At 69.9% G+C, this 43261-nt stretch carries 28 protein-coding genes and 1 pseudogene (1 of these 29 running past the window's edge); 12 read left to right on the forward strand and 17 right to left on the reverse strand.

The features are described 5' to 3' along the window. Nucleotides 1-1170, reverse strand: partial view of a beta-ketoacyl-ACP synthase gene (locus KF903_RS11000; RefSeq protein ID WP_291214626.1) — the 5' portion only. It extends 24 nt beyond the left edge of the window; the window shows 1170 of its 1194 coding nt (coding positions 1-1170); the start codon lies at nucleotides 1168-1170; its stop codon lies beyond the left edge, outside the window. Nucleotides 1171-1276: 106 nt separating this feature from the next. Between KF903_RS11000 and hemF the strand changes: the two genes are divergently transcribed. From hemF to uvrD, 3 genes are all read left to right on the forward strand, one after another. Continuing rightward, nucleotides 1277-2251 (forward strand): oxygen-dependent coproporphyrinogen oxidase, encoded by a 975-nt coding sequence (gene hemF, locus KF903_RS11005; RefSeq protein WP_291214629.1) that lies wholly within the window; start codon nucleotides 1277-1279, stop codon nucleotides 2249-2251. A 106-nt stretch (nucleotides 2252-2357) separates the two neighbouring features. Next, the gene (locus KF903_RS11010) at nucleotides 2358-5687 is read left to right on the forward strand and encodes a DEAD/DEAH box helicase (RefSeq protein WP_291214632.1); all 3330 of its coding nucleotides are present in this window, start codon (nucleotides 2358-2360) and stop codon (nucleotides 5685-5687) included. 35 nt (nucleotides 5688-5722) lie between these two features. After that, nucleotides 5723-7951, forward strand: a complete 2229-nt coding sequence (gene uvrD, locus KF903_RS11015; RefSeq protein WP_291214635.1) for a DNA helicase II — start codon at nucleotides 5723-5725, stop codon at nucleotides 7949-7951. A gap of 235 nt (nucleotides 7952-8186) precedes the next feature. On the opposite strand, the gene KF903_RS11020 is transcribed toward uvrD, so the two are convergent. Further along, nucleotides 8187-10124, reverse strand: a complete 1938-nt coding sequence (locus KF903_RS11020; RefSeq protein WP_291214638.1) for a serine/threonine-protein kinase — start codon at nucleotides 10122-10124, stop codon at nucleotides 8187-8189. 260 nt (nucleotides 10125-10384) lie between these two features. Next, entirely contained in the window at nucleotides 10385-11173 is a 789-nt protein-coding gene (locus tag KF903_RS11025) for an undecaprenyl-diphosphate phosphatase (RefSeq protein WP_291214684.1), read from the reverse strand. 224 nt (nucleotides 11174-11397) lie between these two features. On the opposite strand from KF903_RS11025, the gene glnA reads away from it, so the two are divergent. Continuing rightward, entirely contained in the window at nucleotides 11398-12810 is a 1413-nt protein-coding gene (glnA, locus tag KF903_RS11030) for a type I glutamate--ammonia ligase (RefSeq protein WP_291214640.1), read from the forward strand. Between the two features lie 253 nt (nucleotides 12811-13063). Here glnA and KF903_RS11035 read toward each other — a convergent pair whose 3' ends face one another. The 5 genes and pseudogenes from KF903_RS11035 to KF903_RS11055 form a co-directional block, all read right to left on the reverse strand. Next, nucleotides 13064-13318, reverse strand: coding sequence for a GlsB/YeaQ/YmgE family stress response membrane protein (locus KF903_RS11035; RefSeq protein WP_291214642.1), 255 nt, complete (start codon nucleotides 13316-13318; stop codon nucleotides 13064-13066). A gap of 174 nt (nucleotides 13319-13492) precedes the next feature. Further along, a pseudogene (locus KF903_RS14290) lies at nucleotides 13493-14032 on the reverse strand (ribonuclease H-like domain-containing protein); the annotation flags it as partial. Between the two features lie 293 nt (nucleotides 14033-14325). After that, nucleotides 14326-16713 carry a DEAD/DEAH box helicase gene (locus tag KF903_RS11045; protein WP_291214648.1) on the reverse strand — a complete coding sequence of 796 codons (2388 nt, stop codon included), beginning with the start codon at nucleotides 16711-16713 and terminating at the stop codon, nucleotides 14326-14328. A 70-nt stretch (nucleotides 16714-16783) separates the two neighbouring features. Further along, nucleotides 16784-17509: a 3-oxoacyl-ACP reductase FabG gene (gene fabG / locus KF903_RS11050; protein WP_291214651.1), complete on the reverse strand. Its 726-nt coding sequence runs from the start codon at nucleotides 17507-17509 to the stop codon at nucleotides 16784-16786. A gap of 31 nt (nucleotides 17510-17540) precedes the next feature. Next, nucleotides 17541-19640: a M13 family metallopeptidase gene (locus KF903_RS11055; RefSeq protein ID WP_291214654.1), complete on the reverse strand. Its 2100-nt coding sequence runs from the start codon at nucleotides 19638-19640 to the stop codon at nucleotides 17541-17543. Between the two features lie 183 nt (nucleotides 19641-19823). Here KF903_RS11055 and KF903_RS11060 point away from each other — a divergent pair, with 183 nt between their 5' ends. Further along, on the forward strand, nucleotides 19824-22316 hold the full coding sequence (locus tag KF903_RS11060; RefSeq protein ID WP_291214657.1) for a M14 family zinc carboxypeptidase: 2493 nt from the start codon (nucleotides 19824-19826) through the stop codon (nucleotides 22314-22316). A 616-nt stretch (nucleotides 22317-22932) separates the two neighbouring features. On the opposite strand, the gene KF903_RS11065 is transcribed toward KF903_RS11060, so the two are convergent. Continuing rightward, entirely contained in the window at nucleotides 22933-25032 is a 2100-nt protein-coding gene (locus KF903_RS11065; protein WP_291214659.1) for a cytochrome D1 domain-containing protein, read from the reverse strand. Between the two features lie 187 nt (nucleotides 25033-25219). Between KF903_RS11065 and KF903_RS11070 the strand changes: the two genes are divergently transcribed. Further along, nucleotides 25220-27436, forward strand: coding sequence for a TonB-dependent hemoglobin/transferrin/lactoferrin family receptor (locus KF903_RS11070; protein WP_291214660.1), 2217 nt, complete (start codon nucleotides 25220-25222; stop codon nucleotides 27434-27436). On the opposite strand, the gene KF903_RS11075 is transcribed toward KF903_RS11070, so the two are convergent. Genes KF903_RS11075 through KF903_RS11105 form a run of 7 tightly spaced genes read right to left on the reverse strand, consistent with a single transcriptional unit; the run spans nucleotide 27408 to nucleotide 33049 of the window. Further along, entirely contained in the window at nucleotides 27408-27854 is a 447-nt protein-coding gene (locus KF903_RS11075) for a phosphotransferase (RefSeq protein WP_291214661.1), read from the reverse strand. The two genes, KF903_RS11070 and KF903_RS11075, sit on opposite strands and share 29 nt — an antisense overlap. Next, a complete protein-coding gene (locus tag KF903_RS11080; protein ID WP_291214662.1) occupies nucleotides 27851-30166 on the reverse strand; it encodes an MMPL family transporter in 2316 nt (771 codons plus the stop codon). Before KF903_RS11080 ends, KF903_RS11075 begins: the two co-directional genes overlap by 4 nt. 9 nt (nucleotides 30167-30175) lie before the next feature. Beyond that, a complete protein-coding gene (locus KF903_RS11085; RefSeq protein WP_291214664.1) occupies nucleotides 30176-30829 on the reverse strand; it encodes a LolA-related protein in 654 nt (217 codons plus the stop codon). Beyond that, entirely contained in the window at nucleotides 30753-31706 is a 954-nt protein-coding gene (locus KF903_RS11090) for an acyltransferase (RefSeq protein ID WP_291214666.1), read from the reverse strand. Before KF903_RS11090 ends, KF903_RS11085 begins: the two co-directional genes overlap by 77 nt. Beyond that, nucleotides 31703-31999, reverse strand: a complete 297-nt coding sequence (locus KF903_RS11095; RefSeq protein WP_291214668.1) for a hydroxymyristoyl-ACP dehydratase — start codon at nucleotides 31997-31999, stop codon at nucleotides 31703-31705. The genes KF903_RS11090 and KF903_RS11095 overlap by 4 nt, the downstream gene beginning before the upstream one ends. Next, nucleotides 31996-32721: a hypothetical protein gene (locus KF903_RS11100; RefSeq protein WP_291214670.1), complete on the reverse strand. Its 726-nt coding sequence runs from the start codon at nucleotides 32719-32721 to the stop codon at nucleotides 31996-31998. Before KF903_RS11100 ends, KF903_RS11095 begins: the two co-directional genes overlap by 4 nt. 31 nt (nucleotides 32722-32752) lie before the next feature. After that, nucleotides 32753-33049 carry a phosphopantetheine-binding protein gene (locus tag KF903_RS11105; RefSeq protein ID WP_291214672.1) on the reverse strand — a complete coding sequence of 99 codons (297 nt, stop codon included), beginning with the start codon at nucleotides 33047-33049 and terminating at the stop codon, nucleotides 32753-32755. A gap of 96 nt (nucleotides 33050-33145) precedes the next feature. Here KF903_RS11105 and KF903_RS11110 point away from each other — a divergent pair, with 96 nt between their 5' ends. From KF903_RS11110 to KF903_RS11120, 3 genes are read left to right on the forward strand one after another with little or no spacing between them, the layout of a single operon-like run. Next, nucleotides 33146-34111 (forward strand): pteridine-dependent deoxygenase, encoded by a 966-nt coding sequence (locus KF903_RS11110; RefSeq protein WP_291214674.1) that lies wholly within the window; start codon nucleotides 33146-33148, stop codon nucleotides 34109-34111. A gap of 19 nt (nucleotides 34112-34130) precedes the next feature. After that, nucleotides 34131-34568: a c-type cytochrome gene (locus tag KF903_RS11115; RefSeq protein WP_291214675.1), complete on the forward strand. Its 438-nt coding sequence runs from the start codon at nucleotides 34131-34133 to the stop codon at nucleotides 34566-34568. 55 nt (nucleotides 34569-34623) lie between these two features. Beyond that, nucleotides 34624-35736 carry an S-(hydroxymethyl)glutathione dehydrogenase/class III alcohol dehydrogenase gene (locus tag KF903_RS11120; RefSeq protein WP_291214676.1) on the forward strand — a complete coding sequence of 371 codons (1113 nt, stop codon included), beginning with the start codon at nucleotides 34624-34626 and terminating at the stop codon, nucleotides 35734-35736. A gap of 106 nt (nucleotides 35737-35842) precedes the next feature. On the opposite strand, the gene KF903_RS11125 is transcribed toward KF903_RS11120, so the two are convergent. Further along, complete coding sequence (locus KF903_RS11125) at nucleotides 35843-36184, reverse strand: zinc ribbon domain-containing protein YjdM (RefSeq protein ID WP_291214677.1); 342 nt, start codon at nucleotides 36182-36184, stop codon at nucleotides 35843-35845. A gap of 125 nt (nucleotides 36185-36309) precedes the next feature. Between KF903_RS11125 and KF903_RS11130 the strand changes: the two genes are divergently transcribed. The 3 genes from KF903_RS11130 to KF903_RS11140 all read left to right on the forward strand — a co-directional run bounded on the left by KF903_RS11130 (nucleotide 36310) and on the right by KF903_RS11140 (nucleotide 43174). After that, nucleotides 36310-37386, forward strand: coding sequence for a DUF11 domain-containing protein (locus KF903_RS11130; RefSeq protein WP_291214679.1), 1077 nt, complete (start codon nucleotides 36310-36312; stop codon nucleotides 37384-37386). A 229-nt stretch (nucleotides 37387-37615) separates the two neighbouring features. Next, entirely contained in the window at nucleotides 37616-39955 is a 2340-nt protein-coding gene (locus tag KF903_RS11135) for a Tex family protein (RefSeq protein ID WP_291214681.1), read from the forward strand. Nucleotides 39956-40264: 309 nt separating this feature from the next. Next, a complete protein-coding gene (locus tag KF903_RS11140; RefSeq protein WP_291214682.1) occupies nucleotides 40265-43174 on the forward strand; it encodes a monovalent cation/H+ antiporter subunit A in 2910 nt (969 codons plus the stop codon). Nucleotides 43175-43261: the final 87 nt, after the last annotated feature.

Raw genomic sequence — 43261 nt, forward strand, 5'->3', positions numbered from 1 at the left:
GAGCGCGCAGTTGTTGCCGCCGAAACCGAACGAGTTGCTGAGCGCGGTGCGCAGCGTGCGCGTCTCGTTGGCCAGTGCCAGTTGCGGCCCGCAGGCGGCCGCAGGCGTGGTGGTGTTGAGCGTGCCGGGCACGCAGCCATGTTCGAGCGCGAGCAGGCACAGCACGGCCTCGACGATGCCGGCCGCGCCGAGCGTGTGGCCGGTCCAGCCCTTGGTCGAGCTGGCGCGCGTGGTGGGCGGAAACAGCGCCGCGATCACGGCCGCCTCGACCTCGTCGTTCTTGGCGGTGGCGGTGCCGTGCAGGTTGATGTAGTCGATGTCGGCGGCAGCCAGCCCGGCGCGGGCCAGCGCCGCCTCGATCGCGAGCCGCGCGCCGAGACCCTGCGGATGCGGCGTCGACATGTGGTGGGCGTCGGAGGACTCGCCATGACCGAGCAGGTGAGGCGCGCCGGGCGGGCCGTCGCGCTCGAGCAGGACAAAGCCGGCGGCTTCGCCGATCGAGATGCCGTTGCGCTGCGCATCGAACGGCCGGCACGGCTGCGGCGCGACGAGCTCGAGCGCGTTGAAGCCGAACAGCACGCTGCCACACAACGAATCGACGCCAGCGAGCACCACCGCGTCGGCAAGGCCCAGCCGCAGCAGGCGTTCGCCCTGGGCAAAGATCTTCGCGCTCGACGAGCAGGCCGTGGACTGGCTCATGCAGGGGCCGCGCGCACCGATCACGCGCTCCAGCAGCAGGCCGAGCGAGTGCAGCGTATGCAGTTCCGGCGCCGCCAGGCTGGCCGGAAAGCGATCCCCGGCGAGTTCGCTGTACGCGGCTTCGGTGGCGCCGATGCTTGCGGTCGAGGTGGCCGCGAGCAGGGCCACGCGCGCTGCGCCGTGGCGCGCGACCGCCGCGCGGGCGGCATCGATGAAGCCATCGCCGTGCAGGCCGAGCCAGGCCAGGCGGTGGTTGCGGCTGTCGAGGTCGCGCAGTTCAGGCGGCAGGGTGACGTCCTCGATGCCCGCGACGCGACCGACCGCGCACGGCAACGGGCTGCGGGTGAAGTCATTGGCGCGCAGGCCGCTGCGCCGCTCGCGCAACGCGCGCAACTGCGCCTCGCGGCCGCGGCCGAGCGCGGTCGTGACGGTGGCGGCAGTGATGGCGAGCGGCGGAATCCGGCAGGGCACGTGGACGACACGGCGAAGTCGTGGCCGGCATTATCGCATGGCGCGCGCGCGGCGCCGTGATGCACGCCCGCTACAATGCGCGGTCTTTTCCGGCAGTGGAGGCAGCATGGCCACCGATGGGCAAACCGCAGCCGCCGCGCGGGCCGTGGCGGCGGACCACATCGAAGCCGTGCGCGGCTTCTTCATGGCGCTGCAGGATCGCATCTGCGCGGCGCTCGAGCAGGCCGACGGCGGGGCGTGTTTCGTCGAGGACGCCTGGCAGCGCGAAGCCCAGCCCGACGGCGGCGCGCTCAGCGGACTGGGCCGCACGCGCGTGCTCAAGGAAGGCGCCGTGTTCGAGCAGGGCGGCGTCAATTTCTCCGCGGTGTCGGGTCCGCAGATGCCGGCGTCGGCGACCGCGCACCGGCCCGAACTGGCTGCCGCGCCATGGACCGCGATGGGTGTGTCGCTGGTGCTGCATCCGCGCAATCCCTACCTGCCGACGACCCACATGAACGTGCGTTTCTTCCAGGCCCATGTGGACGGCAGTGAGCGCAACTGGTGGTTCGGTGGTGGCTTCGACCTGACGCCGTTCTATCCGTTCGACGAGGACGTGCGTCACTGGCACACGGTCGCGCGCGAGGCGGTGGCGCCGTTCGGCGACGATGTGTATCCACGGCTGAAGCAGTGGTGCGACGAATACTTCTTCCTGCGCCACCGCGGCGAAACGCGCGGCGTCGGCGGCCTGTTCTACGACGACCTCAGTGCCGGCGGCTTCGAGCGCTGCTTCGGCATCACGCGCCATGTCGGCAATGGCTTCCTCGACGCCTACCTGCCGATCGTGGCGCGACGCAAGGCGATGGCATGGGGCGAACGCGAGCGCGAGTTTCAGTTGTACCGGCGCGGTCGCTATGTCGAGTTCAACCTCGTCTACGACCGCGGCACGCTGTTCGGCCTGCAGTCGGGCGGCCGCGCCGAATCGATCCTCATGAGCATGCCGCCGCGCCTGCGCTTCGAATACGGCTATACCCCCGCGCCCGGCAGCGCCGAGGCGCGCCTGGCCGATTACCTGCGACCGCGCGACTGGCTGGCCGGCGGCTGACGCGGTCGCTGGCCGCAGCGCACGCGGCCGCCGCGCTGCGTGCAAGTGGACGCGAGCCCGCCGCACGAGGCACCATGCGTGGTTGCCTTCCCTCGCGCCGGCGCAAATGGACGAGACGACCTTTCGCGATCTGCTTGCACGACACTGGACCGCCCTGTTCGATCCGCGCACGCTCGAACGTGGCGCCGACTACCAGCGTCGTGGCCTCGTGCAGGAGCTGCAATACAAGGACGACGTCGGCGAAGGGGTGCTGATCGGTACCGTGCAGGGCTCGGCGCGCGACCCCTACCTGGCCGGCGTGCGGCTGGAGTGGGACGGCGGGCGCACCCGGCTCGACAGCTACTGCACCTGTCCGCTGCAGGCGGCGTGCAAGCACGTCGCGGCGACGATCCTGCAGGAACTGCGCGCGACGACTGAAACGCCAGCCGCTGGCGGCGCGGTGGCGCCGCCGCAACTGGGCGCGTGGAAGACCTGGCTCGATACGCTGCGTGGCGATGCCGGCGAGTCCGCGACCGATGCGGCGGTGGCCGGCACGCAATCGGTGTGCGCGATCCTGCTGCGCAGCGATGGCAGCCAGCCGTTGCCGGCATTGCAGGCGCAGATCGTGCGCGTGCAGCCGGGCAAGCATGGCGGCTACGCGACGCCGCAGCCGCTGCAGCCGTCGTGGGCCGATCCCGAACCCTGGCGCGGACTCGACGCGACCACGTTCCAGCTCGTCGCCGGGCTGCGCATGCGGGCACCGGCGTTCGGCGGCAGCGGCGGCTGGTTCCGCCTGGCCAATCAGGCCGACGAGCCGCTGGTCGACACGCTGCTGGCCTCGCTGCCGTGCTTCTTCGACAAGGTTTCGGCAGGACGGGTCGCGCCCGGCCCGGCGCGCGCGCTGCGCATCGGCTGGGAGGCGCGCGACGACGGCACCCAGAAGCTCGCGTTGAGCGTCGACGGCGCGCCGCGCGCGCGTCTGCTCAAGGTCGGACACCTGTGGTACTTCGATGCCGCTGGCCGCGAGCTCGGTCGCGTCGATGGCGACGTGCGTCTGGCCGAAGCCGTGCTGCGCGCGCCGCCGCTGTTGCCCGAACAGGTGCCGCTGCTGATGGAACGCTGGCGCGACACTCCGCTGCTGGCGGCCTTGCCGCGGCCGGCCGAACCGGTGGTCGAGAAGCTGCGCGCGGCGCCCGTGCCGGTGTTGGCGCTGCGCGTGGTGTCGGCGTTCGCGGCGCCCGGCCGGTCCTACCAGGCCGGCGTGGCCAGGCTGTCGTTCGACTACGGCGGGCTGCGCCTGCCGATGTTCCCGGCGCCGGCGCGCGAGCGCCGCCGCCAGGGCGAGCGCGTGGTCGAGGTGGCGCGCGATCGGGCGCGTGAAGGCGCCGCCATCGAGCAGCTCGAGGCGCTCGGGCTCGTGCCCGCCGAGATGCGCGCCTCGCTGCGCGGGTTGCCTGCGCAGGCGATCGACGACAACGACTTCGTGCTGGTGCAGGCGCGCAGCCAGATCGCCGGCGCCGACCAGCTGTTCGCGCTCGCGCCGCGGCTGCGCGAGCTCGGCTTCCGCCTCGAATCGGGCGAGGGTTTTCCGTTCGAGCTGCTCGACGCGCCCGACGGCTGGCAGTTCGACATCGACGAGGGTGCCGGCAACGCCTGGTTCGACCTGCGTCTGGGCATCGACATCGGCGGCGAGCGCATCGACCTGCTGCCGGTGTTGCACCGCTTGCTCGCCGACCCGCTGTTTCCGCTCAACGCACGCAAGGGCGAGGCCGGGGATGCGACCTGGCTGGTGCCGATCGATGCGCGCCGGCGCATGCCGTTGCCGCTGACGCAGTTGCGCGCACTGATTGCGCCATTGCTGGAATGGCTGCAGGGCCCGCTGCACGAACACGATGGCGCCTTGCGCCTGCGCCGCGCCCAGTCCGACGTGGTCGAGGCGCTGGCGCCGGCGCTGCCCAAACCCTGGCGCGGCGGCGAGCGCCTGCGCGCGCAGATCGAACGTCGCCAGCAGCCGCGCCCCGCGATGGCCGAGCCGGTGGGCCTGCGCACGACGCTGCGCCCCTACCAGCACGACGGCCTGGCCTGGCTCGGTTTTCTTGCCGACGCCGGCCTCGGCGGCATCCTGGCCGACGACATGGGCCTGGGCAAGACCGTGCAACTGCTCGCCCATCTGCTCGCCGAGAAGCACAATGGCCGGCTCGATCGCCCCGCGCTCGTGCTTGCGCCGACCAGTCTGGTCGGCAACTGGCGTGCCGAAGCCGCGCGCTTCGCGCCCGATCTCAAGGTGCTCGTCGTGCACGGCCCGCAGCGCCACGGCCTGCACGATGAGATGGCGCGGCATGATCTGGTCATCACCACCTATCCCTTGCTGCTGCGCGACCACGCCCAGCTCATCGCGCAACCGTGGTCGGTGCTCGTGCTCGACGAGGCACAGGCGATCAAGAACGCGCGCAGTCGCGCCGCTCGGCTCGTGCGCGAGATCGACGCGCGGCAGCGCATCGCGATGACCGGCACGCCGCTGGAAAACCATCTCGGCGAGTTGTGGGCCTTGTTCGACGCCGTCGAGCCGGGACTGCTCGGTGACGAGAAGCACTTTGCGCGCTTCTTCCGCACGCCGATCGAGAAGCACGCCGACGCCGAACGGCAGGCGCGCCTCAACCGCCGCATCGCGCCGCTGATGCTACGCCGGCGCAAGGAAGACGTGCTGTCGGAGTTGCCGGCCAAGACCGAAATCGTGCGTCGCATCGAGCTCGAAGGCCGCCAGCGCGAGCTGTACGAGACCTTGCGCCTGGCCCAACACCAGCGCGTGGTGGAGGAGATGCGCCGGCGCGGCCTCGCGCAGAGCGGCATCGTGGTGATCGACGCCTTGCTCAAGCTGCGCCAGATCTGTTGCGACCCGCGACTGGTCAAGCTCGAGCGCGCACGCAAGGTCAACGACAGCGCCAAGCTCGACCACCTCGTCGAGATGCTCGACAGCCTGCTCGCCGAGGGGCGCCGCGTGCTCGTGTTCAGCCAGTTCGCGCAGATGCTGGCGCTGGTGGAGCAGGCCCTGCACGAGCGCAAGCTGCCGCACCAGACCCTGACCGGCGATACACCGGGCACCCAGCGTGCGGCGCTCGTCGAGCGTTTCCAGCAGGGCGCCGTGCCGCTGTTCCTGATCAGCCTCAAGGCCGGCGGCGTCGGCCTCAACCTGACGGCCGCCGACACCGTCATCCACTACGACCCATGGTGGAACCCCGCCGTCGAGGCGCAGGCGACGGACCGCGCCCATCGCATCGGTCAGGACAAGCCCGTGTTCGTCTACAAGCTCATCTGCGCCGGCACCGTCGAGGAAAAGATCCAGGACCTGCAGCAGCGCAAGGCCGAGCTTGCGCGCGCCGTGCTCGAAGGCGGCAGCACGCAGGCGCTGCGTTTCGATGAAAGCGACATCAGCGAGCTGTTCGCGCCGATGCAGTAGCGCGGCGCCGCGCCGCGCACCGTTACAATCGCGCGATGGATGTCTCGCACCTGCTCGACGGGCTCAACGATGCGCAGCGCAGCGCGGTCGCCGCGCCGCCCGGCCACCATCTCGTGCTGGCCGGCGCAGGTTCGGGCAAGACGCGCGTGCTCACCCACCGCATCGCCTGGCTGGTCGAGGTGGAGCACGTTTCGCCGTGGTCGGTGCTGGCGGTGACCTTCACCAACAAGGCCGCCGGCGAGATGCGCGCGCGCGCCGAGCGCCTCGTCGCGGGCAATCCGCGTGGGCTCACGATCGGAACCTTCCATGGCATCGCCCATCGCCTGCTGCGGCGGCACTGGCGCGAGGCGAACCTGCCCGAGACGTTCCAGATCCTCGATGCCGACGACCAGCAGCGGCTCGTCAAGCGCGTGCTGCGCGAGCTCGGTGTCGACGAGGCGCGCTTTCCGCCGCGGCAAGCGACCTGGTTCATCAATGCGGCCAAGGACGAAGGCAAGCGCGCCGCCGCGCTCGACGCCGGCTACAGCCCGGCCAACCGCGTGCTGATCGACGTCTATCGCGCCTACGAGGCGGCGTGCCAGCGCGGCGGACTGGTCGATTTCGCCGAACTGCTGCTGCGCGCACACGAACTGTGGCTGCGTGACGAGGCGCTGCTCGCGCATTACCGCGAGCGTTGGCGCCACTTGCTGGTCGACGAATTCCAGGACACCAACACGTTGCAGTACGCCTGGTTGCGCGTGCTCGCCGGCAGCAGCGGCCAGCTGTTCGTGGTCGGCGACGACGACCAGGCCATCTACGGCTGGCGCGGTGCGCGGGTCGAGAACGTGCAGCACTTCCTGCGCGACTTTCCGCAGGCGCGCACGATCCGGCTCGAGCAGAACTATCGCTCCACCGGCACCATCCTCGCCGCCGCCAATGCCGTCATCGCGCACAATCCCGACCGCCTCGGCAAGCAGTTGTGGACGGCCGGCGCGAGCGGCGCGCCGATCGACCTGTATGCGGCCTACAACGAGCAGGACGAGGCGCGCTACGTGGTCGAGCGCATCGCCGCGCAGGTGCGTGAGGGCGCCGCACCGAGCGCGCACGCGATCCTGTACCGGTCCAATGCGCAGTCGCGCAACTTCGAGGAGCAGCTTGCGCAGCGTGGCATCGCCTACCGCGTCTACGGTGGCCTGCGCTACTTCGATCGCGCCGAGGTCAAGGATGCGCTGGCCTACCTGCGCCTGGTGGCCAACCGCGGCGACGATGCCGCCTTCGAGCGTGCCGTCAACACGCCGCCACGCGGCATCGGCGAGCGCACGCTCGACAGCCTGCGCCAGCGCGCGCGCGGCGCCGACACCTCGTTGTGGCAAGCGGCCCTCGCCGAGCTGGCGCAAGGCGCGCTGGCATCGCGCGCGAAGAATGCCTTGCGCGGTTTCCTCGACCTGATCGAGCGGCTCGCGCGCGACTGCGGCGGCGGCGCGCCCGCAGACGACGCGGCTGCGGTCGCCGTCGATGAAGCCGGGCCGGAGGCGGCGGCGCTGACCCTGGCCGAGCAGATCGAACATGCGGTGGCGCGCTCGGGCCTGCGCGAGTATTACGAAAAGGACAGCCGCGGCAGCGCCGAGTCGCGCGTCGAGAACATCGACGAGTTGCCGAACGTGGCCGCCCGTTTCGAGCGCACGTCCGAGGACATCGAAGCCGGCCTGTCGGAACTGGCGGCCTTCCTCGCCCATGCCGCACTCGAAGCGGGCGAAGGGCAGGGCGAGGCCTGGCAGGACTGCGTGCAGCTCATGACGCTGCACTCGGCCAAGGGCCTGGAGTTTCCGCACGTGTTCCTGGTCGGCCTCGAGGACGGACTGTTCCCGAGCCAGAAGTCGCTCGATGAGCCGGGGCGGCTCGAGGAAGAGCGGCGGCTGGCCTATGTCGGCATCACGCGCGCGCGCGACCAGCTCGTGCTGTGCCACGCCGAGTCGCGCCGCCTGCATGGCGTGGAGTCCTACGCGCGGCCATCGCGTTTTCTCGGCGAAATCCCGCCCGAGTTGCTGCGCGAGGTGAGGCCGCGTGCGCAGGTAAGTCGCCCGGCCTTCGGCAGCGCGGCGCGAGTGGGCGGCGACGCGGCCGTACCGTTCCGGCTCGGCCAGCGCGTCGAGCACGCGAGCTTCGGCGAAGGCGTTGTGCTCGGCTACGAGGGCGCCGGCGCACATACGCTCATCGAGGTCAATTTTGCCGCCGCGGGCCGCAAGCGCCTCGTGCTCGCCTATGCGAACCTGAGCGGTCTTTGAGCCCCGTCATGCGCTGCCGCCGTCGGATGCACGGCAGCGGCAGGGATGCGCGCATGGCGGACTCCATGCGCAGCGCCGGGCCGGTCAGCGCCAGGCTGGGCCGAATGCGGCGCAACGGCACCGCATCGTCGGCGCCGGTTGCGATGCGGTTGCCGCGGCGGTCACGCCATGCGCTGCGGCCACAAAAAAACGGCGCCGTTGCCGGCGCCGTTGGTCATCAAGCGGGATTGCACGATCAGCCGCGACCACCCCGCTGGCGGAACTCGGCGATGCGGCTGTCGATCGTGTCGAGCAGCGGTTCGATCGCCTCGCGCGCCTTCTCGGCCGCATTGAGGCTCGTGAAGTTGACCTGCTCGCCGCCGCCGCGCCACATCACGCTGCCGTCAGACACGCGGTAGGCGCGTACGCCCAGTTGCACCGTGTACAGCGTCGAGGCCTGGCCGTAGTAGGTCATGACCTGTGAACCGACCGGCCGCGCATGCACGAACACCACGGCATCGGCCTTGCCGGCCAGCGCGCGCAGGTTGGGCGAGTCGCCCCGTCCACGACCGCCTTCGATGACGCGGAAACCGCGGCTCTTGAGCAGGTCGATGAGGGCGTCCTCGGCCGGGCCCGAGATCACGTCGTCGCCGCTGGCGATGACGGCGATCGTCGGCACGCGCGGCCGCGGCGGTGCAGCGGGTTGCTGCGGCGGAGTTGCCGTCGCGACCTGCTGACCGCTGGCGGCCGCGTCGGCGGCGGCCTTGGCGGCCGGCAGTTCCTGCAACGCTTCGGCGCCGGCCTGCGAGGCGCGTGCGGCCGGCGCGCCGGCATCATCATTTGCCGCCGGTTGGGCGGCCACGCTGTCGCTGCCGACGCTCGTCGGGCTGGCACTGGCTGGCGCCGGCTCGCTCGCCTGGCTTGCCGGTGCGGGCGGGGTCGTGCTCGCGATCTGCGTGGCCGGCGCGGTGACGGCAGGCGGCGCGTCCGCAACCGTCGCGGCCGGCGCCGCCGGCTGGCCGAACAGGCCGGCCAGCATCGGCACGCGCGCGCGCATCGCATAGGCACCGCCGACCACGAGCAGCAGCGCCGCTGCGGCGATCGCCCACGGCAGCGCCGAACGGCGCGGCGCGGTCTGGCCACGCAACGTGGTGGGTTGGCCCAGCACCGACTGGTGTGCGGCGGCGCCAGCCACCGGCGGCGGCTGCGGCTGGCCGCTGGTGGTGATGTGGGTGTTGGCCTGGGCGCCCAGCGCGGGCATCGGCGTGCGTGGCGTCTGCGGCAGCGACACCTGGCCCGAAGCAGGCGTCTTCTGGCCGATCATCGTCGCCGCGGCGGCCGAGATCCTGGTTTGGATCGTGATCGGGCCACCCTTGGCCACCAGCGGGTGTTGGTTGATGTCGGCGACGACCGCATGGCAGTCCTGGTAGCGATCGGCCGGATCCTTGGCGATCATCTTGGTCAGGATGGCGGCGATCTGCGGGTCGACGTCGGCGTTGAGTGAGCGCACGTCGGGAATTTCCGCCTTGACGACCTCGAGCATGAGGCCCAGCGGCGATTCGTCGTTGAACGGCATCTTGCCGGTCAGCATCTCGAACAACACGATGCCGAGCGAGAAGATGTCCGAACGGCGATCGACCGGCTTGCCCAGGCACACCTCGGGCGAGAGATAGCCGGGCGTGCCGACGAACTCGCCGGTGGTGGTGAGCTTCTTGGACAGATCCTGGTTCGACAGCGCGATGCCGAAGTCGGCGATCTTGACCGAGCCACGGCTCGTGATCATGAGGTTGCCAGGCTTGATGTCGCGGTGGATCACGCCGTGGTCGTGCGCGGTGGCCAGGCCCAGCGCGGTCTGCTGGATGACCTTGGCCGCTTGTTCCACCGTCAGGCGATGGTCGCGCTTGAGCATCGAGCCCAGCGACTCGCCCTCGACGAACTCCATCACGAAGTAGGTCTGGCCCTCGTCTTCGCCGATGAAGTAGATCTGGATGATGTGCGGATCGTTGAGCGCAGCCATGCTGCGCGCTTCGCGCAGGAAACGCTCCTTGACCGCAGCATCATGTGCGAGCGAGTCGGCCAGCACCTTGATCGCGACATAGCGGTTGAGTGATGCCTCGTAGCCCTTGTAGACCACACCCATGCCGCCGCGGCCCAGTTCGGCAACGATGTCGTAATGGCCCAGACGCGTTTTCATGGCATTCCTCCGAAGCGACGCCTTGCAAGTGGGAGGGTTGCCTTGCAGTGCCGCTGCGGGCATCCCCCGGCGGCCCCATCCGCGAGCAGCGCCGAAATGGCGCTGGCGGCGGGTACCGTTGCGGTGAATCCTACACCGCGCCCATGCGGCGATGTCCGGAACCCTTCGACCCCGGCTTGTGCGCCTGCATCACGGCCAAAGCGTGATGCATTGGGCACTCCGGGGCACGCGCCGGCGACCGGCGTTGCTGCCGCTGCTCGTCAGGGCAGCGCCGGCAGGGCCAGCAACAGCGCCCCGAGCACGATCCGGTACACCGCGAATGGGGTGAAGCGGTGCCCGCGGATGTAGCCGAGCAGCCACCTGACGGTGGCGAAGCCGGTGACGAGCGAGACCGTGAAGGCGAGTGCGAGCGCCCCCCAGTCCTCGTGCAGGCCGTCGTGTCCGATCGCCTTGTACAGTTCGTAGCCGCTGGCCGCGAACATCGTCGGGATGCCGACGAGGAAGGCGAACTCGGTGGCCGCGGCGCGGTTGTTGGCGCCGGCCAGCATGGCGATGAAGATCGTGGCGGCCGAACGCGAGGTGCCCGGGAACACGCCGGCTACCACCTGGGCCAGGCCGACCAGCACCGCCACGCGCCAACTGATCGCGGCATGCTCGGGCCGCCGCCCGGCCAGCCACTCGGCGGCGAGCATCCACACCCCGCCGAGGATCAGTGCCCAGGCGATCGGCGCCACCGTTTCGGGCAGCTTGAAGCCGCCCCTGGCGACGATGAAGCCAAGCACGCCGGTGATGAGGAATGCCACGCCGAGCTTGAATGCGTAGTCGCGGTTGGCGCGTTGGGCAAGGCCGGTCGCCAGTTGCCACAGGCGTTCGCGGTAGATCAGCGCGACGGCGAGGATCGCGCCGGCCTGGATCACCACGTTGAAGACATCCGAGCGCGCGCCGAGCCAGTGTTCGGCGATCAGCAGGTGGCCCGTGCTCGAGATCGGCAGGAATTCGGTGACGCCTTCGATGAGGCCGAGCAGCAGCGTGGCGGCGAGGTCGGACACGGCCAGTCCTGGAGCGGTGGAATCGTCCATTCTAAGCCGCGGCACGGGCCGGGCCGGTGCTGCCGGTTGGGCGCACCATTAAAGTGCAGATGACGCACCATAATGATGCGTCGCTTACATTCGCCGGTATCGCCTGTCGCGCTGGGCCGCCCTTGGCGACCGTGCCGGCGCTGGCACGGGCCTTGCTGCAGTGTCGCCATCCTTTCCCAATCACGGATCGCGCCATGACCGCCGTTGCCAACCTGCTCAAGAAGATCGCCGACGAGGAGATCGAGTTCGTCGACCTGCGTTTTGCCGACATGCTCGGCAAGGAACACCACGTCACCTATCCGGAGCATTCGGTCGATGAAAGCCTGTTCGAGGACGGCAAGATGTTCGATGGCTCCTCGATCGCCGGCTGGAAGGGCATCGCCGAATCGGACATGGTGCTGATGCCCGATGCCGAGGCCGCGTTCGTCGATCCGTTCATGTCCGACAAGACCCTGGTCGTGCAATGCGACGTGCTCGAGCCGAGCACGATGCAGGCCTATGCGCGCGACCCACGCTCGATCGCGCGCCGCGCCGAGGCCTTTCTCAAGTCCACCGGCATAGCCGACGCCGCGTACTTTGGCCCCGAGCCCGAGTTCTTCATCTTCGACTCGGTGCGCTATCGCAACGACATGGGCCATGTGTCCTACCAGATCGGCTCGGAAGAGGCGGCCTGGTCGACCCACAAGGGCTTCGACGGCGAAAACCATGGCCACCGCGGCGGCGTCAAGGGCGGCTACTTCCCGGTGCCGCCGGTCGACAGCTTCCAGGACCTGCGCAGCCAGATGTGCAAGGTGCTCGAGCAGATCGGCCAGGTGGTCGAGGTGCACCACCACGAAGTGGCCAATGCCGGCCAGTGCGAAATCGGCACGCGCTTCAACACGCTGCTGCGCAAGGCCGACGAACTGATCGCGATGAAATACGTGGTCAAGAACGTCGCCCACCAGTACGGCAAGACGGTCACCTTCATGCCCAAGCCGATCGTCGGCGACAACGGCTCGGGCATGCACGTGCACCAGTCATTGGCCAAGGCGGGCCAGAACCTGTTCGCCGGCGATCTCTATGGCGGCCTGTCGCAGACGGCGCTGCATTACATCGGCGGCATCTTCAAGCACGCGCGTGCGATCAACGCCTTCGCCAACTCGAGCACCAACAGCTACAAGCGGCTGGTACCGGGTTTCGAGGCGCCGGTCATGCTGGCCTATTCGGCGCGCAACCGTTCGGCGAGCTGCCGCATCCCGTTCGTGCACAGCGCCAAGGCGCGTCGCATCGAAGTGCGCTTCCCCGATCCGGTCAACAGCGGCTATCTCACCTTCAGCGCGCTGCTGATGGCGGGTCTCGACGGCATCATCAACAAGATCGATCCGGGCGCGCCGTCGGACAAGGATCTCTACGATCTGCCGCCCGAGGAAGAGAAGAACATTCCGACCGTGTGTTCCTCGCTCGACCAGGCGCTGGAGGCGCTCGACAGGGATCGCGGCTTCCTCAAGGCCGGTGGCGTGTTCACCGACGACTTCATCGACGCCTACATCGAGACCAAGATGGCCGAGGTGACGCGCTTCCGCGCCGCCACCCATCCGCTCGAATATCAGATGTACTACGCGATCTGAGCGCAGTCGCGCGCGAAGCCGCCGAGCGGGCCGCGCGTCGCAACGCAGGAAATCGCCCAGCGGACTCGACTGCCCCAGGCATCGCTTGGGCCGTCGAGCAGGTTCAACTGGCGCGGTCTGCAGTGTCCGACCCTCATCGTCGGCATGCCGAGGCCGAGGAAGCCCGCGCCTATCGACATCGACAACCGCTGCGCGCCACCAGAACGAAACAAGGGCCGGATGCCCGGCCCTTGTCGCTTTCGCCCGCGCCAGCTCACGCTCGCTTGATCAAGCCGATCAGTACCAGCAGGATCACCGCGCCGATCAGCGCATGGATGATCGCAGCGATGATGCCGCCACCGATCGAGAGCCCGATCGCCGGCAGCAGCCAGCCTGCGATGAACGCGCCGACGATGCCGACCACGATGTTGCCGACGAGGCCGAAGCCGTGACCCTTGACGATCTGCCCCGCGAGCCAGCCCGCCACCGCACCCACAACCAGGAAGATGAGAATCGATTCGACTGCCACGCCACTCTCCGCTGAGGTCGTCGCTCGTGCGACCGACCGATTCTGCCGCAGCGGGACGGCCGATGCATGGTGCGATGCCGCGATGCGGCCGCGCCCCAATCGCAGGCAGGGCGAGTTCGGCCACTTCGCCGCGCCTGGACGCGACCGTGGCGCGACCGGCAGCGGCCCGCCACGTCACGGCGCAGCCGGGTCGATCGCGGCCATGTGGTCGGACAGACGCATCAACGTGACCACATCCTGGCGGTTGTGGTCGAGCACGCGGGCGAGGTTGCGGCTCGACTCACCGCGCAGGAAGGCCAGCCATGCCGCCGGCGCCTGCGCACCGGGCAGGTCGTCATCGCGCACGATGCGCAGCGCCTGACGTTCGATCGTGGCGAGGCGGCAGTTCTCGAACACGCCACGGTAGCGGCGTCGCACCGGATGCAGCCAGTCCAGGTGCGGCAGTTCGGCGAGGCGATGATCAACGTGGTTGAGGCGCAGACGCCCCTTGAGCAGCGGCGCGTCGTAGCTCTTGCCGTTGTAGCTGACGAGGATCGCCGCGGGGTCGAGCCAAGCGTTGAACAGGCGCAGCATCGCCGCCTCGCCCGCCATCGTCGTGAGATAGAGCTGGCGCACCGTGAGGCGGTCGGCGCACCAGCGGGCGCTGCCGATCATGAAGGCACGTGTGCCGACGCCGCCGGCCAGGCCCGTGGTCTCGGTGTCGAAGCAGACCAGACGCGAGCGTTCGATCGGCGCCTGCGCCAGCCACGGCAGCATCAGTCGCGGATTGGCCGCGTAGGCGAACGTGCGCTCGACGAGGTACACGCCGGCGGCGACTTCCACACCCGCTGGCGCCGCCAGCACGGGGCGCGGCGCTGCACGCCGCTGTTCGCGCGCGTGCAGCAGTGCGCGCAAGGCATCGGGCGGTCGCGGCGCCAGGGCCGTCGCGCCCAGCAACGGCGCCGGCGTGGCGAGCGCGCCGGCGCCGGCCTGCGCGCGCAGCCGCGCCAGCCGGTCGTGCAAGGCGCTCATGCCGCCAACAGGCTCAGCACCGCGACCGCCAGCTCGGCCTGGCTCGGCTGCGGCGTGTCGCTGGCGAGGATCGGGCCGATGCAGGCCGGGCAGCCGCCGTTGCAGTCGCACGACTCGACCAGATCGAGCGCCGCGCGCACGAGTCCGGCGGCGCCGTGGAACAGCGGCTCGGACAAGCCGATGCCGCCGGCGAAGTTGTCGTACAGGAACAGGGTCGGGCTGAAGCTCGCCGCGCTGCCGACGGCCACCGCCTCACCCTGCGCATTGCGCCACTGGCCACGCCCCTGCGCGTCGCGGCTGGCGAACCAGGCCGCGTCGCCCGAACCGACGGCCTTCTGCAGATCGTGGCCATCGGCCATCGCGCGCACGCGCGCCACCGTGTGCAGCGCGTAGGCCGCACCGAGAAAACCGTCGAGCGCATCCTGACGCCGCTCGAAGGCGGCCTCGAGCACGTCCTGTTCGAGTTGCCACCACAAGGCCGTGGTGTGCAGTTCCTGGTCGGGCAGGTTGACCGGTCCGTAGCCGATGTTCTCGTGGCTGTAGTAGCGGATCTTCTTGTAGCCCGACACGCGCCGCACCACATGCACCTCGCCGTGGTGGCAAAGGCCCTGGCCACTGCGGCTGCCATCGAAGCGCGCCAGCACCTTGAGTTTGGTGTAGTCGATCGCGTCGGTGTAGTAATCGGCGTGGGTGGTGGTGACGAAGGCCTTGCGGCCGGCCCAGTCGAGGTGCTCGACCTGCCATGGCCGCGACTGCACGAGGTAGATCGCGCCCTCGTACAGGGTCAGCGCGGCGCTGGCGTAGTCGACCTCGGCGATGATGGTCTGCCGGCCCTCGCTGCGGTCGACCACCACGAAGTTGCCGTCGGCGACCGCGCGCAGGTTGACCGCGCCGGCCGGATAGCTGTCGGCGATCCAGTCCCAGCGCGTTCCTTCCTGGTGCAGCACGCCGGCTTCGGCGAGTACGCCGAGGAACTCGTCGACCGGTGCCTCGCCGAACCGGTCACCCGAGGTGAACGGCAATTCGAACGCGGCGCAGCGGATGTGATCGAGCAGGATCAGCAGCTGGTCGGGCGCGATGCGGGCCTGTTCCGGCGTGGCCGCGGCGAAGAACTCGGGATGGCGCACCACGTACTGATCGAGTGGCGCACTGCTGGCGACGAGCACGCCCAGTGCGGGCCGCTGGCGCCGGCCGGCGCGGCCCAGGCGCTGCCAGCTCGCCGCGATCGAACCCGGAAAGCCGTTGAGGATCGCGACATCGAGCGCGCCGATGTCCACGCCCAGCTCGAGCGCCGAGGTGCTGACCACGCCGTCGAGCGCGCCGGCGCGCAGCGCGCGCTCGGTCTGCCGGCGCTCGTTGGGCAGGTAGCCGCCGCGATAGGCGCGGATGCGCTCGCGCTCGCGCGGATCATGGTCGAACACGTCCTTGAGATACTTGGTCAGCACCTCGACCATGAGCCGCGATTGCGCGAACACGATGGTCTTGAGCCCGGCGCGGATTGTCTGCCGCGCCAGTCGCATCGACTGCGAGCGCGCCGAGGCGCGGATGCCCAGGTCGGGGTTGATGACCGGTGGATTCCACAACAGCACGTGGCGCTCGCCGCATGGCGCGCCGCTGTCGGTGATCGCATGCACGGTTTCGCCGACCAGTGCCTCGGCATGCTCGCGTGGGTTGCCGATCGTCGCCGAGCACAGGATGAAGACCGGCTGCACGCCGTAGAACGCGCACACGCGCTTGAGCCGGCGCACCACGTTGGCGACGTGCGAGCCGAACACGCCGCGGTAACTGTGCACCTCGTCGATCACGATGTAGCGCAGCGACTCGAAGAACTGCGCCCACTTGGTGTGATGCGGCAGGATCGCCTGGTGCAGCATGTCGGGGTTGCTGACGACGATGTCGCCCTTGAGCCGGATCGCCTGCCGCGCATCGGCCGGGGTGTCGCCATCGAAGGTGCAGGCGCGCAGACCGAGCGCACCGGCCGTGTTGAGCTCGAGCAGCTCGGCGACCTGGTCCTGCGCCAGCGCCTTGGTCGGGAACAGGTACAGCGCCTTGGCGCGCTGCGCATGCACGGCGGCAAGCACGGGCAGGTTGTAGCACAGCGTCTTGCCCGACGCGGTCGGCGTGACCACCACCACATGCTCGCCCGCCGTCACGTGGTCCCAGGCCTCGCGCTGGTGGCTGTACAGCCGCTCGATGCCGCGCGCCGCCAGCGCGGTGCCGAGCGCCGGTGCCAGATCGGGCGGAAATTCGCGCCAGCGTGCCGGCTGCGCCGGGCGTTGCAGGTGGCCGCTGATGCGCTCGCCGTACTTGTCGAGCCAGCGCGCGACGAGGCGCGTGACCGGCGCAGCGGCACGATCGGTCGGGGTGGCGTCGACGGACGACATCGCAGGCTCCGCAGTGGCGATGCCGTGATATCGGCGTTCGCCGTCTCAGATCCTGCGACTGGCGCTGGACTCAGCCCATGCCACCATTGATGCCGATGACCTGGCCGTTGATGTAGGCGGCTGCATCCGAGCACAGGAAGGCGACGAGCGCGGCGACCTCGTCGGGCCGGCCCATGCGCGCCGCCGGCACCATCGCCTTGAGCTGTGCCTCATCGAACAGGTCCTGGCTCATGCGCCCGGCGATCACACCCGGCGCGACCACGTTGGCGCTGATCCCGCGCGAGGCCATCTCGCGCGCCAGGCAGCGCACGGCACCGTGCAGGCCGGCCTTGGCCGCCGCGTAGTTGGCCTGGCCGCGGTTGCCGAGCACGGCGGCAACCGACGACAGCGCCACCACGCGGCCCCAGCGCTGGCGCGCCATCGTCAGCAGCAGTGGCTGGCTGACGTGGAAGAAGCCATGCAGCGAGACGTCGATGACGCGTCGCCACTGCGCTTCCTGCATGCCGGCCAGCGGTGCATCGTCGTGGATGCCGGCGTTGTGGACGAGGATGTCGATGGCGCCGTCGGCAAGCTCGGCTTCGAGCGCAGCGCGCGTGGCGGCGCCATCGGCGAGGTCGAAGCACACCGCGCGGGCCTGCCCGCCGGCGGCGTGGATGGCCTCGACCACCGCCTGCGCGCGCTCGGGCGCGCTGTGCGCGTGCACGAGCAGGGCGCAGCCGCGCGCCGCCAGCTCGCGCGCGATCGCCGCGCCGATATCGCCGCTGCCTCCCGTGACCAGTGCGCGTCGTTGCCTCATGTCCGCTCCATCGCTTCGCCGCGTGGCGGCCTCACCACACCTTCACGCGCTGCGCCGGCTCCAGATACAGCGCCTGGCCGGGCTGCACATCGAAGGCCGGATACCAGGCGTCGAGGTTGCGCACCGTGAGTGCGCGGTACTGGCCCGGCGCATGCACATTGGTCAGCAGCGCATTGCGCAGCGCGGCTTCGCGCATCTTGCCGCGCCAGGCTTGCGCCCAGCCGAGGAACAGGCGTTGCGGCGCAGTGAAGCCTTCGAGCGCTGCACCCGGATCCGGATGGGCGAGCTGGTAAGCGTCGAAGGCGGTGGCGAGGCCGGCCACGTCGGCGATGTTCTCGCCCAGGGTCAGCTTGCCGTTGACCGCGAGGTCGGGCAATGGCCGGTAGTTGTCGAACTGCGCGGCCAGCGCGGCGCCGGCGGCCTCGAAGTGCTCGAGATCCTGCGCCGTCCACCAGTTGGCGAGCTTGCCGGTCTCGTCGAACAGCGCGCCCGAGTTGTCGAAACTGTGGCTGATCTCGTGACCGATCACGGCACCGATCGCGCCGTAGTTGACCGCGTCGTCCGCCGCGCCATCGAAGAACGGCGCCTGCAGAATCGCGGCCGGGAAGATCAGGCGGTTCTCCAGTGGCACGTTCAGCGCGTTGACGGTCTGCGGCAGCATGAACCACTCGCCGCGGTCGATCGGCCGGCCCAGCTTGGCGAGGTTGCGACGGTATTCGAACAGGCTCGCGCGCCGCGCATTGCCGAGCGCGTCGTCGCGCCGCGCCTCGAGCGCGCCGTAGTCGCGCCAGTGCTGCGGATAACCGACCTCGACCTTGAGGCCGGCGAGCTTGGCCCGTGCGCGCTGCTTGGTCTGCGCGCTCATCCACTCCAGTTTGTCGATGCGGCCACCGAACGCGGTGACGAGGTTGGCCACCATCGCCTCGGCGCGTTGCTTGGTCGGCGCCGAAAAATGCCGCGCGACATAGATGCGGCCGACCGCATCGCCGAGCGCATCGTTGACCTCGTCGACGGCGCGCTTCCAGCGCTCGCGCTGCTGCGGGGTGCCGGCCAGTGCGGTGCCGTGGAACGCGAAGTGGGCCTCGGCGAACGCCTTGGGCAGGTAGCTGGCGGCGTCGTCGATCGCGTGGAAGGCGAGCCAGTCCTGCCAGGCGCGCAGCGGCTGCGCCGCCACCAGCGCGGCGATGCCGCTGACCGCGGCCGGCTGCCAGACGATGAACTCGGGTTGCCGGCCGAGGCCCGCCGCAGCGAAGTACGCGGCCCAGTCCAGCCCCGGTGCGCGGCGCGCAAAGTCGGTGATGCGCCAGGCGTTGGCGCCCTTGGCGACGTCGTTGGTTTCGAGCTGGCTCGCATGTACGCGCGCGATCGCGGTCTCGAGCGCGAGGATGCGCTGCGCGCGCGCCGCGCCGTCGGCGATCCCGGCCAGCTCGAACAGTTGCGCGATGTAGGCCGCGTACTGCGTGCGCAGCTCGGCCATGCGACCGCCTTCGAGGTAGAAATCGCGGTCGGGCATGCCCAGCCCGCCCTGCACCAGATACGGCGCATATTCGTTCGGGCGCAGCAGGTTCGGCGCGACCCACAGGCCAAACAGGTTCGGCGTGTAGTAGTCGGTGGCGTTGAGCAGGTCGACGTCGGCCCGCAATGCCGCGCCGAGCGCCTTGGCCAGCGCATGCTTGTCGGCGATGGCCTCGATCGCGGCGAGACTCGGCCGCAGCGGTGCGAGGCCCTTGGCCTCGATGCCGGCCTCGTCCATGAAGGCGGTGTACCAGGCACCGATGCGGGCTTCGTCGCCCGCCGCAGCGGTGTTGCCGGCGGCGGCCTCGAGGATCGCGCGGGTGTCGCTCAGGGCGCGTTCGCCGAGCGTCGAGAAGCTGTTCCAGCTCGAGCGGTCGGGCGGAATCTGCACGGACTGCAGCCAGCCGCCGTTGGCGTAGCCATAGAAGTCGTCACCCGGCGTGAGACTGCGATCCATGCCGGCGGTATCGAAGCCGAAGCTGCCCAGTGCCGGCGCGGCCGCGGGAGGCGTCGCGGCGGTTGGCGCCGCTGCATCCGGCGCCGGTGGCGTCGCATGGTCGCAGGCGCCCAGGGCGATGCTCAGGGCCAGGCACAGCAGGCGCAGCGGATGGGACATGGTCACTCTCGCAGGGGTGGCAGGCTGCGAGCGTAGGCGGGCGCGGCCCGCGCGACAACGTGCCGATGGTCCTGCACCGGGTATCGCGCGCGACGCTGCGCCGCAACATGCGGCGGACCGCGTGCGCGCCGCTGCCGCCTGCCCGCGAGGGCTTATGATCGCGTCTTTTGCGGGGAGACCACGATGTCGCACAAGCGCCTGCTGGCGGTTGCCTTGAGTGTTGCCACGTCCGCCGCGATGGCGCAGGACGCGGTCGATGCCGCTTGGATCATCCAGGCGCACTACCCGGACGCGGCGGCGCTTGCGCGCGTCGCGGCGCAGTTCGACCATCTGCAGGTCGATCGCAAGCAGCGCACCGTGCGTGTGCTGGCCGACGCCGCCGGTGAAGCGGCCTTGCGTGCCGCGGGTCTGGACGCCGTGCAGGTCGATCTCGCCGCCACGGCGCGCCTGCATGGCTTCGAGCGCACGCGGCTGGCGGCAGTGCGCAGCGGCATGGGGGCGAAGTCGATCCCGGGCTTTGCCTGCTATCGCACGGTCGAGGAAACCTACACGACGATGGACCAGCTCGCGGCGGCGCATACCGACATCGTCGCCGCCGACAGCTTCGGCAAGAGCTGGAAGAAGACCCAGAACCCGACCCAGGGCTATGACCTGCGCGCACTGCGCATCACCAACTTCGCGACGCTGGCGAGTGATCCGGATCGCCCGGCGATGGTCGTGTTCGGTTCGATCCATGCGCGTGAATACGGCCCGGCCGAACTCACCACGCGCTTCGGCGAGTGGCTCGTCAACAACTACGGCAGCGACCCCGAGGCAACCTGGCTCGTCGACCACAACGATTTCCGTCTCGTGCTCGAGGCCAATCCCGATGGGCGCAAGGTGGCCGAGCAGCAGGTCTACCAGCGCAAGAACATGGACACGGTATTCGGCTCATGCAGCAGTTCGCCCGGCATCGACCTCAACCGCAATTTCCCGTTCCACTGGAACATCACCGGCGGACAGGGCTCCAGTGGCAACACCTGCAACGAGACCTATCGCGGCCCGACGCCGATGTCCGAGCCCGAGACCCAGCACCTCGTGCACTACGTGGTCGGCGACTGCACGGCCGCAGGTGTGTGCACGGGCGGCGTGTTTGCCGATCGCCGCAGCGGGCCGATGAGTCCGCCCAGCGTCGGCGGTGATGGTGGCGCGGCTGCGCCCGACGACACCACCGGCGTGTTCTTCGACATCCACAGCAACGCCAGCCTCGTGCTGTGGCCGTGGGGCGACACCACGAACGGCGCGCCCAACCAGGCCGGCCTGCGCACGCTCGGCCGCCGCATGGCGTTCTTCAACGATTACACGCCCGAGCAGTCCGATTCGCTGTATCCGACCGACGGCACCACCGACGACACGATGTACGGCCTCGTCGGCGTGCCGGCCTACACGATCGAACTCGATGGTGTCGACTTCTTCCAGCCCTGTGCCGACTTCGAATCGTTCACGCTGCCGGCCAACCTGGCTGCCTTGCGCTACACCGCGCGCAGCCTGCATGCGCCCTACCGGCTGCCGGCCGGGCCCGACGCGCTCGAGGTCGCGGTCGGCTCCGACCTCGTGGTCGCCGGCGATTCGCTCAGCGTGAGTGCGCGCATCGACGACACGCGTTTCAACCAGTCCACCGCCGACGACCCGGTGCCGGGCACGATCCGCAACATCGGCAGCGCCCGCGCGAGCGTCGATGCGCTGCCGTGGCACAGCGGCGCCAATCCGGTCACGCTCGCCGCCAGCGACGGCAGCTTCGACGCGCCCGTCGAAGCGGTGGTCGGCACGATCGCGACGGCCGGTCTCGCCCCCGGTCGCCATCTGGCCTTTGTCCAGGGCAGTGACGCGCTCGGAACCGGCGGCACGCCCAACGCTGCGCAGTTCGACATCGTCGCTGCCGCCAGCGTCGGCACCTTGCAGGGCCAGGTGCGCGACGGTGCCACGCTGGCGCCACTCGTCGCGCAGATCACGCTCACTGCAGGCGCCCAGTCGCACCAGGGCGTCAGCGGTGGCGGCAGCGGCAACTACCAGGTGCATGGTTATCCCGCCACCTATCAGGTGCACGTGACCGCGCCAGGGCATATGCCGGAGGATCTTGCGGGCGTGGTGCTCAGCGCCGGCGCGAGTGCCAGCCACGATTTCATGCTCTACCCGAACTGCAGCGTGTTCGACGACGACGTCGAGCACGGCATCGCAGGCTGGACCGCCGCATCGCCGTGGGTGATCCAGAGCAACATCGGTGGCAACACGAGCCATGTCTGGAACACGCCCAACTACGGCAACAACCTCAACAGTTCACTGACCTCGGCCAGCATCAACCTGACCGGCTACGCCGATCTCGTGCTCACATTCGACGATCGCTGCGACACCGAGGCCGGCTACGACTTCGGCAACGTCGAATACAGCAGCAACGGCGGCAGCTCGTGGACCAGCCTGTATACCTGCAGCGGTCGGGACCAGTGGCAGTCGCATCGACTGCAGCTGCCGGCCGGCGTCAATGGCGTGGCCGGGTTCAAGCTGCGCATGCGCCTGCAAAGCGACGTTTCGGTCACCCGCACTGGCTGGGCGATCGACAACATCCACCTCGAAGGTGGCGGCCCGGCCTGCCGCGCGGTGTGGGACGACCACATCTTCGTCGATGGTTTCGAGGACTGAACCTGCCGGCGGCGGCGCACCGCCGGCGCCGCCGCGCATCGATGCGTCCATGCGTGGTTCGTCCCGCATCCCGGCGGGCCGGTTTCTTTCTCTTGCTTGTCCAAGAGAAAGAAACCAAAGAGAAGGACACCCCCAAGCGCGCCGCCCGCGAGGCATCCTGCCTCACGGGTGCGTGAACGCCGGCCGGGGTTCGCCGACGGTGCATCCGTGCGCCCACGGCGAACGCGCGCGCATCGTGCGCGCGCCCCTGCGGGCCTTTGCGTCCGCCGTTCACCGGCGCGCACGGGGCCCCGGTGGAAAAGCGGCGCGCTCCTGCGCGCAGAAGCAGACGTCGAACGTCCCGTTCCCTCTGTAGAGCGGAGTTTGCTCCGCTGGTCGTGGTGATCGGTTGTCACGCGGTGGCCGTGGCGTTTGAGCCGAGCAAGCGCGGCTCTACAGGCAAAGCCGTTGCGCCTCGCGCGGTGCCAAAGCCGCTTTCCGTGGGCACGGCTTCAGCCGCGAACATGACGCGGCGCGGCGGCAACGGTGGTGACCGCGATCGGTCCCTCCGCTGTCGCCAAAGAAAAAGGCGCAGGTCCTTGCGGACCTGCGCCTGGCAACCAACACTGCAGCGCGATCAGTAGATGTCGCCGACCGTGTTGTGGACGTTGAACTTGCCGGTCGGTGTGATCAGGCGCTCGTCGCGGATGACCTTCTTGAGCTTGCGGGTCTTGTCGTCGACGACGACCACGGCGCTCTTCTTGTCCTTGGCATTCCACACCGAGAACCAGACCTCGTCACCAGCGGCGTTGTACTCGGGCTGCACCACGCGCTTGGCACCTTCGCCGAGCTTGGCCCATTCGGCGATCGGCAGCGCGGTGTAACCCTTGTCGAGGTTGTTGATGTCGAACACCGCCACCGACTGCGACAGCTTGGCGTCGGGGTTGAGCGTGGTGTCGACCCACAGGTTGTGCGACTTGGGATGGGTCTTGACGAACAGCGAACCGCCGCCCTGGCCCTTGAGCACCTGCACCACCTTCCACGCGTACTGCGGATGATGCTCGGGATCGGTGCCCAGCAGCGTCACCTTCTCGTTGCCGAGCGCCGAGGTCGCCCACACCGGACCGAACTTGGGATGCACGAAGTTCGCGCCGCGGCCCGGATGCGGGATCTTGTCGACGTCGGTCAACGCGACCATCTTGCGTTCGCGTGAATCGACCACGGCGATCTTGTCGGAGTTGTTGGCTGCGGTGAGGAAGTAGCGCTTGGTCGAGTCCCAGCCACCATCGTGCAGGAAGCGCGCCGCATCGAGCGTGGTGATCGACAAGGCGTCGAGGTTGGAATAATCCACCAGCAGCACGCGGCCGGTTTCCTTGACGTTGACGATGAAGTCCGGGTGCTCGTGGCTGGCCACGATCGCCGCCACGCGCGGCTCGGGGTGGTATTCCTGTGTGTCGACGGTCGGGCCGCGGGTGGACACGATCTTGATCGGCTCCAGCGTGGGGCCGTCCATGAGCACGAACTGCGGCGGCCAGTAGGCACCGGCGATGGCCAGCTTGTCCTCGAAGCCCTTGTACTTGGACGTTTCGACCGAGCGCGCCTCGAGGCCGATCTTGATCTCGGCCACGCGATCGGGAACCTTCATCCACAGGTCGATGAGGTCGATCTTGCCGTCGCGGCCGATCGTGTACACATAGCGACCCGAATGCGACAGGCGCGAAATGTGCACGGCGTAGCCGGTCTTGATGATGTTGACGATCTGCTTGGTGTCACCATCGATCAGCGCGATCTCGCCCGCGTCGCGCAAGGTCACCGCGAAGAAGTTGTCGATGTTGTAGTTGTTTTCCTTCTTGGTCGGACGCTCGGCAACCGGTACCAGCACCTTCCAGCTGTTGCGCATTTCCGGCATGCCCCACTCCGGCGGTGCCGGCGGGTCGAGCTGCAGGAAGCGCGCCATGATGTCGATCTGCGCGGCCGAGAGGTCGCCCGAGGTGCCCCAGTTGGGCATGCCGGCCGGCGAACCGTAGGTGATCAGCGCCTTGAGGTAATCGGTGCCCTTGGCGCGCGTGATGTCGGGCGTGAGCGGCTTGCCGGTGGCGCCCTTGCGCAGCACGCCATGGCAGCCGGCGCAGCGCTGGAAATAGATCTCGGTGGCCTGCTTGAACTCGGCATCGGTGAGCTTGGGGCCGGCGGCCGCGGCTTCGGCATCGCCAGCGGCGGCCTTGCCGGTCATCGCCAGCGGCGCGCCGCCGTAGGCCATTTCGCCCTTGGTGGTGTCCGGATGCACCTCACCCTGGGCCTTGTCCCTGCTCACGGCCAGTTGCCCGCGCAGGCCCGACACGTCCTTGGCGCTGACGCTGGCGCCCTTGTTGCCCCAGCTCGAGTAGATGAAGTTGATCGCCGCGGCGATCTCGGCATCGGACAGATGGCTCTGGGCCGGCATCACGTTGTTGTACTTGACGCCATTGACGGTGATTTCGCCCGAGATGCCCTTGAGCACCATGCGCGCCACGTCGAGTGGCTTGTTGGCGGTCAGGAAGTCCGAGCCGGCCAGCGGCGGAAACGCGCCCGGCAGGCCGTTGCCGTTGGGCTGGTGACAGGCCGCGCAGTTGGCGTTGTAGACCACCTGGCCCTGTTCATTGCCCTGCTTGGGCAGGCGTTCGTTGACCACATCGTCGGCAATGGCGCCGGCGCCCCACAACAGGCAAATCGCTGCGATCCATGGTTTCGCTTTCATGATGCCCTCTCTCGTTGTCCCCTCAAGGTGAACCCCAGTCGCACCAAGGCCCTGTATGCAATCGTCCCGTTTCCGGCGAGAATGGCGCGCCGCCCGTGGCGACGGACGGCACCGACGATCCCGGATCACCCTGCACCGCGTGCCAGCGCGGCTCGCATGGTGGTCCCACTCGCACAGCATAACCCCGATGAAGCCTCTTCGCCTGTCGCCTTTTGTCGCAGTGCTGGCCAGCATTTGCGTCGTTTCCGCCCACGCCACGAGTCCCGCTGACGGCAGCACCGACGACACCACCGAGCTCGATGCCGTGGTGGTGGTCGGCAGCCGCGCCGCCGAGCCGCTGCGCCAGGTGGTCGGCAGCGTCAGCGCGGTCGAGCGCGACCAGCTCGAGCGCGCCGGGGTGACCAATATCGGCGACCTCGAACGGCTGATTCCGGGGTTGGCGGTGCCGACCGACGCCGCCCGTTTCGGCCGGTTGGGCTTCAACCTGCGTGGACTCGATGGCAACCGTGTCAGCATCGAGGTCGATGGCGTGCCGCTGCCCGATGCGTTCAGCGTCGGCCAGTTCGCCTACGCCGGCCGCGACCTCGTCGACCTGCTCGCGATCCAGCGCATCGAGGTGCTGCGCGGACCGGCCTCGACGCTGTATGGCAGCAAGGCGTTGGCCGGCGTGGTCGCCTACACGACGAGCACGGCGGCGGACCTGCTGTGGAACGGCAGTGATTTTGGCGTGGGCGGCCGGCTCGGCCATGACAGCCGCGATGACAGCCACCTCGTCGCCGCGCATCTGGCGGCGCAGCAGGGGCCGTGGAGCACGTTGCTGCAGGTCGCACGCCGCAGCGGCCACGAGACCGACAACAACGTCGCTGCCGGCGAGATGCGCGCCAATCCGGCCGATACGCGCCGCGACGGCCTGCTTGCCAAGTTCGGCTACGCCGCCGGTGGCGGCCACTACACGCTCACCTTCGAGGGCGCGCGCGGCCGGCAGCTCACCGATGTGCAATCGCTGGTGTTCGGCCCCGGCCGCTACAGCACCACCACGGCACTCGATGGCGACGATCGCTGGCGCCGCAACCGCCTGAGCCTGGCCGCGCAATGGCAGGCGCCGTGGCCGTGGCTCGATTCGCTCGACCTGCTGTTGTATCGCCAGCTCGCCGCGACCGCGCAGTTGACCGACCAGTTCCGCAACCCCGATGCCCAGACAGCGTATCGGACGCGCCGCGAGCGCCGCTTCGACCTGGCCCAGGACAGCGACGGCGCGCGCCTCGTGGCGCAGTCGCGCGGCGACTGGCTCGGCGTCAGTCACTGGCACGTGTTCGGCCTCGATCTCGCGCGCCACGACTACGCGAGCGTCCGTGACGGTCTGGAGACCAATCTGGCCACCGGCAGCGCCACCCATGTCGTGCTCGGCGAGCGGCTGCCTGTGCGCGATTTCCCGCTGTCGCGCGTGCTCGAGGCCGGCCTGTTCTGGCAGGACGAAATACGCCTGAGCCCGCATTGGGCCCTGGTGCCGGGCGTGCGCGGCGAACGCTACTCGATGGCCGCGCGCAGCGATGCGATCTGGCGCGCCGACAATCCCGACCAGGCGCTGGCCGACATCGACAGCACGCGCTGGACGCCCAAGCTCGGCCTGCGCTACACGCGCTCGGCGCACACCTTCTACCTGCAGGCCGTGCGTGGCTACCGCGCGCCGCCGTTCTCCGACGTCAACATCGGCCTGTACCTGCCAACCTTCCATTACGAGGTGCGCCCCAATCCGCAGCTGCGTGCCGAGACCAGCCTTGGCCTCGAAGCGGGCTGGCGCTGGCAGGGCCGCGAATGGCAGACCAGCCTCGCCCTCTATGACAACCGCTTCCGCGACCTCATCGAGTCACGCGCCAACCTCGGCATCGACCCGGTCAGCGGCGACCAGGTGTTCCAGTCGATCAACCGCGACCGCGCGCGCATCCGCGGCGTCGAACTGGAGGCGCGCTGGCAGGCCGATGCCACGCGCGAGCGGCTGGCCGGCTGGTTCGGCGAGCTGCGCGCCAGCGCCGGACATGGCGACGATACCGCGCGTCACCAGCCGCTCAACAGCGTGCAGCCGGCACGCGTGAGCCTCGGCGTCGGCTTCGAACCCGATCCGCGCTACGGCGGCCAGCTCACGCTGACCGGCGTGACCCGCAAGCAGCGCGTCGATCAAAGCCTCGCATCGCTGTACCGCCCGGCCGGCTACGCGCGCCTGGACTTCAGCGCCTGGTGGCAGCCGGTCGAATTCGCCCGCATCAACCTGCAACTGGGCAACCTTGCCAACCGGCGCTACTTCGACTGGGCCAGTCTGCGCGGGGTGGCGCCCACGGCGCGCGATCTCGGGCTGTACCGCCAGCCCGGGCGCAGCTTCAGTCTCGATCTGGCGCTGGACTGGTGATGACCGCCGCGCGCCCGCGCGCGAGCAGAAGGCCGGCGTGCTCGACGCGGAACGCATACTGCCAGTGGCCATCGCCGCCGAGCAGGTGCTGCGCATGCACCTCGAGGGCCGCATCGATGTCGTCGATGCGGGCGCGGTGCAGCTCCACCTCGCGCAGCGACACCAGATAGCCCGGCGTGGCGACGCGCCCCTGCGCGCGCGCGAGCAGGCCGCCATGGATCGCCATCGCCTGCGCGCCGTACTCGCACAGGTGCAACGCGCGCAGCATGCCGTCGCTGCGCAGCGGGTTGTCGGTGCGCGCATGCGAGTGCGTGCGGGCGTGGATCGTGGCCGCGTCCCAGGCGATGACTTCGTCGAGCAGGCACATCGCACCCGCATGCGGAATCAGCGTGGCCCACTGTGGGCGCGGCAGGCTCATGGCTTGCCGCGCGCCATCAGGATCGACAGGCAGAAATGGAAGCCGACGCCAAGCGCGACGGTCAGCCCGATCGCGCGCAGCACCGGCAGCGAGGACAGCGCCTGCAGGCCGAACACGAGCAGCGCGGCGAGCACGCACACGAGCGTGGCATGCAGCGTGCGCCGCGCATCGGCCGCATCGCGCGGACGCTGCTCGAAGAACAGCGCATAGTGCAGGCCGAGGCCAGCCGCGAGCGTGACCGCGACGAGGTGGAACAGCGACAGCGGGATGCCGGCGGCACGCTCGACCACGACCACGAGCAGCGTCGCCAGCGTCATCGGTGCCAGCACATGCCAGGCCCGGCGCAGGCTGCGCAGGGCGATGGCCACCGTCAGCGCGAGCAGCAGCAGGGCCACGCCGAGCGCGCGCAGGATGCGCTCGCGATAGGCGGCCACCAGCGACTCGGAGGCGGCCTTGAGGTCGATGAGGCGCACCGCGCCGGCGGTCGACTGCGCCCAGTGCTGCAGCGCCGCCGCGTCGTGCACGCCCGTCAGCGTGGCCAGCGCCAGACTGGTGTCGCCGCGGCGCACGAGCATCGCAGCCAGGCGCGCTCCGAACGGACTGCTGGCGAACGCCTGCGGCGTGAGTGGCGCGAGTTCGCGCGCGGTCTCCACGTCGTCGACGAACGGCTCGAACAGGCCCTGCCGGAACGGCAACCCGTCGCTGGCGGCCGCCAGCGCGGCCTCGAGCGCGGCGCGCGCGGGCAGGCGCGCCTGGCGCGCGCGCTGGGTGGCAAGGCTCGGCAGATAGCGGCTCGGCAGTTCCACGCCGTCGAGGGCGCCGCGCGCGACCAGTGCCTCGAGCGGTGCCTGCAGGCGTTCGGACAGCGCCAGCACGGCTTCGTCGTCGTTGCCCTGCAGCACGAGCAGGTAGCGCACGTCGGGCGCGCCGAGTTCGGCGCGCAACTGCGCGTCGCGTGCGAGCCACTGCGCCGGCACCGGGGTGAGTGCGGCGAGATCGTTCTGCCACAGCGGGCCGGGCGCGCGCCACAGGATCACGCCACCGGCCAGTGCGAGCAGCCACGGCAGCCAGCGCAGGCGCGGCACGCGCTCGAGCAGTGCGCTCGCGCGGGCGAGCCCCGGGAGCGTGGCCACGTCGCGAAAGCGCCTCGGCAGCGCGCGCGGCAGCAGATGGCGCGTGGCCAGCCCGGCCGCGAGCAGGCCCGCGATCGTGAACAGCGCCAGCTGCTGCAGACCGGGCACGCCCGAGGCGAAGAACGCCAGATAGGCGATCGCCGCCGACACGATCGCGGTGGCCAGCAGCGGCCACAGCGCGCGCACGCTGGCCAGCGCGTCCTCGCCGGCGCGGCGGTGGCTGAGCACGCGCAGCGGATACTCCTGTGCCACGCCGAGCAGGGTGAAGCCGAACGCGAGCGTGATGCCATGCGCCTGTCCGTACCACAGCGCGAGTGCGGCCAGTCCCGCCAGCGCGCCGGTCGCGACCGGCAGTGCGCCGAGCAGCAACGCGGGCAGGCTGCGGTAGGCGACGAGCAGCAGCACGATGAAGCCGAGCGTGCTGGCCGCGCCGAGGCGGTCGGCCTCGCCGCGCGTGCGGGCATCGATCTGCATGCTGAACCAGCCGGGACCACTGATCTCGAGCCGCGCCTCGCCGCGCGCGGGCAGCGCCGCGAACGCGGCTTGCAGCGCTGTGATCGCGTCGCGTTGCGCAGCCGGGTCGAATCCCGCCGCGCGCGTCTGCGCGAGCAGCAGTGCGGCGCCGTCGCTGGCGAACCACACGCCGTCGTGCAGCGCGGGCATCTTGGGTGGGGCCCAGCGCTGTGCGAGGTTGAGCGTCTCCAGGGTCGGATCGCGCGCGAGCCAGGGCTTGAGCAGCGTCGCCGCCGGCGAGGCCAGGTCGGCGGCACGCTGCTCGAGCGCATCGCGCAGCCAGGCCGCGTCGAAGGCCTGCCGATCGAGCGTCGGCGTGAGCAGCCAACGGTAGGGCAGCCACGGCGATGGAATCGCAGCGGCGTCGAGCGCGCCGTTGAAAGCCTGCTCGAATCGCGCGTCACCGCGCAGCCAGGCCAACAGTCCGCGGCTGAGCTGCGCCAGCGTGGCCTCGTCGGCGCCCTCGATGGCAAGCAGCAACAGGCGCGAGGCCGGGCCATCGCCGATCTGGTCCATCACCAGTTGCTGGTCGGCCGTGCGCGGCGGCGGCATGAAGCTGCGCAGGTCGGTGCCGATGCGCAGCTGGCGCCAGGCGAGCGCGCCCAGTGCGGCGAGCGCGAGCAGCCACAGTGCGAGCAGCAGGGTGCGAGGTGGCTCAACGCGCATCGACGCCGCTCACCGCTTGAGTCCGCGGCACAGCGCATCGAGCTGGCCCAGCGTCACGCGCGGTGCCAGCGGCGTGGCGGCGAGCGCACCGACCAGCAACACGCTTTCATCACCATCGGCCTCGCGCGTGCGGAAGCAGGTCGGTTCGCTGCCGCTGCCATCGACGCGCAGCCATTGCACGCGCCGCGCCAGGCGCGCATCGCGCGGCTCGAGTCGAAGCTGCCAGTGCGCCGCGTTGCCCGAGGCGCTCAGGCTGAAGTCGCGCGCGAGTGCGGCGGCGTCACCGCCGAGCAAGGCCGAGAACCCACGCAGGAAACTGTCGAGCTCGGGCACCTGCGCCAGCGGCAGGCTGCGCGCCGGCCGGTCGCCACGTTGCAGGCTCGCGTTGCCGCCATCGACCGCCGTCAATTCGCGCCAGGGCGTGTCGACGCGCTTGGCGAGCTTGCCGGGGCCGAGGTACTGCATTTCGCCGCGCAGGATCAGCGGTCGTTCGAGCAGGCCGGAATAGCGCACCTCGACATAGGCGGTGACGGCCGGCACCTCGCGTTTGAGCGCGGCGACCAGCGCGGTTGCATCGGGGGCGGCGTCAGGCGCGGCCAGGGCTGTCGGCGCCAACGCCAGCAGCAGCGGCCACGCCACGCCCTTCGGGATTCCAGAAATCATGCCAGTTGAACCAGTTGCAGGGGTCTTGTCGCACATGGTGTTCGAGCCGTGCCGCGTAGGCCTGCGCCAGCGCCTGCACCGCTGCCGTGCGCTCGCCGCGGCCGACCGGCAGCGCATCAGCCAGTGGCTCGAAGTACAGATCGTAGCGGTTGCCGCCACGATACATGCCCAGGCACAGCACGACCGGCACCTTGAGGATGCCGCCCAATGCGAACGGCGCCACCGGCAGCGGCGCCGGCGCACCGCAGAAGTCGACCATCACGCAGCGTTCGTCGGCGCGTGCGCGATCGGCCAGCAGGGCGATCAGCGCACCTTCGGCAGCGGCTTCGGACAGTGCCAGCACGATCTCGGTGGGCGGCCGGCCGGCGTCGATCACGCCATGGCCGATGGCCGGGTTGAGTGCATGCAGCAGCGCGGTCTGCGCCGGCGTCTTGTGGGTGTCGAGCACGACGCGCAGCTTGACCTCGGGATGTGTGAGCGTGGCCACGCGCAGCACCTCGAAACTGCCGACGTGGGCGCCCAGCAGCAGCACGCCACGGTCGGGTTGCATGCGCGTGACGAGCTCGTCGAGGCCGTGCATGCGCACGTCGAAGCGGGTGTAGCGGTCCGACAGCAGGAAGACGCGGTCGAGCAGCGTGCTGGCGAAGCGGTGGATGTGGCACATGACGCGCCACGCCGATGGACGCCGACCCTCGATGCGATCGAGCGCGGCGTACGACACGCGGCGCTCGTAGGGGCGCCGCAGGAAGAAATACAGCGTGATCGGATACAGGCACAGCCGCGCCACCGGCCGCCCGAGCCGCAGCGCGATCGTGCGGATCAGCCAGATCGCAACGCGGCCACCGCCTTCCCTGCGCTCGCGCCAGTGCTCGCTCATGCCAGCGCCGCCGTGCCGCGCAGCACCACGCGACCGTCGTGCAGCAGGCGAAAGCGCAGCTGCGTGGCGTCGCGTTCGATCTCGCAGTCGAGCGCCTGCCCCGGCAGCACCGGGGCAAGGAACTTGACCGCCTCGATGCGCGCCAGCGGCCCCAGGCCGGCGCGCGCGAGCACGCTGGCGATGCGGTCGAGCAGCACCACGCCAGGGACCACCGGCTGTCCCGGGAAATGGCCGGGCAGGCTCGGATGGTCGGCGTCGATGCACAGGCGCTCGCGCAGCACGTCGGCGGTCATGGCGCGTCCCGCGGCGTGTCATCGAGTGCACTGCGCAGCAGCGCCGGCCACTGCCGCACGATCGCGACGAGGAAGGTCGCCAGCGCGGGGTGGGCGAGGCCGCGCAGGTGCCAGCGCCGGTAGCCGTATTCGCCGGCGAGCAGGGCGCCGACCACGACCCCGCTGCCCACGTGCAGGTAAGCGCGCCAGGCCGCCGCGCCGAGCGCGGCCGGGCCGATGCCGACCTGCGCCAGTGCGATCGCGCCGAGCAGTGCAGCCTGCGCGCCGAGCACGAGCGCCCAGCATGCGGTGAGTCCGCGCGCATAGGTGGCCACGCGCGGTTCGGCCAGCCGCTGCGGCCCTTCGAGGATCGCGATGAAGCGTGCGATGAGCGGCGCGCGCCCGCGCCGCAGGCTGCGCGCGAACAACAGGCACAGCGCGCCATTGATGAGCGCCGGCACGGCATCGACGAGCAGCCAGCCCATGCCGTGCCAGGCCGCGGCGACGGCGGCGAGCGCGGTCGCGGCGAATGCCCACCAGGCGCGGCGCGCACCGCGGCACAGGGCCGGTGCCAGCGCGCCGCCGGCCAGCACGACCACGGCCAGCGCGGCGAGGTCGTCGCGTTCCAATTGCGCGGCCAGCAGCACGAGCACGATGTAGAGGACGATCGCGCCGAGCAGCGCGCGGCCACGCCGCGGCGTCGGCGTGATGGTTCCGGAACCGGGCAGGCTGGCGGCACTCATGCGTGGAAGCCGTGGCCGGCGCGCCGCGCGCTCAGCTCGCGCCGCGGTGCTGCTCGATGTGCGCCGACAGCGCGCGCAGGCTGGCGAAGATCTGCTTGTTGTCGGGATTGTCCGAGCGCAACTGGAAGCCATAACGCTTGGACACCGCCAGTGCGAGCTCGAGCGCATCGATCGAGTCGAGGCCAAGTTCGCCGCCGCCGAACAACGGCGCCTCGGGCGCGATCGCCTCGGGCTTGATCCAGTCGATGTTGAGGCTGGCGACGATGAGGCGGGCCAGATCCTGCTCGGCCGGCGACTGCGTGGACTCGGGGCAGTGGGTCGTATCCATGAGATTGGGGCGGCCGATGGCGCGGGTTGGACAATCGGGCAGTGTATCATCCGCGGCCGTTTTGACCGCGTTTGCGCCCCCCGCGCCGTTGCCCCGATGAATCACGCCACGCCACCATTGCCAGCGCTGGAGCAGTGTTACGAGCAGGCCGATGTGGGCACGCTGCTCGCCGACGCGCGCGTGCTGGCGGTGATCGGTTTCGGCAGCGGCTTCGCTGCCGCTGACGATCCGCGCGTGGTGCGCGTCGCGCTCGAACCACTGGCCGCGCCCTGCGTGGAGGTATGGCGCGGGCGCGCCCCGGTGCGGCATGGGCGCGCGGGCGACCTGCGCTGGAGCAGCGACGGCGATTACCTGTTCGTGGCGATCGAGGTGGCCGAGGTCGATGGCGACATCGAGCGCGCCAGCCACGACGCCTACCGGCAGTTGCTGGCCTTCGTGCAGGCCAGCGCCACGCCGCACTGGCTGCGCCTGTGGAACTATTTCGATGCGATCAATGCCGGCGTCGGCGATGCCGAACGGTATCGGCGATTCTGCGCAGGACGTGCGCGTGGCATGGCGCAATGGCTGGCCGGCAGCTATCCGGCCGCCTGCGCGATCGGCCATCAGGTCGCGAGCGGGAACCTGCTCGTCTACGGTCTGGCCGCGCGCGAGCCCGGCACGCGCGTCGAGAATCCGCGCCAGCTCAGTGCCTGGTGCTATCCGCGCCAGTACGGCCCGAGCGCACCGACCTTCGCGCGGGCGCTGCGCAGCGCGGCCGGGCAGTTCTTCATCTCCGGTACCGCGGCCGTGGTCGGGCATGCCTCGCAGCACGAGCAGGACCTGGCCGCACAGCTCGCCGAAACCTTCACCAACCTCGAGCACCTGCTGGCGGCCGCGCATGGCCGCTTCGGCACCGATGCCCTGCTCAAGGCCTATGTGCGTGAGCGCGACGATGGCGCCGCGGTGGCGCATGCGCTCGCGCAGGCCGTGCCAGGCCATGCGGGCGCGCTGATCCTTGGCGGTGACATCTGCCGCCGTGAACTGCTGGTGGAAATCGATGGCCTGCAGTCACTGGCGCGCTGAACGCCGCTGCCGGGCAGGGTTGGCGCTGCTGCTGGTGGCCGCGCTCGCCGCCTGCGGGCCGGGCCGGCGCGGCAGTGATCCGCCGCTGGGCGCGACCGGTCGGCAAACCGCGCATGGCCTGCCCGAGCTGCGCAATCCGTTCGCCGGCGATGCCGCGGCGAGTGCGGCCGGCGCGCAGATCTACGCGCAGCGCGCCTGCGTCACCTGCCACGGCAACAAGCTCACCGGTGCGATGTGCCCTTCGCTCGTCAACCAGCGCTGGGTGTATGGCGATGACGACACCACGCTGTTCTTCCTGCTGCGCGATGGCAGCGTCGCGCTGCGCGGCCACGGCTATACGCGCAGCGGCCAGGAACCACAGGTCGGCGACATGGCGGGCTTCGGCCGCCTGCTCGACGACCGCGAGCTGTGGCAGCTCGTGAGCTTCGTGCGCGCACAGCAGCTGCGCGCCGATTGAGCCGCGCCGCGCGCTCGCGCTATGGTGACCCTCCTGTCGTGCCGGAGGATCACCGATGAAGACGCGCGCCGCCGTGGCCTGGGCTGCCGGTCAGCCGCTGTCGATCGAGGAAGTCGATCTGGAAGGCCCGCGCGCGGGCGAAGTGCTCGTGCGCATCGTCGCCACCGGCGTGTGCCACACCGACGCGTTCACGTTGTCGGGCGATGATCCGGAAGGCCTGTTCCCGGCGATCCTCGGCCACGAGGGCGGCGGCATCGTCGAGGAGGTCGGTGCGGGCGTGACCAGCGTCAAGCCGGGCGACCACGTCATCCCGCTGTACACGCCCGAGTGCGGCCAGTGCAAGTTCTGCCGCTCGGGCAAGACCAACCTGTGCCAGGCGATCCGCGTGACCCAGGGCAAGGGCCTCATGCCCGACGGCACCTCGCGCTTCTCGAAGAACGGCAAGCCGATCCTGCACTACATGGGCACGAGCACGTTCTCGCAGTACACGGTGCTGCCCGAGATCGCGCTGGCCAGGATCAATCCGGCCGCGCCGCTCGACAAGGTCTGCCTGCTCGGCTGCGGCATCACCACCGGCATCGGCGCCGTGCTCAACACGGCCAAGGTCACGCCCGGTGCGAGCGTGGCCGTGTTCGGCCTCGGCGGCATCGGCATGTCGGTGATCCAGGGCGCGGTGCTGGCCAAGGCCGGCCGCATCCTCGCCGTCGACCGCAACCCGGCCAAGTTCGAACTCGCGCGCCAGCTCGGCGCCACCGACTGCGTCAACCCGCGCGAGCATGCGGACATCCCGCTGCAGCAGCTCATCGTCGAGCTGACCGATGGCGGCGTGGACTATTCCTTCGAATGCGTCGGCAACGTCGAGCTCATGCGCACCGCGCTGGAGTGCTGCCACAAGGGCTGGGGCGAGTCGATCATCATCGGCGTGGCCGGCGCGGGGCAGGAGATCCGCACCCGGCCGTTCCAGCTCGTCACCGGACGCGTGTGGCGCGGCAGTGCGTTCGGCGGCGTCAAGGGTCGCTCGCAGTTGCCCGGTTATGTCGAGCGCTATCTCGCGGGCGACATCCACATCGACGAATTCATCTCGGCGCGGCTGCCGCTCGAGCGCATCAACGATGCGTTCCAGCTCATGCACGACGGGCATTCGATCCGCTCGGTGATCATGTATTGATGCGGCGCCGCGTGCTGGCCGAGGCCGCGGCTGCGGCAAGTCCAGCCGCGGCCATCCGTGGCCGCACTTTTCATGAGGCTCGCTGCGAGGCACGCGAGGGATCGGCTCAGGCCTTGCGCAGGAAGCAGGTCTTGAGCACGAGGTCGCGGATCTTGTCGCTGTGACCCTCGATGTGCTCGGCGTCGTCGGCAACGAGGCGGATGTTGCGGATCAGCGTGCCCTGCTTGAGCGGGATCGAGGAACCCTTGACCTTGAGGTCCTTGATCACGACCACGCTGTCGCCATCGGCGAGCGCGTTGCCGTTGCAGTCGCGCACCACGTGCGCGGGTTCGGTATGCTCGGTCGCATGCTGCGGCCATTCGTGCCCGCAATCGGCGCAGACGAACAGCTCGCCGTCGGGGTAGGTGTGTTCCATGGCGCAGCGCGGGCAGGCGGGAATGGCGGACATGCGGCAGGTTCCGATGGCGGCGGGCGCGCATTCTAGCCGGACCGGCGAGTGCGAGGTCCGTCACGCCGGCTGACGGGACAAGCTGGCAGGCTGGCGGCGTTGAACGACAACCAAGGGGGGCGATCATGCGCAAGAGCTTGTGGTTGGCACTGGCCTGCATGTTGAGCAGCGGCGTCGGCGCGGCCGAGGTCACGATCAAGAACGATTCGCTCACCGATTTCGGCGGTGCCGCGATCATCTGGGGTTTCGCGGCCGGCGAGATGGCCGGTTCATGGCTCACCAGTCCCTGCGACGGCAACCTCGTCGCGGTGCAGATCTTCTGGCGCTCGCCGACCGGCACCGCGGCGGCCTCGATCCAGGATTCGATCAACATTTATCGTAGCGGCACCTTCCCCAACCCCGGTGCGCTTGTGCAGTCGATCGGCGGTCCCGTGCTCAACGACAATGCGCTCAACGAATGGCGCTACCTCGATGAGAACAACACGCTGCCGCTCAGCGTGCCGGTGAGCGCGAACGAGACCGTGGTGGTGGCGCTGCAGTTCGCCGAGCTGCCGGTAGCGGGCTCCGATCCGAGCGTCGTGCGCGACACTGACGGCAACACGCCCGGACGCAACGTGATCTACGCCTCGATCAACAACCAATTCGGGTGGTTTAACAGCGCGACGTTCGGCGTTGGCGGCGACTGGGTCATCCGTGGCGTGGTCAACTGCCAAGCGACAGCGACCACGGCCGATGTCGGCGTGACGATGAGCGCGAATCCGCCGGCCTACACGGCGGGCGCTGCGCTGCACTACACGATCACGGTCGCCAATGCCGGTCCGGCCAGCGCCAGCACGACGCTCGTCGATACATTCCCGGCGGCCTACCAGTCGCCGACCTGGACCTGCACGCCGAGTGGCGGCGCCAGCTGTCCGGCCGGCAGCAGCGGCAACATCGTTGGCGCGGCCATGCTGCCGTCGGGCAGCCAGCTCAGTTTCGTGGTCAGCGGCACGGTCGCGGCCGGCTTCAGCGCCACGCTCAGCAACTCGATGACGGCCGTCGTCGGCGCGCCGATCACCGATCCGAACCCGGCCAACAACACCGGCACCCTCGATCTGGAAGCGGCGGTGAGCGACCTCATCTTCCGCGACGGCTTCGACGGCGTGCAGCCGGGGCTGCGCCTCGTGCCCGCCCGCGCGCTGGGGTATCGCGGCGGGCGTTGATGGTGGCCGCGGTGCGCGGGGGACGACCCGCGTCGGTGCGTGGTTCGTCCCGCGGGGACGCGAGGCGGTGGTCGCGTTGCGATACGAAGATCTGATCGCGGCCGCCGCCACGCCTACGAAAACCATCCCCCGCGCGCAAGTCTCGACGCATCGCGGCGACGCTGCGAACATCGCGGCGGGTCGCGCGGGCGGCCTTCCGTTTCTCCGGCCGACGAGGATTTCGCAGCCCATGCTTTCGATCGAGGCGCGCATCGCGCAGGACATCGCCGCGCAGCCGGCACAGGTGCAGGCCGCCGTGGCGCTGCTCGACGGCGGCGCCACCGTGCCGTTCATCGCGCGCTACCGCAAGGAAGCCACCGGCGGCCTCGACGACACCCAGTTGCGCCTGCTCGAGGAACGCCTGGGCTACCTGCGCGAGCTCGAGGAGCGGCGCAGCGCGATCCTTGCCAGCATCGACGAGCAGGGCAAGCTCGACGCCGACCTGCGCGAGCGCATCCTCGCCGCCGACACCAAGGCGCGGCTCGAGGATCTGTACCTGCCCTACAAGCCCAAGCGCCGCACCAAGGCGCAGATCGCGCGCGAGGCGGGTCTCGAACCGCTCGCCATCGCGCTGCGCGAGGACCCGACGGTCGCGCCCGAACTGCGGGCGGCGGCCTTCGTCGATGCCGCGCGCGGCGTCGAGGATGTGAAGGCCGCGCTCGACGGCGCGCGCCACATCCTCATCGAATCGATCGCCGAGGATGCGCTGCTGGTCGACTCGCTGCGCGAGTGGGTCTGGCAACACGGCCAGATCCGCGCCAGCGTGATCGCGGGCAAGCAGGCCGAAGGCGCCAAGTATCGTGACTACTTCGAGCACGCCGAGCCGATCGCGAAAATCCCCTCGCACCGGTTACTCGCGCTGCTGCGTGCGCGCAACGAGGGCGTGCTCGCGCTCGAGCTCGCGCCCACTGCCGATGCCGAGCAGGGCCACGCGCAGGGCGAGGCGCGCGTCGCCGCGCACGCGGGCTTCGCCGCGCGCGGCCGCGCCGCCGATGCCTGGCTGATGGACACCGCGCGGCTGTGCTGGCGCGTCAAGCTGCATCTGACGCTCACGCTCGACCTGTTCACGCGCGCGCGGGAGGCTGCCGAGGAGGCCGCGATCGGCGTGTTCGGCGACAACCTCAAGGACCTGCTGCTGGCCGCGCCCGCTGGCCCGCGCACCGTGATGGGGCTCGATCCCGGCATCCGCACCGGCGTCAAGGTTGCCGTCGTCGATGGCACCGGCAAGCTGCTCGCGACCAGCACGGTCTATCCGCACGAGCCGCGTCGGCAGTGGCAGCAGGCGCTGGCCGAACTCGGCGCGCTGTGCCTGCGCCACGGCGTCGAACTGATCGCGATCGGCAACGGCACCGCCTCGCGCGAGACCGACCAGCTCGCCGGCGAGCTGATCCGCAAGCTCGCGCCGCAGGCCAGCATCGCCAAGCTCGTGGTCAGCGAGGCCGGTGCTTCGGTGTATTCGGCCTCCGAGCTCGCCGCGCGCGAGTTTCCCGACCTCGACGTGTCGCTGCGCGGCGCGGTGTCGATCGCGCGGCGCCTGCAGGATCCGCTCGCCGAGCTCGTCAAGATCGAACCCAAGGCGATCGGCGTGGGCCAGTACCAGCACGACGTCAACCAGTACCGCCTCGCGCGCGCGCTCGATGCGCGCGTGGAGGACTGCGTCAACGCGGTCGGCGTCGACGTCAACACCGCATCGGCGCCGCTGCTGGCGCGTGTGGCCGGCTTGAGCGCGTCGGTTGCCGACAACATCGTCAGGTATCGCGACGAGCACGGCGCGTTCGCCACCCGCGCGGCGTTGAAGAAAGTGCCGCGCCTGGGCGACAAGGCCTTCGAGCAGGGCGCGGGCTTCCTGCGCATCAGCCAGGGCAGCAATCCGCTCGACGCCAGCGGTGTGCATCCGGAAGCCTATGGCGTGGTCGAGCGCATGGCCGCGGCCAACGGCCGCACGCCGCAGCAGCTGGTGGGTGATGCCGCCTTGCTGCGCCAGTTGCGCGCCGAGGACTACACCGACGCGCGGTTCGGCCTGCCGACCGTGCGCGACATCATCAGCGAACTGGAAAAACCCGGTCGCGATCCGCGCCCGAGCTTCGTCGCACCGACGTTTGCCGAGGGTGTCGCCGACGTCAAGGATCTCGTCGTCGGCATGGTGCTGGAAGGGCGTGTCAGCAACGTCGCCGCGTTCGGTGCCTTCGTCGACATCGGCGTGCACCAGGACGGCCTCGTGCATGTGTCGGCGCTCGCCCACCGCTACGTGCGCGATCCGCGCGAGGTGGTCAAGGCCGGCGACATCGTCAAGGTCAAGGTGATGGAAGTGGACCTGCAGCGCCAGCGCATCGCGCTGAGCATGCGCCTGGATGAAACCGGGAACGCGGCGGCACGGCGGGAAGGCGCTTCGCGCCCTGCGGATTCCGGCCCCGGACGCCGTCAGCCTGACGGCCGGCGCCCTGCGGCACGGCCGGGAGGGGGAGGGGCCGGGCGGGCCGCAGAGCCGATGAACGCCATGGCGCTGGCGTTCGCGAAGTTGAAGAAATAATCCGCGGAAGGCGGGCCGTCCGGCGCGGAACTGCATTTTCCGGGGTTGTTCATGTTGCACGGCGACGGTCCGGTATGCGGCCGGTGCCGCACGGCGGACATGCTGATGGAAACAAAACCGCCGTTCCGGCGTCACAGGGACGGCAATTGGTTTTCCGGAAGCGGATGTTCTCGCTTATCATCAAAAAAACCGGCAATTCTGTGGCGGCAATGTTGACAGGACCGGAGTTTGTGCCGATGCACATCTCCAGGGCGCCGCCGGCAGCGCGTTAACAGAAACAGACATAGACATTTTTTCGACCAGCCATCGATGCTTGTCCTTTCTCTCGTACTGATCCCGTTCCTGGGCAGCGCCATTGCCGCGGTGCTGCCGCAGCGCGCGCGTAACAGCGAGTTCTGGCTGGCGGCGGCGGTCTGCGTGTATGCCCTGGTCGCGGCGGCCAGCCTGTATGCCGAGGTGGCGACCGGCGCCGTCCTGCGCGAGGAGTTCGCCTGGCTGCCGGCGCAGGGCCTGGATTTCGTTCTGCGCGTCGACGGCCTGGCCTGGGTGTTCACCATGCTGGTCCTCGCCATCGGGCTGCTGGTCGTGCTGTACGCGCGTTATTACATGTCCCCGGAAGACCCGGTGCCGCGCTTCTTCTCGTTCCTGATGGCCTTCATGGGATCGATGCTCGGCGTCGTGCTGTCCGGCAACCTGGTGCAGCTGGTGGTGTTCTGGGAGCTCACCAGCCTGACTTCGTTCCTGCTGATCGGCTACTGGCATCACCGCGCGGATGCGCGGCGCGGCGCGCGCATGGCGTTCACGGTGACGGCCACCGGGGGGCTCTGCCTGCTGGCCGGGGTGCTGGTGCTGGGATACATCACCGGCAGCTACGATCTGGACATCGTGCTGGCGGCCGGCGACCAGATCCGCGGACACGATCTCTATCCGGCGGCGCTGGCGCTGATCGCGCTGGGCGCGCTGACGAAGAGCGCGCAGTTCCCTTTCCATTTCTGGCTGCCGCACGCGATGGCCGCGCCGACGCCGGTGTCCGCCTTCCTGCATTCGGCGACCATGGTGAAAGCCGGCGTTTTTCTTCTGGTCCGCCTGTGGCCCGCGCTGTCCGGGACGCCGGAATGGTTCTGGATCATCGGCGGGGCGGGGGCGATGACCCTGCTGGTCGGGGCGTTCATCGCCATCTTCCAGCACGACCTGAAGGGGCTGCTCGCCTATTCGACGATCAGCCATCTCGGACTGATCACGCTGCTGATCGGCATGGGCACGCCGCTGGCCGTCGTGGCCGCCATCTTCCATATCCTGAATCACGCGACGTTCAAGGCATCGCTGTTCATGGCGGCGGGCATCATCGACCACGAAACCGGAATCCGCGACATGCGCATCCTGCGCGGCCTGCGCCGCAAACTGCCGGTCACGGCAGTGCTGGCCATCTGCGCCAGCGCGGCCATGGCGGGTGTGCCCCTGTTCAACGGCTTCCTGTCGAAGGAGATGTTCTTCGCCGAAGCCTTTTCCCACGGCGGCGGCCAGGACTGGGGGCTGTCGGCCATGGCGCTGGCCATGGGCATATTCAGCGTGACCTATTCGCTGCGCTTCATTTCGATTTTCTTCGGCGAGTTTTCGAAGGACTTGCCGCGCGACCCCCATGAGCCGCCGCGCTGGATGCGGCTGCCGGTCGAACTGCTGGTGCTGGCCTGCCTGGTGGTGGGCGTCGCCCCCGGCGTGAGCATCGAGCCGCTACTGCACCTGGCGGTGGTCGCCACCCTGGGCGAGGACGCGCCGGCCTACGACCTGGCGGTGTGGCACGGCTTCAACCTGCCGCTGCTGATGAGCGTGTGCGCGCTCGTGGGCGGCATGCTGCTTTACGGGGTGCTGCGCCGCCATTTCGACCTGGCGCGGCGCGAGCGCGTGCCGCTGCTCCACCGCCTCAACGGCGCGCAGGCCTACGAGACGACGATGCTGCAGCTCACCCGCGGTGCGGAGTGGCTGCTGCGCCGCGTCGGCACGCGCCGGCTGCAGCCGCAGCTGATGCTGATGATGCTCGCGCTGCTGTTGATTCCGCTCCTGCTGGCGGGCGCTCCGCCGGCGTGGACCGTGATCCCCGTGCGGGGCTTCGACCCCATCTTCGCCGGCATGTGGCTGATCGGCGCCGGCTGCGCGCTGGCGGCGGCGTGGATGGCGAAGTACCACCGCCTGGCCGCGCTCGCGCTCGTCGGCGGCACCGGCATCGTCACCGCGGCGACCTTCCTGTGGCTGTCTGCGCCCGACCTGGCGCTGACTCAGCTGATGGTGGAGACGGTGACCACGGTGCTGATCCTGCTCGGCCTGCGCTGGCTGCCGCCGCGGATCGAGTCGATCGCCGGCCCGGTGCAGCCGCCGTGGCAGGTATGGACGCGACGCACGCGCGACCTCGCGCTCGCCGTCGGCGGCGGCCTCGCGCTGGCGGCGCTGACCCATGCGGTGCTGGTGCATCCGGCCTCGGACACGATCGCGGACTTCTTCCTGCTCAACGCCCTCGGCGGCGGCGGGGGCAGCAACGTGGTGAACGTGCTGCTGGTGGATTTCCGCAGCTTCGACACCCTGGGCGAGATCACCGTGCTCGCCGTCGTCGCGCTCACCGTGTATGCGTTGCTGCGCCGCTTCCGCCCGGCGCCGGAAAGCGCCGGCATCCCGCCGCAGCAGCGCTTCGAGGGCGATCCGGCGAGCCGGCAGAGCCCCGCCGAGCAGGCCGGCAGCGGCTACCTGCTGGTGCCGGGGATCTACCTGCGCCTGCTGCTGCCCTTCATGGGGGTGATCGCGGTGTATTTCTTCATGCGCGGGCACAATCTGCCGGGTGGCGGCTTCGTCGCCGGGCTGATCTTCGCGGTGGCGATCCTGGTGCAGTACATGCTCGCCGGCACGGTGTGGGTGGAGAGCCGCCTGAACCTGCGCCCGCATCGCTGGCTGGGCTTCGGACTGCTGCTGGCCTGCACCACCGGCCTGGGGGCGTGGTGGTTCGGGCATCCCTTCCTCACCACCCACACCGCGCACGTGGAGTGGCCGCTGGTGGGCGAGCTGCACCTGCCGAGCGCCTTCGTGTTCGACCTCGGCGTGTTCGCGGTGGTGGTCGGCACCACGATGCTGATGCTGGTCGCGCTCGCGCACCAGTCGCTGCGCGCGCACCGCCACCCGGGCGAGGACCTGACGGCGGACGGACAGGGCGGTGCCGAGGGGAGGCGGATCTGATGGAACTGGTACTGGCGATTTCCGTAGGCGTGGTGTTCGGCGCGGGGATCTGGCTGATCCTGCGTCCGCGCACCTTCCAGCTCATCA

Source organism: Dokdonella sp., from assembly GCF_019634845.1.
Classification (GTDB): domain Bacteria; phylum Pseudomonadota; class Gammaproteobacteria; order Xanthomonadales; family Rhodanobacteraceae; genus Dokdonella_A.

Coding starts and splice junctions, on each gene's coding strand:
- hemF (WP_291214629.1), top strand. CDS start 1,277: ATGGCCACCGATGGGCAAACCGCAGCCGCCGCGCGGGCCGTGGCGGCG.
- KF903_RS11010 (WP_291214632.1), top strand. CDS start 2,358: ATGGACGAGACGACCTTTCGCGATCTGCTTGCACGACACTGGACCGCC.
- uvrD (WP_291214635.1), top strand. CDS start 5,723: ATGGATGTCTCGCACCTGCTCGACGGGCTCAACGATGCGCAGCGCAGC.
- KF903_RS11020 (WP_291214638.1), bottom strand. CDS start 10,124: ATGAAAACGCGTCTGGGCCATTACGACATCGTTGCCGAACTGGGCCGC.
- glnA (WP_291214640.1), top strand. CDS start 11,398: ATGACCGCCGTTGCCAACCTGCTCAAGAAGATCGCCGACGAGGAGATC.
- KF903_RS11045 (WP_291214648.1), bottom strand. CDS start 16,713: ATGTCGTCCGTCGACGCCACCCCGACCGATCGTGCCGCTGCGCCGGTC.
- fabG (WP_291214651.1), bottom strand. CDS start 17,509: ATGAGGCAACGACGCGCACTGGTCACGGGAGGCAGCGGCGATATCGGC.
- KF903_RS11055 (WP_291214654.1), bottom strand. CDS start 19,640: ATGTCCCATCCGCTGCGCCTGCTGTGCCTGGCCCTGAGCATCGCCCTG.
- KF903_RS11060 (WP_291214657.1), top strand. CDS start 19,824: ATGTCGCACAAGCGCCTGCTGGCGGTTGCCTTGAGTGTTGCCACGTCC.
- KF903_RS11065 (WP_291214659.1), bottom strand. CDS start 25,032: ATGAAAGCGAAACCATGGATCGCAGCGATTTGCCTGTTGTGGGGCGCC.
- KF903_RS11070 (WP_291214660.1), top strand. CDS start 25,220: ATGAAGCCTCTTCGCCTGTCGCCTTTTGTCGCAGTGCTGGCCAGCATT.
- KF903_RS11075 (WP_291214661.1), bottom strand. CDS start 27,854: ATGAGCCTGCCGCGCCCACAGTGGGCCACGCTGATTCCGCATGCGGGT.
- KF903_RS11080 (WP_291214662.1), bottom strand. CDS start 30,166: ATGCGCGTTGAGCCACCTCGCACCCTGCTGCTCGCACTGTGGCTGCTC.
- KF903_RS11085 (WP_291214664.1), bottom strand. CDS start 30,829: ATGATTTCTGGAATCCCGAAGGGCGTGGCGTGGCCGCTGCTGCTGGCG.
- KF903_RS11090 (WP_291214666.1), bottom strand. CDS start 31,706: ATGAGCGAGCACTGGCGCGAGCGCAGGGAAGGCGGTGGCCGCGTTGCG.
- KF903_RS11095 (WP_291214668.1), bottom strand. CDS start 31,999: ATGACCGCCGACGTGCTGCGCGAGCGCCTGTGCATCGACGCCGACCAT.
- KF903_RS11100 (WP_291214670.1), bottom strand. CDS start 32,721: ATGAGTGCCGCCAGCCTGCCCGGTTCCGGAACCATCACGCCGACGCCG.
- KF903_RS11105 (WP_291214672.1), bottom strand. CDS start 33,049: ATGGATACGACCCACTGCCCCGAGTCCACGCAGTCGCCGGCCGAGCAG.
- KF903_RS11110 (WP_291214674.1), top strand. CDS start 33,146: ATGAATCACGCCACGCCACCATTGCCAGCGCTGGAGCAGTGTTACGAG.
- KF903_RS11120 (WP_291214676.1), top strand. CDS start 34,624: ATGAAGACGCGCGCCGCCGTGGCCTGGGCTGCCGGTCAGCCGCTGTCG.
- KF903_RS11125 (WP_291214677.1), bottom strand. CDS start 36,184: ATGTCCGCCATTCCCGCCTGCCCGCGCTGCGCCATGGAACACACCTAC.
- KF903_RS11130 (WP_291214679.1), top strand. CDS start 36,310: ATGCGCAAGAGCTTGTGGTTGGCACTGGCCTGCATGTTGAGCAGCGGC.
- KF903_RS11135 (WP_291214681.1), top strand. CDS start 37,616: ATGCTTTCGATCGAGGCGCGCATCGCGCAGGACATCGCCGCGCAGCCG.
- KF903_RS11140 (WP_291214682.1), top strand. CDS start 40,265: ATGCTTGTCCTTTCTCTCGTACTGATCCCGTTCCTGGGCAGCGCCATT.